Origin of the sequence: Tardiphaga sp. 768_D3_N2_1, assembly GCF_052076105.1 — a bacterium.
Taxonomy (GTDB): Bacteria; Pseudomonadota; Alphaproteobacteria; order Rhizobiales; family Xanthobacteraceae; genus Tardiphaga.
Genome location: NZ_CP197245.1, coordinates 1,021,439 through 1,079,109, shown reverse-complemented (window position 1 = coordinate 1,079,109; position 57,671 = coordinate 1,021,439). Strand labels below are relative to the sequence as shown.

45 protein-coding genes, 1 tRNA gene and 1 pseudogene (2 of these 47 running past the window's edge) are annotated in these 57,671 nt (G+C 61.5%); 29 read left to right on the top strand and 18 right to left on the bottom strand.

Annotation, left to right across the window (positions count from 1 at the left end):
- The 6 genes from AB8A27_RS04945 to AB8A27_RS04920 form a co-directional block, all read left to right on the top strand.
- Positions 1-2,255: the 3' portion of a bifunctional transaldolase/phosoglucose isomerase gene (locus AB8A27_RS04945; RefSeq protein ID WP_441240948.1), read on the top strand. It extends 598 nt beyond the left edge of the window; only the last 2,255 of its 2,853 coding nucleotides appear in the window; the start codon falls outside the window, past its left edge; its stop codon occupies positions 2,253-2,255.
- 66 nt (positions 2,256-2,321) lie between these two features.
- Positions 2,322-3,350, top strand: coding sequence for a phosphogluconate dehydrogenase (NAD(+)-dependent, decarboxylating) (gnd, locus tag AB8A27_RS04940; protein ID WP_441240947.1), 1,029 nt, complete (start codon positions 2,322-2,324; stop codon positions 3,348-3,350).
- 5 nt (positions 3,351-3,355) lie between these two features.
- Positions 3,356-4,867, top strand: a complete 1,512-nt coding sequence (gene zwf / locus AB8A27_RS04935; RefSeq protein ID WP_441240946.1) for a glucose-6-phosphate dehydrogenase — start codon at positions 3,356-3,358, stop codon at positions 4,865-4,867.
- A 4-nt stretch (positions 4,868-4,871) separates the two neighbouring features.
- On the top strand, positions 4,872-5,612 hold the full coding sequence (pgl, locus tag AB8A27_RS04930) for a 6-phosphogluconolactonase (protein ID WP_441240945.1): 741 nt from the start codon (positions 4,872-4,874) through the stop codon (positions 5,610-5,612).
- Positions 5,613-5,652: 40 nt separating this feature from the next.
- On the top strand, positions 5,653-6,132 hold the full coding sequence (locus tag AB8A27_RS04925) for a gluconokinase (RefSeq protein ID WP_441244826.1): 480 nt from the start codon (positions 5,653-5,655) through the stop codon (positions 6,130-6,132).
- 11 nt (positions 6,133-6,143) lie between these two features.
- Positions 6,144-6,956: an HAD family hydrolase gene (locus tag AB8A27_RS04920; protein ID WP_441240944.1), complete on the top strand. Its 813-nt coding sequence runs from the start codon at positions 6,144-6,146 to the stop codon at positions 6,954-6,956.
- Between the two features lie 137 nt (positions 6,957-7,093).
- Here the strand turns inward: AB8A27_RS04920 and AB8A27_RS04915 are convergent, their stop codons facing one another.
- Both AB8A27_RS04915 and malQ read right to left on the bottom strand, forming a co-directional pair.
- On the bottom strand, positions 7,094-8,893 hold the full coding sequence (locus tag AB8A27_RS04915) for a glycoside hydrolase family 15 protein (RefSeq protein WP_441240943.1): 1,800 nt from the start codon (positions 8,891-8,893) through the stop codon (positions 7,094-7,096).
- 24 nt (positions 8,894-8,917) lie between these two features.
- Entirely contained in the window at positions 8,918-10,870 is a 1,953-nt protein-coding gene (gene malQ / locus AB8A27_RS04910) for a 4-alpha-glucanotransferase (RefSeq protein WP_441240942.1), read from the bottom strand.
- 201 nt (positions 10,871-11,071) lie between these two features.
- Between malQ and AB8A27_RS04905 the strand changes: the two genes are divergently transcribed.
- The 6 genes from AB8A27_RS04905 to treY are packed head-to-tail and all read left to right on the top strand — an operon-like array spanning position 11,072 to position 25,121.
- Positions 11,072-13,024, top strand: a complete 1,953-nt coding sequence (locus AB8A27_RS04905; protein ID WP_441240941.1) for an alpha-1,4-glucan--maltose-1-phosphate maltosyltransferase — start codon at positions 11,072-11,074, stop codon at positions 13,022-13,024.
- Between the two features lie 22 nt (positions 13,025-13,046).
- Positions 13,047-16,346: a maltose alpha-D-glucosyltransferase gene (gene treS, locus AB8A27_RS04900; RefSeq protein ID WP_441240940.1), complete on the top strand. Its 3,300-nt coding sequence runs from the start codon at positions 13,047-13,049 to the stop codon at positions 16,344-16,346.
- Entirely contained in the window at positions 16,343-18,484 is a 2,142-nt protein-coding gene (glgB, locus tag AB8A27_RS04895; protein ID WP_441240939.1) for a 1,4-alpha-glucan branching protein GlgB, read from the top strand. Before treS ends, glgB begins: the two co-directional genes overlap by 4 nt.
- Positions 18,485-18,487: 3 nt before the next feature.
- Complete coding sequence (gene glgX, locus AB8A27_RS04890; RefSeq protein WP_441240938.1) at positions 18,488-20,566, top strand: glycogen debranching protein GlgX; 2,079 nt, start codon at positions 18,488-18,490, stop codon at positions 20,564-20,566.
- Positions 20,563-22,329, top strand: a complete 1,767-nt coding sequence (gene treZ, locus AB8A27_RS04885) for a malto-oligosyltrehalose trehalohydrolase (RefSeq protein WP_441240937.1) — start codon at positions 20,563-20,565, stop codon at positions 22,327-22,329. The genes glgX and treZ overlap by 4 nt, the downstream gene beginning before the upstream one ends.
- The gene (gene treY, locus AB8A27_RS04880; protein WP_441240936.1) at positions 22,329-25,121 is read left to right on the top strand and encodes a malto-oligosyltrehalose synthase; all 2,793 of its coding nucleotides are present in this window, start codon (positions 22,329-22,331) and stop codon (positions 25,119-25,121) included. Before treZ ends, treY begins: the two co-directional genes overlap by 1 nt.
- 230 nt (positions 25,122-25,351) lie before the next feature.
- Here the strand turns inward: treY and AB8A27_RS04875 are convergent, their stop codons facing one another.
- On the bottom strand, positions 25,352-25,663 hold the full coding sequence (locus tag AB8A27_RS04875; protein WP_441240935.1) for a polyhydroxyalkanoic acid system family protein: 312 nt from the start codon (positions 25,661-25,663) through the stop codon (positions 25,352-25,354).
- Positions 25,664-25,817: 154 nt separating this feature from the next.
- On the opposite strand from AB8A27_RS04875, the gene AB8A27_RS04870 reads away from it, so the two are divergent.
- On the top strand, positions 25,818-25,982 hold the full coding sequence (locus AB8A27_RS04870; RefSeq protein WP_081422059.1) for a DUF3309 family protein: 165 nt from the start codon (positions 25,818-25,820) through the stop codon (positions 25,980-25,982).
- Positions 25,983-26,108: 126 nt separating this feature from the next.
- Here AB8A27_RS04870 and ligD read toward each other — a convergent pair whose 3' ends face one another.
- Positions 26,109-28,829, bottom strand: a complete 2,721-nt coding sequence (gene ligD, locus AB8A27_RS04865; RefSeq protein ID WP_441240934.1) for a DNA ligase D — start codon at positions 28,827-28,829, stop codon at positions 26,109-26,111.
- Between the two features lie 135 nt (positions 28,830-28,964).
- Between ligD and ku the strand changes: the two genes are divergently transcribed.
- Together ku and AB8A27_RS04855 are read left to right on the top strand one after the other, a co-directional pair.
- Positions 28,965-29,852, top strand: coding sequence for a non-homologous end joining protein Ku (gene ku / locus AB8A27_RS04860; protein ID WP_441240933.1), 888 nt, complete (start codon positions 28,965-28,967; stop codon positions 29,850-29,852).
- Between the two features lie 19 nt (positions 29,853-29,871).
- Positions 29,872-30,108, top strand: coding sequence for a hypothetical protein (locus AB8A27_RS04855; protein ID WP_441240932.1), 237 nt, complete (start codon positions 29,872-29,874; stop codon positions 30,106-30,108).
- A gap of 42 nt (positions 30,109-30,150) precedes the next feature.
- Here AB8A27_RS04855 and AB8A27_RS04850 read toward each other — a convergent pair whose 3' ends face one another.
- Positions 30,151-30,426 (bottom strand): DUF6496 domain-containing protein, encoded by a 276-nt coding sequence (locus AB8A27_RS04850; RefSeq protein WP_441240931.1) that lies wholly within the window; start codon positions 30,424-30,426, stop codon positions 30,151-30,153.
- 184 nt (positions 30,427-30,610) lie between these two features.
- Here AB8A27_RS04850 and AB8A27_RS04845 point away from each other — a divergent pair, with 184 nt between their 5' ends.
- Positions 30,611-30,880, top strand: coding sequence for a hypothetical protein (locus AB8A27_RS04845; RefSeq protein ID WP_441240930.1), 270 nt, complete (start codon positions 30,611-30,613; stop codon positions 30,878-30,880).
- Between the two features lie 10 nt (positions 30,881-30,890).
- Positions 30,891-31,865 (top strand): 4-hydroxy-tetrahydrodipicolinate synthase, encoded by a 975-nt coding sequence (gene dapA, locus AB8A27_RS04840; protein ID WP_441240929.1) that lies wholly within the window; start codon positions 30,891-30,893, stop codon positions 31,863-31,865.
- On the opposite strand, the gene AB8A27_RS04835 is transcribed toward dapA, so the two are convergent.
- From AB8A27_RS04835 to AB8A27_RS04815, 5 genes are all read right to left on the bottom strand, one after another.
- A complete protein-coding gene (locus AB8A27_RS04835; RefSeq protein WP_441240928.1) occupies positions 31,862-32,050 on the bottom strand; it encodes a hypothetical protein in 189 nt (62 codons plus the stop codon). The genes dapA and AB8A27_RS04835 overlap by 4 nt on opposite strands.
- Entirely contained in the window at positions 32,047-32,343 is a 297-nt protein-coding gene (locus AB8A27_RS04830) for a hypothetical protein (RefSeq protein ID WP_441240927.1), read from the bottom strand. Before AB8A27_RS04830 ends, AB8A27_RS04835 begins: the two co-directional genes overlap by 4 nt.
- Before the next feature lie 158 nt (positions 32,344-32,501).
- Positions 32,502-32,765, bottom strand: a complete 264-nt coding sequence (locus AB8A27_RS04825) for a hypothetical protein (protein ID WP_441240926.1) — start codon at positions 32,763-32,765, stop codon at positions 32,502-32,504.
- Positions 32,766-32,852: 87 nt separating this feature from the next.
- Positions 32,853-34,511 (bottom strand): OFA family MFS transporter, encoded by a 1,659-nt coding sequence (locus AB8A27_RS04820; protein WP_441240925.1) that lies wholly within the window; start codon positions 34,509-34,511, stop codon positions 32,853-32,855.
- Positions 34,512-34,710: 199 nt separating this feature from the next.
- Entirely contained in the window at positions 34,711-34,959 is a 249-nt protein-coding gene (locus AB8A27_RS04815; RefSeq protein WP_441240924.1) for a sulfurtransferase TusA family protein, read from the bottom strand.
- A 70-nt stretch (positions 34,960-35,029) separates the two neighbouring features.
- Here AB8A27_RS04815 and mobA point away from each other — a divergent pair, with 70 nt between their 5' ends.
- A complete protein-coding gene (gene mobA, locus AB8A27_RS04810) occupies positions 35,030-35,659 on the top strand; it encodes a molybdenum cofactor guanylyltransferase MobA (RefSeq protein ID WP_441240923.1) in 630 nt (209 codons plus the stop codon).
- A 73-nt stretch (positions 35,660-35,732) separates the two neighbouring features.
- On the opposite strand, the gene AB8A27_RS04805 is transcribed toward mobA, so the two are convergent.
- Both AB8A27_RS04805 and AB8A27_RS04800 read right to left on the bottom strand, forming a co-directional pair.
- Complete coding sequence (locus AB8A27_RS04805; RefSeq protein WP_441240922.1) at positions 35,733-38,870, bottom strand: autotransporter outer membrane beta-barrel domain-containing protein; 3,138 nt, start codon at positions 38,868-38,870, stop codon at positions 35,733-35,735.
- A gap of 138 nt (positions 38,871-39,008) precedes the next feature.
- Positions 39,009-39,968, bottom strand: coding sequence for an AraC family transcriptional regulator (locus AB8A27_RS04800; RefSeq protein WP_441240921.1), 960 nt, complete (start codon positions 39,966-39,968; stop codon positions 39,009-39,011).
- 428 nt (positions 39,969-40,396) lie between these two features.
- Between AB8A27_RS04800 and AB8A27_RS04795 the strand changes: the two genes are divergently transcribed.
- Positions 40,397-41,620, top strand: a complete 1,224-nt coding sequence (locus AB8A27_RS04795) for an ABC transporter substrate-binding protein (protein WP_441240920.1) — start codon at positions 40,397-40,399, stop codon at positions 41,618-41,620.
- 100 nt (positions 41,621-41,720) lie between these two features.
- On the opposite strand, the gene AB8A27_RS04790 is transcribed toward AB8A27_RS04795, so the two are convergent.
- Positions 41,721-42,701 (bottom strand): TAXI family TRAP transporter solute-binding subunit, encoded by a 981-nt coding sequence (locus AB8A27_RS04790; RefSeq protein ID WP_441240919.1) that lies wholly within the window; start codon positions 42,699-42,701, stop codon positions 41,721-41,723.
- A 148-nt stretch (positions 42,702-42,849) separates the two neighbouring features.
- Here AB8A27_RS04790 and AB8A27_RS04785 point away from each other — a divergent pair, with 148 nt between their 5' ends.
- From AB8A27_RS04785 to AB8A27_RS04765, 5 genes and pseudogenes are all read left to right on the top strand, one after another.
- A complete protein-coding gene (locus AB8A27_RS04785; RefSeq protein WP_441240918.1) occupies positions 42,850-43,827 on the top strand; it encodes a Bug family tripartite tricarboxylate transporter substrate binding protein in 978 nt (325 codons plus the stop codon).
- Between the two features lie 159 nt (positions 43,828-43,986).
- Positions 43,987-44,062, top strand: a tRNA-Ile gene (locus tag AB8A27_RS04780).
- Positions 44,063-44,718: 656 nt separating this feature from the next.
- On the top strand, positions 44,719-46,047 hold the full coding sequence (locus AB8A27_RS04775; protein ID WP_441240917.1) for an amidohydrolase family protein: 1,329 nt from the start codon (positions 44,719-44,721) through the stop codon (positions 46,045-46,047).
- 4 nt (positions 46,048-46,051) lie between these two features.
- A pseudogene (locus tag AB8A27_RS04770) lies at positions 46,052-46,457 on the top strand (DUF4864 domain-containing protein).
- A 170-nt stretch (positions 46,458-46,627) separates the two neighbouring features.
- Positions 46,628-47,005, top strand: coding sequence for a hypothetical protein (locus AB8A27_RS04765; RefSeq protein WP_441240916.1), 378 nt, complete (start codon positions 46,628-46,630; stop codon positions 47,003-47,005).
- Here AB8A27_RS04765 and AB8A27_RS04760 read toward each other — a convergent pair.
- Positions 47,002-48,252 (bottom strand): MFS transporter, encoded by a 1,251-nt coding sequence (locus tag AB8A27_RS04760; RefSeq protein ID WP_441240915.1) that lies wholly within the window; start codon positions 48,250-48,252, stop codon positions 47,002-47,004. The genes AB8A27_RS04765 and AB8A27_RS04760 overlap by 4 nt on opposite strands.
- A gap of 213 nt (positions 48,253-48,465) precedes the next feature.
- On the opposite strand from AB8A27_RS04760, the gene flhA reads away from it, so the two are divergent.
- Complete coding sequence (flhA, locus tag AB8A27_RS04755) at positions 48,466-50,703, top strand: flagellar biosynthesis protein FlhA (protein ID WP_441244825.1); 2,238 nt, start codon at positions 48,466-48,468, stop codon at positions 50,701-50,703.
- A 329-nt stretch (positions 50,704-51,032) separates the two neighbouring features.
- Positions 51,033-51,233: a hypothetical protein gene (locus AB8A27_RS04750; protein ID WP_092150612.1), complete on the top strand. Its 201-nt coding sequence runs from the start codon at positions 51,033-51,035 to the stop codon at positions 51,231-51,233.
- 1,256 nt (positions 51,234-52,489) lie between these two features.
- Here AB8A27_RS04750 and AB8A27_RS04745 read toward each other — a convergent pair.
- From AB8A27_RS04745 to fliI, 4 genes are all read right to left on the bottom strand, one after another.
- Positions 52,490-53,386 carry an anti-sigma factor gene (locus tag AB8A27_RS04745; RefSeq protein WP_441244824.1) on the bottom strand — a complete coding sequence of 299 codons (897 nt, stop codon included), beginning with the start codon at positions 53,384-53,386 and terminating at the stop codon, positions 52,490-52,492.
- Positions 53,386-53,934, bottom strand: coding sequence for a sigma-70 family RNA polymerase sigma factor (locus tag AB8A27_RS04740; RefSeq protein WP_441240914.1), 549 nt, complete (start codon positions 53,932-53,934; stop codon positions 53,386-53,388). Before AB8A27_RS04740 ends, AB8A27_RS04745 begins: the two co-directional genes overlap by 1 nt.
- Before the next feature lie 199 nt (positions 53,935-54,133).
- Positions 54,134-54,553: a flagellar export protein FliJ gene (gene fliJ, locus AB8A27_RS04735; RefSeq protein WP_092149167.1), complete on the bottom strand. Its 420-nt coding sequence runs from the start codon at positions 54,551-54,553 to the stop codon at positions 54,134-54,136.
- A gap of 109 nt (positions 54,554-54,662) precedes the next feature.
- Positions 54,663-55,988 carry a flagellar protein export ATPase FliI gene (gene fliI / locus AB8A27_RS04730; RefSeq protein WP_092149170.1) on the bottom strand — a complete coding sequence of 442 codons (1,326 nt, stop codon included), beginning with the start codon at positions 55,986-55,988 and terminating at the stop codon, positions 54,663-54,665.
- A 372-nt stretch (positions 55,989-56,360) separates the two neighbouring features.
- Here fliI and ctrA point away from each other — a divergent pair, with 372 nt between their 5' ends.
- The 3 genes from ctrA to AB8A27_RS04715 all read left to right on the top strand — a co-directional run.
- The gene (gene ctrA, locus AB8A27_RS04725; RefSeq protein WP_092149173.1) at positions 56,361-57,062 is read left to right on the top strand and encodes a response regulator transcription factor CtrA; all 702 of its coding nucleotides are present in this window, start codon (positions 56,361-56,363) and stop codon (positions 57,060-57,062) included.
- Between the two features lie 141 nt (positions 57,063-57,203).
- Positions 57,204-57,614 carry a DUF350 domain-containing protein gene (locus AB8A27_RS04720; protein WP_441240913.1) on the top strand — a complete coding sequence of 137 codons (411 nt, stop codon included), beginning with the start codon at positions 57,204-57,206 and terminating at the stop codon, positions 57,612-57,614.
- Positions 57,611-57,671, top strand: partial view of a hypothetical protein gene (locus AB8A27_RS04715; protein ID WP_441240912.1) — the beginning only. Its footprint extends 338 nt past the window's final position; only the first 61 of its 399 coding nucleotides appear in the window; its start codon is at positions 57,611-57,613; its stop codon lies off the right edge, out of view. The genes AB8A27_RS04720 and AB8A27_RS04715 overlap by 4 nt, the downstream gene beginning before the upstream one ends.

Sequence of the window (57,671 nt, the reverse complement as noted above, 5' to 3'; positions counted from 1 at the left end):
CCTCGTTCTTCGTCAGCCGTATCGACGCGCAGGTCGACAAGCAGCTCGACGACAAGATCGCCAAGGCCAACGATCCCTCAGAGAAGGCACGGCTCAAGGACCTCAAGGGCAAGGTCGCCATCGCCAATGCGAAGCTCGCCTATCAGGAATATCTGAAACTGTTCGCCGGCCCGCGCTGGGAAAAACTCAAGGCCAAAGGCGCCAAGCCGCAGCGCCTGCTCTGGGCGTCGACCGGCGTGAAGAGCAAGGACTATCGCGACACGCTCTATGTGGAAGAGCTGATCGGCAAGAACACGGTCAACACGGTGCCGCCCGCCACGCTGGACGCCTTCCGCGACCATGGCGAAGTGCGTGACAGCCTCGAAGAGAATGTCGAGGACGCGAAGAAGGTGCTGGCCGATCTCGCCAGGACCGGCATTTCGCTGGATGCGATCACGACGCATCTCGTCGAGGACGGCGTCAAGCTGTTCGCCGACGCCGCCGACAAGCTCTATGGCGCTGTGGCGCACAAGCGCGCGACGTCGCTGGGCAACGGGATCGGATCGCAGAAGCTCGCGCTCGGCGACGGCATCACCAAGAAGGTCGCAACCTCAACCGAAGAGTGGCGCGGTTCGGCAAAAATCCGCCGGCTCTGGCACAAGGACAAATCGGTCTGGACCGGCGCCGACGAAGACAAGTGGCTGGGCTGGCTGAACAGCGCTTTTGCCGAGAAGGCCAAGCTGGCTGACTATGCCGACTTCGCCAAATGGGTGAAGGCGCAGGGATTCACCGATGCGGTGGTGCTCGGCATGGGCGGATCGAGCCTTGGTCCGGAAGTGCTGGCGCAGACTTTTGCGAAAGTCGCGGGCTTCCCGAAACTGCATGTGCTGGATTCCACCGATCCGGCGCAAGTGGCAGCGATGGGCAAAGCCGTGAAGATCGCCTCGACGCTCTTCATCATCTCGAGCAAATCCGGCGGCACCACCGAGCCGAATGTGATGAAGAATTACTTCTTCGACGAGGTGACCAAGGCGGTTGGCGCCGAGCTGGCCGGTTCGCATTTCGTCGCCGTGACCGATCCCGGCTCGTCGCTGGAGAAGGTCGCGAAGACGCAAAAGTTTGCGCGCATCTTCCACGGCGACCCGGCCATTGGCGGCCGCTATTCGGTGCTGTCGCCCTTCGGCCTCGTGCCGGCCGCGGCCGCAGGCGTCGACCTCACCAAACTGCTCGATCTCACGCTGTCGATGGTTCGCTCCTGCGGGCCCGACGTGCCGCCGGCTGAAAATCCCGGCGTGCAGCTCGGCCTCGCCATGGGCAATGCCGGTCTCGACGGCCGCGACAAGGTGACGATCCTCTCCTCCAGGAAAATCGCCGATTTCGGCGCATGGGCTGAGCAGCTCATCGCCGAATCCACCGGCAAGGACGGCAAGGGCCTGATCCCCATCGACGGCGAGACGCTGGGCGAGCCTTCGGTCTATGGCAATGATCGCTTCTTCATCGATCTGCGCACATCGGGCGAAGACGACAAGGCCCATGACGACAAGCTCGCGGCCCTGGAGAAAGCAGGTCATCCCGTTGCGCGCATCGTGATGCCGTCCATCGACCATCTCGGCCAGGAATTCTTCCGCTTCGAGATCGCGACGGCCGTTGCCGGCTCCATACTGGGCATCAATCCGTTCAACCAGCCGGATGTGGAAGCCGCCAAGATCAAGACACGCGAGCTGACGGAAGCCTTCGAGAAGACCGGTTCGCTGCCGCCGGAAACGCCGGTGGTGTCGTCCAAGGAGGCCGATCTCTATACCGACGACAGCAATGCCGAACTGCTGAAGAAAGCCGGTGCCGATGGCGATCTGACGTCGTGGCTGAAGGCCCATTTCCGCCGTGTCACGCCCGGCGATTATGTCGCTTTGCTCGCTTATGTCGAACGCGACGGCGCGCATATCGATACGCTGCAGCAGATGCGGATGGCGCTACGCGACAAGAAGAAGGTCGCGACCTGCGCCGAATTCGGCCCCCGCTTCCTGCATTCGACGGGCCAGGCCTATAAAGGCGGGCCGGACACCGGCGTGTTCCTGCAGATCACCGCGGATGACGCCAAGGATCTCGCTATCCCCGATTACCGCGCCTCGTTCGGTGTCATCAAGGCGGCACAGGCGCGTGGTGACTTCGGCGTGCTGACGGATCGCAATCGCCGCGCGCTGCGCGTCCATCTCAAGGGTGATCTCAAGGCCGGACTTGCTGTTCTCGACAAGGCGATGACTGCCGCATTGAACTAAACGAACGATCCGCATGGCCCGGACATTGCTTCGGGTCATGCGCAATCAATATAAGGACATCACACAATGCAGCTCGGCATGATCGGTCTCGGCCGAATGGGCGGAAATATTGTCCGCCGCCTGATGAAGAACGGCCACACCGCGGTGGTCTATGACAAGGACGCCAAGGCCGTCAGCGGCCTCGCCTCCGAAGGCGCCACCGGCGGATCGTCGCTGGAAGACTTCGTCAAGAAACTAGCCAAGCCGCGCCATGTCTGGGTGATGCTCCCCGCAGGCCGCATCACCGAAACCACCATCGATGCGCTGACCAGGCTGCTTGAGCCCGGCGACACGATCATCGATGGCGGCAATACGTTCTGGCAGGACGACGTTCGCCGCGGCCAAGCGCTGAAAGAAAAGGGCCTGTTCTATATCGATGTCGGCACATCCGGCGGCGTCTGGGGCTTCGAGCGCGGCTATTGCATGATGATCGGCGGCGACAAGGAAGTCGTCGACCGGCTCGATCCGATCTTCAAGACGCTGGCGCCGGGGATCGGCGACATCCCGCGCACGCCGGGCCGCGACAACTCAGATCCGCGCATCGAGAACGGCTATATCCATGCGGGTCCCGTCGGCGCCGGGCACTTCGTCAAGATGGTCCATAACGGCATCGAATACGGATTGATGCAGGCCTATGCCGAGGGCTTCGACATCATGAAGAACGCCAATATCGAGGCGCTGCCGGAGGCGCATCGCTTCGATTTGAATTTGCCTGATATCGCCGAAGTCTGGCGCCGCGGCAGTGTGATCCCGTCATGGCTGCTCGACCTCACCTCCTCGGCGCTCGCCAAGAACGAAACGCTCGATACCTATTCTGGCTTTGTCGAGGATTCCGGCGAAGGCCGCTGGACGGTGAATGCCGCCATCGACGAGGCGGTCCCCGCCGAAGTGCTGACGGCGGCGCTGTTTGCGCGGTTTCGTTCGCGCAAGGAACATACATTTGCAGAGAAGATTCTATCCGCGATGCGCGCCGGTTTCGGCGGCCACAAAGAGCCCGATCAGCATCCGGATCCGAAGCGGCAGGACGCGCCTGATATCATCAAACCAAAGGCGTAGCCCGCATGACCGAGATCTCAGCCAAATCCAAGAAGCCAGACCCTTGCGCATTCGTGATTTTCGGCGTCACCGGCGATCTTGCACACCGGCTGGTCATCGCGGCGCTGTATAACCTGCAGGCGGCCGATCTACTGCCGGAGAAATTCTGTGTTGTCGGCATCGCCCGCAAGGACATGACCAGCGCGGAACTCCGCGACGACCTGATGAAGGGCCTGAAGCAATATGCGACGCGTCCGGTCGACGACGCCATCGCGCAGAAACTGCTCAATTGCGTCACATGCATCGAGGCCGATCCGGGCGAGCCGGAATCCTTCGATCGCATGCGCGACCAGCTCGACAAACTCGAGGAAGCGCGCGGCACCGGAGGCAATCGCCTGTTCTATCTGGCAACCCCGCCGTCGGCCTTCGCGCCGATCGCGCGCCAGCTCGGCCGCACCGGCATGCTGAAGGAAAACGGCTGCTGGCGTCGCCTCGTGGTCGAGAAGCCGTTCGGCACCGACCTTGAATCAGCAAAGAAGCTGAACAAGGAACTGCTCGGCCTGATGAACGAGCAGCAGATCTACCGGATCGATCACTATCTCGGCAAGGAGACGGTGCAGAACATCCTGGTGCTGCGCTTTGCCAATGGCATGTTCGAGCCAATCTGGAATCGCAACCATATCGATCACGTGCAGATCACCGTGGACGAGAAACTCGGCGTCGGCCATCGCGGCTCGTTCTACGACGCCACCGGCGCGCTGCGCGACATGGTGCCAAACCACCTGTTCCAGCTGCTGTCGCTGGTCGCGATGGAGCCGCCCTCGCGGTTCGAAGCCAATGCGGTACGCTCCGAGAAAGCCGAAGTGCTCGCCGCCGTCACCACGCAGACCGAAGCCGAAGCACTGCAGAATTCGGTGCGCGCGCAATATGTCGCCGGCCATGTGGGCGATACCGACATTGGCGATTATCTGAAGACCAAGGACGTCAAGGACGGCAGCACCACCGAGACCTATGCGGCGATGAAGCTGTCGATCGACAACTGGCGCTGGGCCGGCGTTCCGTTTTATCTGCGCACCGGCAAGGCACTTGGCATCAAACGCACCGAAGTGGCGATCAAGTTCAAGCAAGCACCCTTCGCGATGTTCCGCGACATGTCGGTGGAAAGCCTCGCCGAGAACTTTCTCGTTATCGCGGTGGAGCCGAATGAAGGCATCTCGCTGAAGTTCAACACCAAGGTGCCCGGTCCGTCCGTGGAGATCGACGGCGTCGAGATGAAGTTCCGCTACAAGGACTACTTCCAGGCCGCGCCGGCCACGGGCTACGAGACGCTGATCTATGACTGCATGATCGGCGACAACATCCTGTTCCAGCGCGCCGACAGCGTGGAAGCCGGCTGGCGTGCCGTGCAACCCTTCCTTGATGCCTGGAAGAAGGCCGGCAAGGATGGGCTGAAGACTTACAACGCCGGCAGCGAAGGTCCCGAAGAAGCCAACGACCTGCTCAAGCGCGATGGTCGTAGCTGGCGCGTGCTGAGCTGACGCCATGGCAGCGCCCAATCGCCATATCGTCGTGGTCGAGGATGCGATGGCTCTCGCTGAATCCGCTGCCGAGCGTCTGATCGAGCGTATCGAGGCCAATCACGGTCGCGTCGCCATCTGCATGACCGGCGGATCGAGTCCGAAGCGGCTCTATGAATTACTCGCGACCGAGCCCTGGCGCAGCGAAATCCCCTGGGATCGCGTGCACTGGTTCATCGGCGATGACCGCTTCGTGCCGTCAGGCGATCCGCTGAACAATATGAGTATGGCGCGGACGGCATTTCTCGATGCCTGCGCGCCACTCGGCAACGTGCACCCGATCAAGACCGATGCGGCGAACCCTGATGACGCCGCAGCGCTCTATGCGCGCGAACTGCAGTCTTTCTACGGTGCCGACAAGCTCGATAAAGCCAAACCGCTGTTCGATCTGGTGCTGCTCGGCGTGGGGCCCGACGGCCATGTGGCCTCGTTATTTCCCGGATATCCTGCGATCGAGGTGACAGACCGCTGGGTGGTCGGCGTGCCCGAAGCCCATGTGAAGCCATTCGTGCCGCGTGTCAGCCTGACGCTGCCGGCGCTGGCGTCATGCCGCGAGATGCTGTTCCTGATGAGCGGCGAGGACAAGCGCGCGATCCTGACGCGCGTGCTGAAGGGCGAGGATCTGCCAGCCAACCGCGCGAGGTCGGACGACGAAACCGTTTGGCTGTGCGACAAGGCCGCCCTACCGGACGACGCGCGTGGCTGACAGCGTGCCCAATATTGTGGCGCCCAAGGCCCTGGTAGTGATGGGCGTCTCGAGCTCGGGCAAGAGCTCGATCGGAAAGGCCCTGGCGGATCGTCTCGGCTGGCGTTTCGCCGATGGCGATGATTTTCATCCGCCGGCGAATGTCGAGAAGCAGCGCGCGGGCCAGCCACTCACCGACGAGGATCGCTGGCCCTGGCTGCAGAGCATCGCCGACGAAATCGACCGGGTCACCGCCGATGGCGGCAAGCTCGTCGTCGCCTGTTCTGCGCTCAGGCGCGTCTATCGCGATCTGCTGCTGCACGGCCGGCATGATATTCGCATCGTCTATCTCAACGGCTCCAAGGAGCTGATTGCAGAGCGCATGGCGGCGCGAAGAAACCACTTCATGCCGCCGTCGCTGCTCGACAGCCAGTTCAGGACGCTGGAAGTGCCCGGCCCCGATGAGCGCCCGATCACGGTGTCCATCGACCACGATATTGATCGCATCGTTGACGCCATCATCAAGCAACTGCCGACCTGAAGGATCGCACCATGACCAAGATTTCTCTCGTGGTATCCGATGTCGACGGCACGTTGGTGACCCACGACAAGCGGCTGACCGACACGGCCAGGGCGGCCGTGAAGAAGCTGGAAGACGCCGGCATCGGCTTCACCATCACGTCGAGCCGCCCGCCGGTCGGCATGCGCTTCCTGGTGAAGCCACTGGGGATCACGCTGCCGATGGGCCCCTTCAATGGCAGCTCGATGGTGGACGACGACCTCAAGCCCATCGCACAGCATCTGATCCCGGAAGCAGCGACCAAGCGCGCCATCGAAGTGCTGGAGGACTACGGCGTCGATATCTGGATTTTCACCAATGACGAATGGGTGATCAAGCGCGACGACGGCAAATATGTGCCGCATGAGCGCGACACCATCCAGCATGAGGCCGTGATGGTCGACGACTTCTCGCCCTATCTCGCCAAGGTCTGCAAGATTGTCGGTGCCAGTTCCGACTTCCCGCTGCTGGAACGCTGCGAGGGCGTCATGCAGAAGGCGCTGGGCGATACGGCCGTCGCGGTGCGCTCGCAAAACTACTATCTCGACATCACGCCGCCCAATCAGAACAAGGGCACCTTCGTGCAGGCGATGGCGCGGCGGCTGGGCATCTCCCTTGAGGCCATCGCCACCATCGGCGACATGCGCAACGACCTGCCGATGTTCAAGGTGTCGGGCATGTCGATCGCCATGGGCAATGCGAGCGACGACGTGAAGGCACAGGCGACGGATGTGACGACGTCGAATGAGGAGGAAGGCTTTGCGGGCGCGGTGGAGATAATTTTGAAGCGGAATGCGAGTGCGTAGTTGCGGTCGTCCCCGCGAAGGCGGGGACCCATAACCACGGTCGGAATAGTTAAAGCGGCAGAGCCGCGAATCTAGCGTTTCTACTAGAGCGCCGGCGGGTATGGGTCCCCGCCTTCGCGGGGACGACGTTAGGCCCCTTACTTCGCCCTCTCCACCTTCTTCTCCTGCGGACGCTTAGCGCTCGCCAGATTATGCGCCACCGCGATCAGCGCGATATGGGTCAGTGCCTGCGGGAAGTTGCCGGTCTGGCGCTTGACGCCGCTGTCATATTCCTCCGCCAGCAGGCCGACATCATTGGCGATGGCGACGACGCGATTGAACAGTTCTTCCGCCTTGGCGATCTCGCCCATCTTGATATAGGCCTCGGCCAGCCAGAGGCTACAGGCAAGGAACGCGCCCTCGGCGGGCTGCACCTCGCCGGTGACCTGGCGCGGATCGTGGCGCAACACGAAGCCGTCGCGTATCAAATATTTCTCGACCGCAGCGATCGTGCCCTTCACGCGGGGATCGTCGGCCGGAAGAAAGCCCAGCGCCGGCAGGAGCAGGATGGCGCCGTCGAGTACGTCCGAGCCATAGGATTCCACAAAGGTATTTTCGCGGGGATCGAACCCTTTCTCGCAGACGTCGCGATGAATCTCCTTGCGCAGTGCCTTCCATTTGTCGACGGGGCCTTTGAGATTGAAGGTCTCAGCGCTTTTGATGGCGCGGTCGAACGCAACCCAGCAGCCGACCTTCGAGAGCACATAGTGCTTGCCGGGGCCGCGGAGCTCCCAGATGCCGTGATCGGGCTTGTTCCAGACCGAGGCGAGATGTTCGAGGATCACGCATTCGACCGCCCAGGTGTCGCCATCGAGTTCTAGTTTGGCGACGCGGGTCTGATGGAAGGCATCGATCAGTTCGCCATAGACGTCGAGCTGCAATTGCGCATGTGCGGCATTGCCGACGCGCACCGGCAGCGCGCCGCCATAGCCGGGCAACCAGTCGGCCTCCCATTCGAGCAGGCGGCGCTGGCCCATGATGCCGTACATGATCTGCATCTCGGCCGGTGCGCCGGCAACGGCGCGCAGCAGCCAGCGATGCCAGGCGCGCGCCTCATCCGTGTAGCCGCTGTTCATCAGCACCAGCAGCGTGAGGGTCGCATCGCGCAGCCAGCAGAAGCGATAGTCCCAGTTTCTGGAGCCACCGAGCTTTTCGGGCAGCGACGTCGTCGGCGCCGCGACAATGCCGCCGGACGGTGCATAGATCAGCGCCTTCAGCGTAATCAGCGAGCGCATCACGAGATCGCGGTGCTCGCCCTTGTAGGTGCAGCGGTTGCTCCATTCCTTCCAGAATTCCTCGGTGTCTTTCAGCGCCTCGCCGACATTGATCGGCGCAGGCACTTTCAGGTGCGACGGCCCGTAGGTCAGCACGAACGGGATGCTGTCGCCCTGTTTGACTTCGAATTTCGCGACGGTCGTGAGGTTCTCGCCATGGGTCTCGATGGGCGTGTGCAGCACCGTCATGTCGGGTCCGCAAATCGCCAGCACGGCGCCATCCTTGTCGCGCTTCACCCAGGGGATGGCTGCGCCGAATCCGAAGCGGATGATCAGCTCCATGCGGACCTTCACCGTGCCGCGATCGCCGCGGACGATCCGCACCACATCAGAAGCGGCGCCGCGCGGCGGCATGAAGTCGATCAGCGTGATGGCGCCGTCGTCCGTCTCCAGCGTGGTTTCCAGAATGAGCGAGTCACCGCGATAGCGCCGTTTGCACGCCTTGATCGGCGCGTCGGGCGCAATTTGCCAGCGGCCGTGATCCTTGGTGCCGAGCAGCGCCGTAAAGCAGGCGTCGGAATCGAAGGCCGGCCAGCACAGCCAGTCGATCGATCCGTTGCGGTTGACGAGAGCGGCGGTCTCACAATCGCCGATCAGCGCATAATCTTCGATGTTGCTGTACAATGTCTTTCCGCCATCTGACAAAAATTACGTCAATGCGGACGAACTCCTGTCCGCTGTTGCAATGCGCAGCGCGTCACGATCAATCGAAGTAGCCATCGTCTCCACTGTAGCGGGCAGCCGTTGCCGCCAGTTCGGATGTTCATTGATCGTGCCGGGAATATTCGGCTGATCGATCACACCCAACAGGTCTTCCAACGCGACCGCCAGCAATCGGGTCCACGTGCGCGCGAGAAAGTGAGCGACGGCATAGAAGTCTTCGGTATTGATGCCCTGCGCTCGCAGCGCCTCGCCGAGCATCTGCAGCGCGTAACGGCGGGCATCGTCGCTCTCGCCGGGATCGATGCCCAGCGAGCGCTTGAGTTGGAGATCGTGATAGCTACGCCAGCCGGCATAGGTCGGCAGATCGTGCGTATTGAACGTCACCAGCGCATTCGGTGCGTAATAATCCACGCCCCTGAACGCATAGCGCTCGTCGCGCTCGAACATCATCACCAGATACGACCAAATGCCCCAGGATGCGAGATGATCGCGGAAGCCATCCGGCACGGTACCTAGGTCCTCACCGATCACCACGCAGCGATTGGCGACGCTCTCCTGGGCCGTTACGGCCAGCAGGGCTTCCAGCGGCATCTTCGCATAGGCGCCGTTGTCGGCGTCATAGCCACGCGGCACGACGTAGAGACGGTTGAGACCAAGCACGTGATCGAGCCTGATAGCACCGGCATAGCGCATCGAGGCACGCAGCATGTCCTTGAACGGCGCGAAGCCCTGCACTTCCAGGCCCGCGGCATTGAAGCCCGCAAGTCCCCAGTTCTGTCCAGCGGGCTGCAGCGCATCGGGCGGCGCACCGACAGAGAGATGACGCGAGATCGCGATCTGCTCGTTCCAGGCATCAAAGCCGCCGGCCTGTACACCGACCGCGACGTCGAGATAGAGGCCAACGGGCATGCCGAGCTTCGTCGTCAGATCGAAACACGCCTTGAGCTGCAGGTCGGCATTCCACTGCACGTACTCGATATAGGCCACTTCCTTGCCATCCGGCCCGGCCCGGAAAGCCTCGCAGGTCGCGTCATCCGGCAGCAACCATTCCGACGGCCACTCCCACCACGCGGTCTGGTGCTGATGGCGCAGCACTTCGAAACAGGCAAAGCGTGTCAGCAGCGGCGCACGTTCAGCGCGGAAGGCGGCAAAGGCCTTTTGACGCTCGGAGCTCGGATCGGCATAGAATGTCTCAAAGGCGGCACGCATCGCTGTCGACTTCGCCGCGGCGATATCGACATAGTCGACAAACTTGCTGGCGCGCATCTCGGCCAGCGCGTCGCCGCTATCATCAGCCGCATATTCGGGCAGCGCCTCCACGTCGATATAAAGCGGATTGAGAAACAGCCGGCTGTTCGGCGAATAAGGGCTGCATTCGGCCGGCCGGTCATCGAACAGCGCATGCAGCGGATTGAGCCCGACACCGCCGGCGCCGAAACTGGCGGCCAGTTTGATCAGGCCCTGCAGATCGGTGAAGTCGCCGATCCCCCAGTTGCGCTCCGAGCGTACACCATAGAGCTGCACGGCGACGATCCACGAACGATCGAAGGTGCCCGGGAAAGCCTTGGATGGCGCCACGATGAAGGGCGCTTCGTCCGGGAAGTTCCTGGCGTCGACCAGCCTGAGCTTGTGCACGCCGACCGGCAAATCGCGCGGCCAGGTGATCTCGCGCCCCTCCGTCGTTCCCTCGGCGATAACCTTAACCCCGTCGATGATTGTCCAGCTCAGGGGAAACGTGGCAGCCTCATTGAGAACCGTACGGGCACCCTCGCCGGCCCGGGTCACAACCGGACTTTCCACGAACCGGTGCGGCGTGCGCATCGGCATGGCGTCCAGAATGATCTTCAGCGCGGCTTCGCTGGTGGTGTGCCACTGGCCCTGACCGTCGTGAAAACCTGTCTGGATTCCGAGTTCGGCAGCTTTGGTGAAAAGGTCCATTCGGCACGCTGTTTGCAGAGCAACAATCGAAAGTTGCTGGGAAATATCTGAACTTGCGGAAGAGGATAGCCGATTTCAACGCGTCGATCTAAGCTGGGTTCCATGGGGAACCAAACCCCTGTCACGGGGCTTTGTATATGATCGCACCGTCTCTTTTCCATCAATCGAACAGGGGCGACACCTCATGTTGATGGCATCACCGTGAATAAAACATCCCAAATCGTGGACACCGCCGGCGTCGGCGGGGCCTTTCATATCGAAAACATCTATCCGATCATCGATGCTGGCCGCTTCCCGGTCAAACGCATCGTGGGCGAACCTGTCGCCGTCTATGCGGACCTGTACCGCGACGGTCACGAGATCATCGCCGCGGCGGTTGTCTGGCGCCGCGAGCAGGACCGCGAGTGGAATCGGGTCCCGATGACGCTGGAAGCGAACGACCGCTGGGGTGGCTCATTCATCCCCGATCGTATCGGACGCTATGTATATGCGATCGAGGCCTGGACCGACGAATTCGCCACCTGGCGCCACGGCTTCGAGCTGAAGCTGAAGGCCGGACAGGATGTCACGCTGGATGCGCTGGAAGGCGCCGGCCTGATGACCAAAGCGCAGAATGCAGGGCCCGAGGCTTCGGCGCTGATCGTCAGGCAATGCGAGAGCTTTCTGCAGACCGGCGACAATGAGCCGCTGCTGTCACCCGAACTGCGCACCGCCATGGCCGAGGCCCAGTTGCGCCCGGACCTGACGCGCTCGCCGCTGCTGCCGCTGATGATCGACCGTGAGCGCGCCCGCAACGGCGCATGGTACGAGATGGTGCCACGCAGCCAGAGCACGGTGCCCGGCCAGCACGGCACCTTCCTCGACTGCATCGCCCGCCTGCCTGACGTGCAGGCCATGGGCTTCGACGTGCTGTATTTCACGCCGATCCATCCCATCGGCAAGACAAACCGCAAGGGCAAGAACAATTCGCTCACCTCCGTGCCCGGCGATGTCGGCAGCCCCTATGCCATTGGCGGCGCCGAGGGCGGCCATGACGCGATCCATCCTGAACTCGGCACCATGGAGGATTTCCATGCGCTGATCGCGGCGTGCAAGGAGCACGGTCTGGAAGTGGCGATCGACGTCGCCGTGCAGTGCTCGCCGGATCATCCATGGGTCAAGGACCATCCGGACTGGTTCAAGCGCCGGCCGGACGGCTCGATGAAATATGCCGAGAACCCGCCGAAGAAATACGAGGACATCCACAATCCCGACTTCTCCAGCGAGGATGCGGGATCGCTGTGGAACGCGCTCCGCGACATGCTGCTGTTCTGGTGCGATCAGGGCGTGAGGATCTTCCGCATCGACAATCCGCACACCAAGCCGCTGCGGTTCTGGGAATGGGTGATTCACGAGGTGCAGATCAAGCATCCGGACGCGCTGTTTCTCGCCGAAGCGTTTACGCGGCCGAAGCTGATGAAGGGCCTCGCCAAGCTCGGCTTCTCGCAGAGCTACACTTATTTCACCTGGCGCACCGCGAAGTGGGAGATCGAGCAATATCTCAACGAACTGTGCGGCTATCCCGAGCGCGACTTCTATCGCCCGAACTTCTTTGTCAACACGCCGGACATCCTGCCCTATCACCTGCAATCCGGCGAAGCCTGGATGTTCAAGGCGCGGGTTGCGCTGGCGGCCGCGCTGTCGTCAACCTATGGCATCTATAACGGCTTCGAATTGCTCGAACACGAGGCCATCCCGGGCAGGGAGGAATATCTGAACTCGGAGAAATACGAGATCAGGACCCGCAACTGGAATGCGCCGGGCAATATCAAGCCCTATATCACCGCGCTGAACCATGCCCGCCGCGCCAACCCGGCGCTACAGCAGACGTCAAACCTGCGCTTCATGCCGGTGGACAACGACAATATCATCGGCTTCGTCAAGCAGTCGATCGACGGCACCAATACAGTCGCCGGCGCCATCGCGCTGTCGCGCGATCCCTATGAATTCTGGCTGCCGATCGACACGCAAGTCACGGTCGATGGCGAGAAGCGCAACGTTGCCGCCGTCGAAAACATCATCACCGGCGAGCGTCATGGTGTCGAATGGGGCGGCATCCGCCTGCGTCTCGACCCGCAGCGCGATCCCGCCGTCTTCTTCCGCTGCCTCGCCTGATCCTTGCCTGAAAGCGTCACCAATGAACGTCATGACCGAAATCGACGCAAAAACGAAACAACGCAGCGAGGAGATCGACAAGCTCTGGTACAAGGACGCCATCATCTATCAGCTGCATGTGAAGACCTTCGCTGACAGCAACCATGACGGCATCGGCGACTTTATCGGCCTGACCGAGAAGCTGGATTACCTGCAGGACCTCGGCGTCACCACCATATGGCTGATGCCGTTCTATCCGTCGCCTGGCCGCGACGACGGATACGACATCGCCGACTATGGTTCGATCCATCCCGATTTCGGCACGATGAAGGATTTCAAGCGCTTCATCCATGAAGCCAAGCGCCGTGGCCTGCGCGTCATCACCGAACTCGTCATCAATCATACCTCGGACCAGCATGACTGGTTCAAACGCGCCCGCCGCAGCCCGGCAGGGTCATCCGCCCGCAACTGGTATGTCTGGAGCGATACCGACCAGAAATATCAGAGCACCCGGATCATCTTCACCGATACCGAAAAGTCGAACTGGACCTGGGATCCGGAAGCCAAGGCCTATTACTGGCATCGCTTCTTCTCGCATCAGCCGGACTTGAATTTCGACAATCCCCGCGTCGTCTCTGCCGTGGTGCAGGTGATGAAACGTTGGCTCGATGCCGGCGTCGATGGCTTCCGTCTGGACGCGATCCCCTATCTCGTCGAGCGCGACGGCACCAATAACGAGAACCTGCCGGAAACGCACAAGGTCATCAAACATCTGCGCGCCGAGCTCGACGCCTATGCGCCGGGCCGCCTGCTGCTGGCCGAAGCCAATCAATGGCCGGAGGACGTGCAGGAATATTTCGGCAACAGCGACGAATGCCACATGGCGTATCACTTCCCGCTGATGCCACGCATCTATATGGCGCTGGCGCAGGAAGACCGCTTCCCGATCACCGATATCATGCGGCAGACGCCGGACATTCCCGGCGACTGCCAGTGGGCGATGTTCCTGCGCAATCACGACGAGCTGACGCTGGAAATGGTCACCGACGTCGAGCGCGACTATCTGTGGTCGACCTATGCGAACGATCCACGCGCGCGCATCAATGTCGGCATTCGCCGCCGTCTTGCGCCCCTGATGGACAATGATCGCCGCAAGATCGAGCTGCTGAATTCACTGTTGCTGTCATTCCCCGGCACGCCGATCATCTATTACGGCGACGAGATCGGTATGGGCGACAATATCTATCTCGGCGACCGCAACGGCGTGCGCACACCGATGCAATGGGCACCGGACCGCAATGGCGGCTTCTCGCGCGCCGATCCCGCGCGGCTTTATGCACCGCCGATCATGGACCCGATCTACGGCTATGAGTCCGTGAACGTGGAGGCGCAGTCGCGCAGCCTGTCGTCGCTGCTATCGGCGACCAAACGGCTCATTGCTGTCAGAAAATCGACGCTGGCTTTCGGTCGCGGCACGATGACTTTCATCCGCCCCGATAACCGCTCCGTTCTCGCTTATGTGCGCCAACTCGGCGACGAAGCAATTCTCTGCGTCGCCAACCTGTCGCGCGCCGCGCAGGCCACCGAACTCGATCTGTCCCCGTGGAAGGAACGCGTGCCGCTGGAAATGCTCGGTCGCACCAAATTTCCGCCGATCGGCGAACTGCCTTACATGATCACGCTGGCGCCTTACGGCTTCTACTGGTTCCGGCTGCAGGTGCGCGATGTCTCCGAACATTCGCAGCCGCCGGTAGTGCCGGAATTCGAAACGCTGGTGGTGCCGCTCGGCTCGACCTGGATGACCCTCGCCCGTACGCGTGGTGTGTTCGAGCGCGACGTGCTGCCCTCCTTCCTGGCGCGCAGCCGTTGGTATCCGGAGCGACAGCAAAAGGCGATCCAGCCCGTGCTCACCGGCGCGATCCCGTTCTGCGAGATCGGCGACAACCGGCCATGGCTGGTGTTCTTCGAAACCACGCAGCGTAATGTCGCGACGCGCTATCTGCTGCCCATGCAGATCGAATGGACCCGTTTCGATCGGGAACGCTACAATCCGAAAGCCTTTGCCGCTGTCCGTCAGGGCGCCCGCGAAGGCACGCTGCTCGATGTCGCCACCGACCACATCTTCATCTCGTTGCTGCTGCACAATCTGCGGATTTCGCTGACGGTTGAGGAAGAGGGCAAACGCCTGGAATTCCGGCCGACCGCGAAGCTTGCCGAAAAACCTCGTGCCCCGCTCGATAATATCCGGGCGGTGGAAACCGAGCAGTCCAACAGCACCGCTCTGGTCGATAACGACTATGTCGTGAAGATCTACCGCAAGCTGCAGGGCGGCATCAATCCGGAGATCGAGGTCAGCCGTTTCCTGACCGATATCGCCGGCTTCACCAACACGCCCGCTTTGCTCGGCAGCGTCGAACTGGTCGAGGGCGATCAGCGCTCCGCCGTCGCCATCGTGCATGCCTTCGTGCAGAATCAGGGCGATGCCTGGACGGTCACATCAGCTTATCTGGACCGTTTCGCCGATGAGCAGCGCCTGCTGGCGGTGAATGACCACGCGCCCCACAGTGAAGAGCAGGTGCCGTATCTGCTCTATATGTCGCAGACCGGCCGCCGCGTCGCCGAGATGCAGATGGCGCTGGCCAGCCGCGACGACATTCCGGATTTCAAACCGGAGCCGACGTCGCCCGACGACATCAAATTGTGGATCAGCGAAATCGTCTTACGTGCCGAGCCGGTATTCAGTGCGCTCGCCCAACGTCGCAATGCTGCAAAGGATTCGGATCGCGCGCTGATCGATCAGGTCCTGGAACTGCGCCACGGCTTGCGAGGGTGGCTGACCGAGCTGCTGCCCGAGAATATCGACGGACTGAAGATCCGCCATCACGGAGATTTCCATCTCGGCCAGATGCTGATCGTCAAGGATGACATCTTCATCATCGACTTCGAGGGTGAACCGCGCAGGTCGATCGATGAGCGCCGCCGCAAGGCGCCCGCCGCACGTGATATCGCCGGGCTCATTCGCTCGATCGATTATTCGGCAACGGCAGCGCTGGAACGCGCGCTCAAGGTCACTTCGGACGACACCGGCAAGCTCGCTGCCGCACTGGACGCCTGGCGGGAACGTGCCACCACGGCATTCGTTGACGCCTATCGCGAGACCATGACCGACGCGCGGCTGTGGCCGGCAGACGCGGGAGCCAGCAAGGAAATGCTGAACTTCTTCCTGCTGGAAAAGGCGCTCTACGAAATCGAATACGAACTCGCGCATCGGCCAGATTGGCTGCGGGTGCCACTGACTGGCATCCTGCGCATTCTGAATCAGTATTCCGAGGAGGCCGTATGACCAAATTGCCCGCGGAGGCTTACGCAATCGTCGAAGGCCGCCATTCCGATCCATTTCACTATCTCGGCCCCCACAAGGAAGCCGACAAGACGGTTGTACGTGCTTTCCTGCCGGAAGCCGAAAATGTCGATGCCATCGATGATCACGGTGCGACGACCGCGCTGGAGCGTGTACATGACGCGGGCCTGTTTGTCGGCGCACTGGCCAATGGTTCGACCAGGTATCAGTTGCGCGCGCGCTATGGCGACAAGTCGGTCAATCTCGACGACCCCTATCGCTTTCCGCCGGTCCTGAGCGAGTTCGATCTCTACCTGCTCGGTGAAGGCACGCATCAGCGACTTTATGACAAGCTCGGCGCGCACCCCATGGTGCTGGAAGGCATTAGCGGCGTTGGCTTTGTGGTGTTCGCACCGAATGCGAAGCGCGTCAGTGTCGTCGGCGATTTCAATTTCTGGGATGCAAGGCGTCATCCCATGCGCGTGCGCGGCCCCGGCTACTGGGAATTGTTCGTTCCCGGCGCGACGCCCGGCGATCACTACAAGTTCGACATCATCGGCCCGCACGGCCAGTTGACGCAGAAATCCGACCCGATGGCCTTTGCCGCGGAACTGCGGCCCTCCACGGCGTCCATCGTGCTCGACGAAACCAGGATCCCGCATCCGCGCCCTGCCCCGGATCACATCAATGCGCTGAACAAGCCGATGTCGATCTATGAGGTGCATCTTGGCTCATGGCGCCGCAAGGGCAACAATGAGTGGCTGACCTATCGCGACCTTGCGGAGACGCTGCCGCGCTATGCCCGCGATCTCGGATTCACCCATGTGGAATTCCTGCCCGTCAACGAGCATCCGTTTGACGGCTCGTGGGGCTATCAGCCGACCGGCATGTATGCGCCGACCAGCCGCTTCGGTACGCCGGCAGAATTCGCATTGCTGATCGACGCCTGTCATGCCGAGGGCCTCGGCGTGCTGCTCGACTGGGTGCCCGGGCACTTCCCGGACGATCCGCACGGCCTCGGCAATTTCGACGGCACGGCCCTTTATGAACATGCCAACCCGCTGCAGGGCCGGCACATGGACTGGGGCACGCTGATCTACAATTACGGACGGACGGAAGTGGTGAACTTCCTGGTATCCAACGCGCTGTTCTGGCTCGAGCGTTACAATGTGGATGGACTGCGCGTCGATGCTGTCGCCTCGATGCTGTATCTCGATTACAGCCGCGAAGCCGGCGCCTGGATTCCGAATAAATATGGTGGCCGCGAGAATATCGAAGCGATCAGCTTCCTGCGCCGCTTCAACACCGAAGTCTTCGCCAAGTTTCCGAATGCTACCACGGCGGCGGAGGAGTCCACCGCATGGCCGCAAGTATCGCGTCCTGTCGAATTCGGCGGGCTGGGCTTCGGCTACAAGTGGAACATGGGCTGGATGCATGACACGCTGAATTACATCAGCAAGGATCCGATCTATCGCCGCTTCCAGCACAACGACATTCTGTTCGGGCTGCAATACGCCTTCTCGGAAAACTTCGTGCTGCCGCTGTCCCATGACGAAGTCGTGCACGGCAAACGGTCGATCCTCGGCCGCATGCCCGGCGACGACTGGCAGCGCTTCGCGAACCTACGCGCCTATTATTCCTTCATGTTCGGCCACCCCGGCAAGAAGCTGATGTTCATGGGCTGTGAATTCGCCCAGGAGCGCGAGTGGAATCACGATCATTCGCTGGACTGGCACCTGCTGGAGCAGAACAAGCATGCCGGCATCCATTCGCTGATCCGCGATCTCAACGAGTTGTATCGCAACCAGCCAGCACTGCATGAACTCGATTGCGATCCCGCAGGCTTCGAGTGGATGATCACCGACGATGCCGGCAACAACGTGTTTGCCTGGCTGCGCAAGGGCGCCAACCCGCGCACGCAGTGTCTCGTCGTGGTGAATTTCTCCCCGAACGTCTATCGTGATTACCGCGTCCGCGTGCCGTTCACCGGGGCCTGGCGCGAGGTGCTGAATTCCGACGCCGCGCATTACGGCGGCAGCAATGTCGGCAATTCAGGCGAAGTCATTGCCAAGGGGCTTGTCCCCGAACTCAGTCTGACCATTCCACCGCTGGCCGCACTCTTTCTCGTACCGGAATTCTAGAGCATGAGATTATCCGCCGGCACACCCTTCCGCCTCGGCGCAAGCTGGGACGGACGGGGGACCAACTTTGCCTTGTTCTCTGCCAACGCCACCAAGGTCGAACTGTGTCTGTTCGACAGCCAGGGGCGCCGCGAGCTCGAGCGGGTCGAACTACCGGAATATAACGAGCACGTCTTTCACGGCTATCTCAACGATGTCTCGCCGGGTCAGCTCTATGGTTATCGCGTGCACGGGCCCTATGAGCCCGAGCATGGCCACCGTTTCAATGCACATAAGCTGTTGCTCGATCCCTATGCCAAAAAACTGGCCGGGCGCCTCGTCTGGAGCGATGCACATTTCGGCTATCGCACTGGCTCGTCGCGCGAGGACCTGTCCTTCGACCGCCGCGACAATGCGCGCGGCATGCCGAAGGCCGTGGTGGTTGACGAGACCTTCAACTGGGGCCGCAAGGAAGCGCGCCCGAGCGTGCCGTGGGAAGACACCATCATCTATGAGGCCCATGTGAAGGGCCTGACGCAGACGCGCAAGGACGTGCCGCCAGGGCTGCGCGGCACCTATCGCGGCCTGTCATCGCCGGCGATGATCGACCATCTCAAACGGCTCGGTGTCACCACCATCGAGCTGCTGCCGGTGCACAGCTTTGTCGATGACCGCCGGCTGGTGGAAATGAAGCTGGTGAATTACTGGGGTTACAACAGCCTCTCCTTCTTCGCTCCGGAAGCGCGTTACGGCGCCGACAATCCGCTCGATGCGTTCCGCACCACCGTGGCGCGGCTGCATGACGCCGGCATCGAGGTTATGCTCGATGTTGTCTACAACCACACCGCCGAAGGCAATCACCTCGGCCCGACGCTGTCCTATCGCGGCATCGATAATGCCTCCTATTACTGGCTGATGCCGGATAATCCACGTTTTTATGACGACTTCACGGGCTGTGGCAGCTCAGTGAACCTTACGCATCCGCGCGTGTTGCAGATGGTGATGGATTCACTGCGCTACTGGGTGGAGGTCTGCCACGTGGATGGTTTTCGTTTCGATCTTGCAACCGCGCTGGCGCGCGGGCCGAACGGCTTCGATCGCAATAGCGGATTCCTGACCGCCATCCGGCAGGACCCTGTTCTCGCCAACGTCAAAATGGTCGCCGAGCCCTGGGATCTCGGCATGGGCGGCTATCAGGTCGGTGCGTTCCCGTCGCAATGGTCGGAATGGAACGACAAATATCGCAGCGCCATGCGCCGCTACTGGAGCGGCGAAGGCTCGCTGATCGGCGAAGTCTCCAGCCGCATGACCGGCTCCTCCGACGTGTTCAACCATGACGGCCGCAAGCAGCGCGCCGGCATCAATCATGTCACCGTGCATGACGGTTTTCCGCTGGCGGACCTGTTTGCCTATAACGAGAAGCACAACGAGGCCAATGGCGAAGACAATCGCGACGGCTCCTCGGATAACCTCAGCAACAATTTCGGCGTCGAGGGCCCGACCGAGGATCCCGAGCTGCTGGCGCTCCGCCGGCAGCTCCGCAAGAACCAGCTCGCCTGTCTGTTCCTCGCGCAAGGCGTGCCGCTGTTGCTGGCCGGCGACGAGGTCGGCAATACGCAGGGCGGCAACAACAACGCCTATTGCCAGGATAACGAGATCGGCTGGATCACCTGGGACAATCTCGGCGACAAGGCCGATGACCTCACCGACTTCATCGGCCACATGGTGCAGCTACGCCAGCGCTTCCCTCAGATCACCACGCAGCGCTGGCTCGACGGCCGCCGCGCCGACGGCACCTATGGCGTGCTCTGGCTGACCCCATCGGCCGACGAGATGACCGAGACGGACTGGGCGTTTCCAGACGGGCGCTTTCTCTCTTATGTACTCAGCGCTTCCGGCGAAAACACCAACCCGATCTTCATCGTGCTCAATGCGGCGCCTGAGGGCATCCCGTTCAAGCTGCCGAAGTTGCTGGAATACAAGAACTGGCGGCAGGTGCTGAACACTGCCGACGAAAAGCTCTCCATCGCCATCCTGCCCCCCGGCAGCGACATCGACGCGCCGCCGCGCTCGGTGCTGGCCTTTGCAGGGACGCCTGCATGAGCGCCCATTCGTTCGGACCACGACTGACCGGGAAAGGGGCGGTCTTCCGTCTCTGGGCGCCGGCTGCGCAACGCGTCGATGTGGTGCTGAGCGATCAATCCCATCCCTTGAAGCCCGGCGATGACGGCTGGTTTAGCGTGGAGGTCGCAGGTGTCGAGGCTGGCGACACCTATCGCTTCAGGATCGATGACAAGATCGACGTGCCAGATCCCGGCTCTCGCTTTCAGCCTAACGATATCGCCGGCCCCTCCGAAGTGATCGATCACAAAACCTATGCGTGGCGCGCGACGGACTGGCGCGGACGGCCGTGGGAAGAGACTGTGCTGCTCGAAACCCATGTCGGCACCTACACGCCGGAAGGCACCTATCGCGCCATGATCGACAAGCTCGATCATCTGGTCGCGACCGGGATCACCGCGCTTGAGCTGATGCCGCTCGCCGATTTCGCCGGCAAGCGCAACTGGGGTTATGATGGCGTGTTGTGGTATGCGCCGGATGCGATGTTTGGCCGCCCGGAGGACCTGAAGGCCCTGATCGACGAAGCGCATCTGCGCGGGCTGATGGTGTTTCTCGACGTGGTCTACAATCACTTCGGGCCGGAAGGAAATTATCTAGGCCTCTATGCGCCGAATTTCTTTGGCGGCGCCGACACGCCATGGGGCTCGGCGATCGACTATCGTCTGCCTGAAGTCCGCGCCTATGCCATCGAGAACGCCCTCGCCTGGCTGCGCGATTATCGTTTCGACGGGCTGCGGCTCGATGCAGTGCATGCGATCGTCGAACAGGGCGAAATTCCGATGCTGCATGAGCTGAGCCGCGAGGTCGGAAAGCTCGCCGCCGATACCGGCCGGCACATCCATCTCGTTCTTGAAAACGACGACAACCGCGCCACGCTGCTCGATCCCGCGACCAACCCGCCGCGCGGTAAGTATCGCGCGCAGTGGAACGACGACTACCATCACGCCTGGCATGTTCTGCTGACCGGCGAAGACAAAGGCTATTACAGCGACTACGCGCAAAACCCACTCGATCATATCGTGCAGGCGCTGGGCTCCGGCTTCGCCTATCAGGGGCAGCCCTCAGCGCATCGCGCGGGCGCCGAACGCGGCGAACCATCAGGCGAACTCGCACCGGCGGGTTTCGTGAACTTCCTGCAGAACCACGACCAGATCGGCAACCGCGCGCTGGGCGATCGGCTGGAGACCTTGGCCAGGCCCGAGGCCATCGAAGCTGCACTGGCGATCACGCTGCTGGCGCCGATGGTGCCGATGCTGTTTCAGGGCGAGGAATGGGGCTCAAAAGTGCCCTTCCCGTTTTTCTGCGATTTCGAGGGCGATCTCGCCAATGCCGTGCGTAGTGGCCGCAAGAAGGAATTCGCCAGCGCCTATGAGCAATACGGCGACGAGATTCCCGATCCGCTGGACGAAAGCTCGTTCCGCTCGGCCTTCGCCGATTGGGACAATCGCGACGGCGTAGCGGGGCAGAAGCGGCTGACGCTGGTGCGCGAGTTGCTCGCACTGCGCAAACAGCATATTGTACCGCGCCTCGCTTGCGCACGGTTCGGCAAGGCCGAGGCGAGTGATGGCGGTTTGCTCACGGCATTCTGGAAAATGGGTGACGGCAGCAGGCTGTATCTCGCGGCAAATCTGTCTGACAAAGAAATAGCGGCTGCGCAGCCCGCATCCGGCACGACAATTTGGGGCAACACCAGCACCGGCGTGGGGACGCCGTGGTCCGTCGAGTGGCGGATCGGAGACAAATAATGGCCCCTGCGATTCCCGTCGCGACCTACCGTATTCAACTCACCAAGGATTTCGATTTCGACGCCGCCGCGGGCATCGTGCCCTATCTGAAGGCGCTCGGTATCACGCATCTCTATGCTTCGCCCTTCATGAAATCGCGTGCTGGCTCGACGCACGGCTATGACATCGTCGATCACACCAAGCTCAATCCGGAGCTGGGCGGCGAAGAAGGTTTCGAGCGCCTGAGCGCCACACTGAAGGCCAGTGATATCGGCCTGATCCTCGACTTTGTGCCCAATCATGTGGGCATACATTTCGCCGATAATCCGTGGTGGCTCGACGTGCTGGAATGGGGACAGACGTCGCCCCACGCTGTCTCCTTCGACATCGACTGGGACACCCTGCCCTATCGTGCGCGCGGCGGCGTGCTACTGCCGATCATCGGCAGCTCGTATGGCCAAGCACTGGACAATGGCGAGATCGAGCTGAAATACGACGCCGGGGAAGGAAGCTTCTCGGCCTGGTATTTCGAACATCGCCTGCCGATCGCGCCGGAGCGCTATAGCGAGATGCTGCGCTTGATCGTCAAGGAGGCCGATGCCGGCAACACGCCAGCCGGCCGGGCGATCCTGACGCTGGCTGCCAGGCACAAAGGCCTGCGCCATCCCAACCGGCGGGAAGCGCCGGCTTTCAAGCAGCAACTGGCGTCGATCGAGGGCGCCGCAGAGGTGATCGCCAAAGGGATCGAGGCCTATCGCGCCGGGCCAGATCGTCCTGCGCAGATCCAGGCGCTGCATATGCTGCTGGAGCGCCAGCACTACAAGCTTGGCCAGTGGCGTCTTGCTTCGAGCGAGATCAATTATCGCCGCTTCTTCGATGTCAATACGCTGGCTGGTCTGCGTGTCGAGGACGCCGATACGTTCGAGGCGGTCCATTCGCTGGTCAAACGACTGATTGCCGAAGACAAGCTGCAGGGGTTGCGGCTTGACCACATCGATGGGCTTCGCGATCCCTCGCAATATTTCCAGCGGCTGCGCCGGCTGATCCGCGAGGCGCATGGCAACAACAACAAACCGTTCTATGTCGTGGTTGAGAAAATTCTCGGCGAACGCGAGAAGCTGGTGCCCTTCGCCGGCGTGCATGGCACCACCGGCTATGAATGGCTCAATGCAATCACGCAGGTGCTAGTCGAAGAAAAAGGCCTGGAACCGCTGGGCGAAACCTGGCGGCAGGTGAGCAATGTCTCGCCGAAATTCGAACCGCAACTGGTGGAAGCCAAGCGCCGCGTGCTCGATACGCTGTTGCTCAGCGAATTCACCGTGCTGACGCGTCTGCTGGCACGGATCGCCAACGGCCATTATTCAACACGCGACTTCTCCGCCGACACGCTGCGTCAGGCTTTCGAACTCTATGTGCTGCATTTCCCGGTCTATCGCACCTATCTCTCCACCGCCGGCCCATCGGCCCTCGACCGGCAACTGATTGCCACGACCATCGAGAAGGCTCGCGCCGACTGGTTCGGCGCCGACGAAGGCTTGTTTGACTTCCTGCGCGATGCTTTGACGCTGGACCTGCTGGAGCCCGGCCGCCCCGGGCATAGCAAGCCGCGGGTGCGACGCTTTGCATTGAAGGTGCAGCAGTTCACCGGACCGACCATGGCGAAGTCGCTCGAAGACACCGCCTTCTATCGCTATCATCGCCTGCTGGCCTTCAACGAAGTCGGCGGCGAGCCGGCCGCCGAGGCGATACCTGTCCCTGCGTTCCACCAGATAATGATCGCGCGCGCGCGCGAGCGGCCGTATGGCATGACTTCGACTGCCACCCACGACACCAAGCGCGGCGAGGATGCCCGCGCGCGTTTGCTGGCACTGGCTGAAATGCCCGGTGAATGGGCCAGTGCGGTCAGCCGCTGGAAGGTGCTGAACGCGCCGCATCTGGTTGTTGACGGCGAGATACGCGCACCCTCCGCAGCGTTTGAGTATATGTTGTATCAGGCGCTTATCGGCGCATGGCCGCCCGGCGGGCAGGACAATTCCTTCCTTGAGCGGATGCAGGCCTATGCGCTGAAGGCAGCACGCGAAGGCAAGCAGGAAACGAGCTGGCTCAATCCCAACGACGCCTATGAAAAGGGTCTGCACACGTTTCTGGAGCGCATCCTCGATCCCGCCCAATCGCCGGAATTTCTTGCGGCGCTTGAGACCTTTGCCAAGCGCACATCGCTGATCGGCGCATTGAATTCACTCAGCCAGATCACGCTGAAAGCAACCATTCCCGGCATGCCGGATTTCTATCAGGGCACTGAGTTCTGGGATTTCTCGCTGGTCGATCCGGACAACCGCCGTCCCGTCGATTTCGCCGAACGCGCAAAAGTGCTGAAGGGAATGCGGCAACCAGACTGGACGGCGCTGGCGCAACACTGGGACGACGGCCACATCAAGCTCGCCTGGACGCGCGAGCTGTTGAAACGCCGTACCGAGATGGCAATCATCTTCACCCATGGCGATTACGAACCACTTGAAGTGACCGGACCCGATGCCGCGCACATTATTGCCTTTGCACGGCGGCATCAGCGCGACGCGGCAATCGTTGTGATCCCGCGCACCTTTTTCGAATCGACGCAAGGCGGGCGGCATTGGCCGGAAGCGACGGCGTTCGACGCGACCGTGATCGCGCCCGGCTATCTCGTTGAAGGTTCTGCGACGAAGAACGGCGTGAGCCAGCTCGCCGTTGCCAAACTCTTCAGGCAGCTTCCGATGGCGATCGTGAAGGCACATGCTGCGCCGAAACGCATTCGTTCGACGCGTTTGCGATAGCACACACGACAAGGCCGCCCGGGATCAACGGCCGGACGGCCTGGCGGATGTCGTGCCGACTCGAAGAAGGTCGGTTCCCTTCCTCCGCGCACTCAAAGCTTTTCATCAAATTGTTTGCGAGTGGTTTACAACACAGCCGGCGTGCACCGCACTATCGCGCGATATTTTCATGCTGCACAGCAATAGACATTAAAGAGGCGTGAGATTTTCGGCGCGCCGTAATCGCCGCTTCAACTCTTTTTCGTGAGCAGCAGATTACCACGCGATTTGATCGCTGCCTGCGCCACTTCCGCGAAGCGCTGCAGCAGCCAGGGCAGCACAACCTCGACGGTGACATGATCCTCGGCCACATCGACATGACCAGACGCTGCCTGCCCCATGGCATGGACGCGGAAGATCATTCGGTCGCCTTCCCAGCGTTCCTCGTCAACTTTCAACATAGGTACGTTAGTTGCTGCGCGCGTCAGTCCGCTCTTGAGGCGACGCAATGCCTCGTCGTGGCCGAGGCTGTGAGGAATAGAAACGACGAGTGGTGCGGACATCACAGAATCCTTTGTTAGTTCGCATGGATGTAAGCGCGAATTCGTCCAGCGGTAGTCGCAATGAAGGTTTCACCCCGGAACCTTGCAGGTCTCCGCGCGTTTTTACCGCATGAAGGTAGCCGGCTCGTCCGTCTGCCAGGCTGAGGAGACATTCATGTCCATTGGTACAATTATTCTGATCATCCTGATTATCGCCTTGCTTGGTGGTTTCAGCGGTATCGGCGGCGGTCCGTTCTACGGCACCGGCTATTACGGCGGCGGCGGTCTCGGCCTCATCGTGGTGATCCTGCTGATCCTCCTGCTGCTTGGTAAGCTGTAAGAGCGAATATTCATTTCGAGGCGCGCGATCCGGAAGGGTTGCGCGCCTTTTCATGCGCGTATGCTTCGACTTTCATCACCCGCGAAAGCGAGTAATGAAAGTTGAACTGCTGTTTCGTCGAGTACGTTATTTCATCTTCCCAATCGCCGCCTTGATCGACGATGCAGCATCCTCGTAACCCGCCCACGCCTTGCTCTTCGCCAGCAGCGCCGGGACGCTGCGTACGGTGAAATTCTTCGGATCCAGATCCTTGCGCAGCTGTGGCCATGTCAGCGGCATCGACGCCGTGGCCCCCTTTCGCGCCCGCGGCGACAGCACCGAGACCGCGGTCGACATCCGGTCGTTGCGCAGATAATCGAGGAAAATCTTTCCAGCACGCAGCTTCTTCGACATGTTGAGCAGGTAGCGCTCGGGATCGTCACTGGCCATCTGCTGGCACACGGCCTGCGCAAAAGTTTTTGCCGACTTCCAGTCGACCTTGTCCTTCGCGCCGTGCAGCAGCGGCACCACCACATGCAGGCCCTTGCCGCCGGTCGTCTTGCAGAAACTCTCCATACCGAGGCGCGAGAGCCGTTCGCGCATCTCGCGTGCCGCATCCATCACCGCGGTGAAGTCCACATCGGGTGCCGGATCGAGATCGAACACCAGACGCCCCGGTGTATCCGGCGCATCCGGCGCGCAATTCCAGGGATGCAGTTCGAGCCCGCCGATCTGCGCGACGGCCGCAAGACCCTCGACGCGATCGATCTGCAGGTAAGGCTTGCGGTCGCCGGAGACTTTCACGAGTTCGAGCAGGTTCGATGTCCCTGGCATTGCGTGGCGTTGGAAGAACTGCTGCCCGTCGATCCCATCGGGCGCGCGCACGATCGAACACGGACGGCCCTTGAGATAGTCCATCATCCAATCGCCGACGGCTTCGAAATATGCCGCGAGATCGCGTTTGGTGACCGGCTTGCCATCGCCTGCATCGGGCCACAGCTCCTTGTCGGGCTTGGAGATCGCCACGCCCATCACGACCGTGGAGCCTGCTGCGGCCTTTGCCGGCACGGCTTTCTTCGCGGAGGTTTTCGCTGTCTTCTTCACGCCGCGCTTGGGCTTCGGTTCGGCGAGCGCGGTCTTCTTCGGAGTCTCAGCCGCGACCTCATCGGCCGGCTTGTCCTGCCGCAGTCCCTTGAACGATGCCTGACGCACCATGCCGGCCCCGGTGAAACCCGCGAATTCGATCTCGGCCACGAGTTCGGGCTTGAGCCAGTGCACGTCCCGGCCACCCGGTGGCGTTTCCTTGCCGCCGAACGGGCTGGTCTTTGCCGCCGCTTTCTTCAGCGCCGGCATGATGCGCGTAACCTTGTCCTGGCCGAAACCGGTGCCCACCACGCCGACATAAGCGAGATGATCGCCTCTGTTGACGCCGACCATCAGCGAACGGAACTTGCCCGCGTTGCTCTTCCATCCGCCGATCACGACCTCATGGCCGGCCCGGCACTTGGCCTTGGTCCAGTTCTGCGACCGGCCGGACACGTATGGCGCCGACAGTTTCTTGGAGACGATGCCTTCCAGCGCCAGTTTGCAGGCCGATTGCAGGATGGCGTCACCACCGGTCTCGAAATGATCGACATAGCGGATCAGGCTTTCCTTGCGACGGCCACGTGCCTTGTCGAGCAGTGCCTTCAATCGCTCCTTTCGCTCGCCGAGCGGCAGCTTGCGCAGGTCTTCGCCGTCAGCAAATAGCAGATCGAACACGAAGAAGATCAGCGTATCGGTCTCGCCGTCCGACAGCGCCGCCTGCAGCGCCGCGAAGTCCGGCGCGCCATGGGCATCGAGGCCGACAATCTCGCCATCGATGATGGCGTCCGGCAGGCCGGTGGCTTCTTTGGCGATGGCCCGAAATTTCTCCGTCCAGTCGAGCCCCTTGCGTGTCTTCAGCGTCGCCTCACCGTCCTCGACGCGGAGCTGTACGCGATAGCCGTCGAACTTGATCTCATGCACCCAGCCATCCGCGGAGGGCGGCCGGTCCACAATCGTGCAAAGTTGAGGCGCGACGAAGCCAGGCATCTTCGCGGCCTTGACCGATTTCGCGGAGGTCTTGGCCGCCTTCTTCGATACAGCCTTCTTCGTCGCACGCCTGGCAATGTCCGCTTTGGTCCTGGTGCCTTTTCTGGCGCGCGCATCGGCAGCACTGCCCTCGCTGGAATCCCAGATAGCATCGGGTTTGATCTTCGCTGTTCTGGCGATCATGAACGGCTTCGGCGCCCTGCCCTTGCCGGATGCGATCGCACTCATACTACGGCCGGACGCCACTGACTTGTCGTCATCCAGGATGGTATTGGCCTTGCCCTCCTTCACGAAGTCGTCGCGATGCTTGATCAGCAGCCAGTTGGTCCGCTTGCCGCCATTGCGGTCATGTTTCATGCGCACCAGCACGAAACCGCCATGCAGCTTCTCGCCATCCAGCGTGAATTTCAGGTCACCCTTCTTGAGGCCCTTGTCCGGATCGTCGCTCTCCCAATAGCCGCGGTCCCAGAGCTGCACGGTGCCGCCACCATATTGCCCCCGGGGAATCGTGCCTTCGAAATCGCCATAGTCGAGCGGGTGATCTTCTACCTCGACAGCGAGGCGCTTGTCGGCGGGGTCCATGGACGGCCCGCGGGTGACGGCCCAGGACTTGAACACCCCGTCCATCTCCAGCCGCAGATCGTAATGCAGCCGCGTGGCATCGTGTTTCTGGATCACGAAGCGGCGGCGTTTTGCCGGCGCGACCACAATCTGGCCGGAAGGCTCCTTGGTGAGCGCGAAATCGCGTTTCCGGCGATAAATCGATAACTGCTTGTCGGCCAAGGCGAACCTCATTCAACGCATCATCGGCCGCAGGGTCCGGCCCGGAACCAAAACCGGGAACTGTCGTTGAAGTTCCTGGAAATCCACGCCGGCGCAATGCTTTGCAGCCCACGTGCTTCATTTTTGTACATGAGTTGGAGAACGAGTATGGCCCCGCCCCGCGCCTATTGGAAAGGCTCCCTCAAGCTATCGCTCGTCACCTGTCCGGTGGTGCTGTATCCGGCAGCGACCACGGTCGAGAAAACCAAATTCCACATGATCAACCGCGAGACCGGCAACCGGCTGAAACAGCAGATGGTGGATGTCGAGACCGGCGACGTCGTGGAGAAGGAGCAAAAGGGCCGCGGCTACGAGATCGGCAAAGGTGAATATATCGAGATCGAGAAGGAAGAGCTCGAAGCCGTTCAGATCGAGAGCAATCACACCATCGATATCGATAATTTCGTGCCGCGCGACGAGATCGACCGGCGCTACCTGAACAATCCCTACTATATCGCGCCCGACGGCAATGCCGGCGTGGACGCCTTCGCCGTGATCCGCGACGCCATGAAGGACAAGGACAGCGTGGCGCTGGCGCGGATCGTGCTGACCAATCGCGAGCACATCATCGCCATCGAGCCGCTCGGCAAGGGCCTGCTCGGCACCACGCTGCGTTTTCCTTATGAGATCCGTGATGAGGAAGACTACTTCGACGACATCAAGTCGCCCAAGATATCGAAGGACATGATCGATCTCGCGGTACATATCCTCGACAGCAAGGCGTCGCATTTCGATCCCAGCAAGTTCAAGGACGAATATGAGACCGCGCTGAAGACGCTGGTGCAGCGCAAGGCCGCCGGCAAGCCGGTGAAGGTCGTCGAGAAGGAGGAGAAGCCGGACAACGTCATCAACCTGATGGATGCGCTGAAGGCGAGCCTCAAGGGTGGCAAGGGCAAGACGACCAAACGCACTTCCGCGTCACGACCGCATGTGGCACGCAAGCGCCCGGCCAAGAAGGCCGCGCGGTCATCGGCGCGACATCGCAAGGCAAGCTGAGCGCATGAAGATTTCAGGAATGATCATAGGCATCGCATTGATGTCGACCGTGGCAGCGCAGGCGCAGCAGCTGCAGACACGCGAATGCAATGCCTCGAATATTGCCTTCGTCGCCGAAGCCATCGCCAAGATGGTTGATGGCAAGCAGAAGAAGACCGCCTCCGACGAGATCGGCCTGGCCAGCGAAGCGATGGCTCAAGGCAAGAACGATGAGTGCAAGGACCATCTGATGAAGGCGACGCTGCAGACCAAGTGAGGACTGGGCGCTACGCCACTCCTCGCAATGACGGCTGAGGGGTCAGGATTTACTCTTCGCCTTTTTGGCTTTCCTGGCCTTCTTAGCTGTCTTCCTGGCCGCTGTTTTCTTCTTCGTCTTTTTGGCTTTCTTGGTCGTCTTCTTCGGCGCTTTTGGCACCTTCTTGCCTTCGGCCCGGGCTTCGGAGAGACCGATGGCGATCGCCTGTTTGCGGCTGGTTACCTTCTTCTTCGAACGACCACTTCTCAGCGTGCCGGCTTTTGCCTTCTTCACCGCCCGCGCAACCGTCGCCGACGCCTTCTTGGAATATTTCGCCATTCCATGCTCCCTTTGTGATCGAAATGTTCAATCGTCACCGTGGATGATGGTTCCGCACGGATGATTGTAGAGAACGCACTTATGAAATCCCTATAACGCCGTGCCGCATCTCATCTCGTTTTCAAACGTGCGGCCGATCATCTTGCAGCCATTCGCTCAAGCGAATGACTTTTGGAGACTGCAAGTGACCATCATTGAACCTCCCTCGTGTGGCTCGTCCCTCGTTTTCATTGGCAAGAACAGCCGCGGCCAGTGGGTCGCGCAGCAACAGAACGGCTTGTTCGGCGGCCTCTTCGTCAACCGTGCCAATGCCGTACGCTATGCGTTGTCCGAGAATGGCCATCACCCCGAAGCGATCATCGAGACCGCGAGCCCCATCGAGCTCGATATGAGCGCCTCTTCCTTCACTGGGACAGACATCGCCGACATGCAGCCGCAACGGCGTGTCGCCTGAGCCTCTCACCATGTCCACATCCGCCCTTCGGGCTCACGCCCTCCCGCAAGTTCATACGTCGTTCCCGACCAGCGCCTGGCTGCACGGCATCATCGCCGATCTGCCGACACCGTTCGACCGGCATGGCGCGCTCGATCTCCTCACCTTCGCACGGCTGTGCGAGCGTCAGGTTTGCGCCGGCGCCAGTGCCATTGTCGTTGGCGAGAGCGCCGGCGAAGCCGACACGCTGACGCCGGAGGAACGTGCCGTGCTGATCCGGACCGCCGTCAGCATCGCGCGCGGACGCATCCGCATCATTGCCGGCGCGGGTTCGAACTGCACCAGCCGCGCCATTGCGGCGATCCGGCTGGCGCAGACGGCCGGCGCCGATGCCGTCATGTCGGTCGTGCCATACTACAACCGTCCCACCGCCGACGGCATCACCGCGCATTTCCGCACGATCCTGGAGACGACATCGCTGCCGGTTATCGTGCACGACGCCCCGTCGCGTTGCGCACGGGCGCTGACTGATGGCACGCTCCTCGATCTCGCCGCCTCGCCGCGTTTGATCGGACTCCGCGATGATACAGGCGATGCCGGACGGCTGGCGCGATTGCGGCCGCTGCTGCCGGCCGGCTTCCGAATATTGACAGGACAGGACATCGCGGCTCTGTCCTATCTGCTGCTCGGTGGCGACGGCGTGGTCTCGGCGATGGCCAATGTCGCGCCGCAGCTCTGCCGCGGCATGTATTACGCCGCCCGACAGGGCTGCCCGCGCTATGCGACGACCATCTCCGATATGCTGGCGCCGCTCGCCGGGGCTTTGCCGCCGGAGCAGGCATCAGCAGCGGTGAAATTTGCCTTGAGCTTGCGGGGATTGGGGAATGCCGCCGTGCGCCTGCCGCTGACGGAGCTCACAGAGACCGAGCAGCAGCAGATCTACACCGCGATGGAAGCGATATGGGCGCAGCCTGACGATGCTCTGCCCCTGCGCCGCGCCCGCTAGGATTGCGGGCGCGGCCGTTCGTTCTTCTCGCGCCATTTCGGGCCGGGTCCGCGCATGTAATGCGCGGCCGGCCGATAAACGGCAGGTCCAATGACAAAACGCCATAGCCGGGCAAGGATGCCCGGCATGACCGCCGCATAGGAGGCTATGCGCGCAAACAGCGCTGCAGAGCGGTCCCCGCTCATGGCACACTCCGGTGATCCGGACTCGTGGGCGTATCGGCGACACGGACGCGAACGCGCGCAAGCTCACGCCGCGCGCGGCGCATCTTGTCGGCCACCAGGGCCATATGGATCGCGGCAAAGAAACCCTTGATGTGATTGCGCGTCAATCGCGCGGCGACGCAGAACCGCTTCCACTGGATATCACTGGAGTGATAGACGATCGGCGGCTGATTGCGGCTGATGAGATAGCTGCGATAGGCGCTGTCGGCCGAGAAATCGTGCAGCTGCGTATCGCGATTGTAGAACATCGTCATGGTCGTTGTCCGTCTTCTCAACACCCTGGCGCAGGAGCGCGTCGGGATGCCGGGAAGATGCGGACAACGACATATGAAATCGAGACGAGCGGCCGCACTCGTTCATAAGCGCGGCATAAAGATCAGGAGGCTGGAAGTTCCGGAAAGACCGGCGTCCCTCAGCTCTTGGCCATGCAGTCTTCGATGTAGAACCAGCGGTCGTCGCCGGCGAGACCCTTGACCTTGACGTCCTTGCGGCAGGCCTTGAGCTTGCTCTTGTTGGCGCTCCACTTCGCCTTCATGTCCTTCAGACTCTGCTTGTTCAGCTTCATCTTGGCGGGCGCAGCAGGGGTTGCCGGCGCCGCAGGCGCCTGTGCCGAAGCAACGCCTATTGAAGTCACAACGAACAGTGCGGCCACGAGGCCCGTAGTGATGCGTGTCATCGTTATCCCCGAATGTGCTTGTTTTAATGATTGTTCGTCAGATGTGAAACGGGACCGGAAGCTTTCACCGCCGGTCCCGTTTTAGTCCTACTGGAAGATGCGGACTGCGCTCTGCAGCGTCAGCCAGACGCCCCAGCACAGTGGGAGGCCAACAAAGGCCCAGAAGGCGATGGCGCTGGCGTCGAAACCGCCCTTGCCGATGCCATAGGAGCCACCGCCGGTCGATGCGGCTGCGGCACCCTTGGCCTGCAGCGCTGCGACTTCTTCCGGCTTCATGAACCAGTGCGGCGCCAGCGGCTTCACCAGCAGATTGCAGATCAGGCCCAGAACGAGCATGCCGGCGAGGATATACATCGTGAAGTCATAGACCTGCGCCCGCGGTACGCCGGCGGCGATCTGGAATTCACGGATGTAGTTCACGACCACCGGACCGACGATGCCCGCGGTCGCCCAGGCCGTCAGCAGACGACCATGGATGGCGCCGACGAACTGGGTGCCGAAGATATCGGCGAGATAGGCCGGGATCGTGGCGAAGCCGCCGCCATACATCGAGAGGATGACGCCGAAGGCCAGCACGAAGAGAACCTTGCTGCCCATCGCCGCCAGCGTCGGCACCAATGCATAGAGAACGATGCCGAGGATGAAGAATGTGTAATAGGTGTTCTTGCGGCCGAGCTTGTCCGACAGCGACGCCCAGAAGAATCGGCCGGCGATGTTGAACAGCGACAGCAGACCCGCGAAGCCAGCGGCGATACCGGCGATGGCGGTTTTTTGCGTCGCCGAGAGCTGGCTGAAGGAGACATCGGGCAAGCCGATCAGCTTGCCGGCGAAGATTTCCTGCAGCATTGGCGAGGCCATGCCGATAACGCCGATGCCGGCAGACACGTTCAGACAGAGCACGCCCCAGATCAGCCAGAACTGCTTGGTCTTGTGCGCATTGTCGAGATGCACGTGACCGGTGGTGATCATGGCATTCGCTGTCGCCGGAGGGGTCCAGCCATCAGGTTTCCAGTTCGGCGGCGTAATGCGATAGGAGAACGCGCCGATCATCATGAACACGAAGTAGATGACGCCCATGGCGAGGAAGGTCTGCCAGACGCCGACATCGGTCGGGGTCTTGAAATAGTTCATCAAGAGATTTGCGAGCGGCGAACCGATCATCGCGCCACCGCCGAAGCCCATGATGGCCATGCCCGTCGCCATGCCGCGACGATCCGGGAACCACTTCACCAGCGTCGATACCGGCGAGATGTAGCCAAGACCGAGACCCACGCCGCCGATCACACCGGAGCCGATCCACAGCAGCCAGAGCTGATGCGTATAGACGCCGATCGAACCGAGCACGAGACCGCCGCACCAGCACATCGCCGAGACGAAGCCGGCCTTGCGCGGACCGACCCGCTCGAGCCAGCCGCCCCAGATCGCAGCGGAGACGCCGAGCAGCACGAAGAACAGCGTGTACATCCAGCCGAGGCTGGCGACCTTCCAGTTACAGGTGGTGGTGAAGAGTTCGGTGGCGAGGCTCATGCCATCGCACACTTCCTTCGACGCAGGTGTCGTGATCGCTTGCGACAGCGGCAGCCAGAACACGCTGAAGCCGTAGGCCATGCCGATACAGAGATGGATGCACAGTGCGGCCGGTGGAACCAGCCATCGATTGAAGCCGGCGGTCGCAATGATCCGTTCGCGTTCCAGCAATCCTGGCTTGGTGCCAGACAGTGTTCCGGCGTTGCCCACACTTGTCATGAAAGTTCTCCCCTGCAGCCGACCCTTCTGAGCCGGTCTGCGATTTGAAAAGTCGCTTCGTTAATTCCCCTGCGGCGCGCGGACAAAGATTCACGCGCACCCACACTTTAGAACAGGGCCAGAAGCGACTACCGGAGTCGATAGTCCAAAGGTATCAGGAGCGAAAATTTCTCAATGATTTCCACTGCATCGCAGCAATTCAATCGCGATTTGCAATCGCAGCATTCCGTTTTTCGATGAAGAAAACGATCACATCACCGCTGCGTTCAGGGGCTTCGATCTGATCGCCGCTTTGCTGAATCAACGCCGGGATGTCGATCACGGCGAGGGGGTCCGTGCAGTGGACTTCGAGCCGATCACCGACCGACAATGCCTTCATTGCCTTGCGCGTCATCAGCGCCGGCAACGGGCATTTCAATCCGGTCAGGTCGAGCTTGGTCACGGGCATCGCGCGGTTCCATTTGGTGCAACTGCGTTATATCGGGCCGGCGCCAAATGTCATATGCAGCGGTATGGCGATGGCGAACACATATCCGACCACTCCGGGCGTGCTTCTCGCGGGCGGTCTGGCGCGCCGGATGGGCGGCGGCGACAAGCCGATGCGCGAGATCGGCGGCAAAACGATCCTGGCCCGCGTGATCGCGCGCATCGCACCGCAATGCGATGGGCTGGTGCTTAACGCCAATGGCGATCCCGCGCGGTTCGCGTCCTTCGGTCTGCCGGTGATCGCCGACGACGTCGCCGATTTTCCCGGCCCCCTCGCCGGCATCCTTGCGGGTCTGGAATGGACGGCCGCCAACCGGCCGACTGTCTCCAGGATGCTCAGCGTCGCCGGCGACTGCCCCTTCCTGCCCCGCGATCTCGTCACCCGCCTGCATCAGGCCCGCATCGCGGAGAATGCGCAGCTTGCCGTCGCCTCGTCCGCAGGACAGTCGCACCCCGTTGTCGGCTTGTGGGATGTCTCCCTGCGCCACGCGTTACGGCACGCGCTCGTCAACGAGGACATCCGCAAGGTCGGCCGCTGGACATCCCGCTACAGACTCGTGACCGTGGAATGGCCGACTGATCCCGTCGATCCATTCTTCAATGCCAATACGATGGACGATATCGCGGAAGCTGAGCGGCTTGCGAAACTGGATGGCGGTTAACGGCACATCGCCGTTGGCACGCTGCCTTCAGGAGACGCGCCTTCCGCACCGCGTCTCCTGAGATGGGGCGTTCCTAGAATCTCACAGCGAAATTGCCGCGCAAGGTCTGATCGGTGACACCCGAACCGAACTGACCGCCATAGGTGACACCAAGTGTGGCGTTCGGCGTAACATTGACGTCAAAGCCAAGATCCGCGACAGCGGCATTTGCAGCGATCGGCACACCGGCGACGGTGAAAGGTGATCCGCCGGCAAAGGCCACGATCGAGGTTGGCGTCACGTCACCAAAGGCATGACGCCAGCCGAGCATACCGCGCACGGTCGCGGTCATGCCACTACCGAGATCAACACCTGTCGATGCCCGAAGCCCCAATGTGGTGAAGGTGACGCCGGTGTTGTCGCTGCGGCTGGTAAGCGCTGCGACTCCGCCTCTTTCTGTAAATCCATCGGTTGCCAGATTGACATAAGCGAGATTGGCGAAGGGTTCGAAAGCGAGTGGGCCGAACGGCGTTCGCGCTGCCCCGATGCGATAGCCAAAGTCGCCGAAGGCTTGCGTCGTACCCGCGCTATAGTCACCCCTGAGCATCTCGGCAACGCCCGGAAATCCGACCGAGCGATTGATCGACAGATCATGCCGTGTGTAGGCGAGGCCTGAGCGGAAGGCGAAATCGCCCCACTGCGTGCCGCCATACAGACCGCCATGGTAGTTGTCGCTGGAGCCGGACGAGGCGCGATCGGCCACGCGGAACGTCGAACGGCTATAGCCGCCGATTGCACCGACGCGCCATCCATCGACGAACGGCGCATCGACGCCGACCATGAAGCCGCCGATATCGCGCTTGACCGTCGCAGCATTGCCGTCGCCATTCCACTGCCCCCACGAGCCGAAACCGCGGCCCCAGACCGCGACGCCGTCGGTTGTCGCTGGCGCCAGCACCGGCCGGCCATTGACATAGGTCGTGACTGGCGCGGCAGCCGCGCCGACGCCGTCGAATGCCGCGCGCAGCCGATCGATAGCAGCTTCGCGCAGAAAACGGCTGTCCTCAATCATCACGCCTTTGGCCGATGCATGAGCCTCGCCGGAAATCTGGTCGAATGCACGCCGCGCCTGCGGGAGATCGAGTTGCGCCAGCGAACCGACCAGCGCGCTGTTGAGCGGCAGACTATCTGCACCGCTGCCGGCGGCGATCTGGTTGCGGGTCAGGCCAGCCGCAGCGAAAGCGAGGTTGCTGCGGGTGATACCAAGATAGACGCTGGTGGAATCGTAGGTCAGGCCATAGGCCAGAAACGGCTGAACGCTCGGCCCGCTGGCGCCCGCGAAGGCGCCGGTGATTCCGCCATTTGCCGTCAGGATCGTGTATGTGGTGCCGATCGGAGCGGCGCCCGATGCGATCACTGTGCCGCCGTTCAGCGTTGCGCTCCCCGTCGCTGCAATCCTGTCCGACTGCCCGGCCGCATTGGTCTCGACCTGATAGATCGATCCGGGTGCGAAACTGACATTGCCGTTGACATTCAACGTGCCGATGGAATTGCCGGGTCCGACGATGCCACCGCTATTGGCAACGATGCCGCCAACCGTGCCGGTGCCGCCCAATATGCCACCGCCCGACACAGTCACGATCGAACCGGCGAGCGAGCCGTTCACGGCGAGTCGACCGCCGGTGATGTTGGTCGCGCCGGTCAGGCCGCTTGAATCGGCGGTAAGGATGGTCGTGCCGGCGATCTGGTTGATCGAGCCGGTCCCGAACATCTCCGGAGCAAATGTATAGCTGGTGCTCGTGTGATTGAAATTGATCGTTCCGACACCATTATTTCCAAGAAATACTGCCGCAGAATCGAGCGTGCCGGGCGCCACCGCAGCCGCGCCGGTGCTGCCACCGATATTGATCGTACCCACCGAGCCTGCTTGAGAGCCGACCAGCGTGCTGCCGCTAACTGATACGAGAGCGCCATTGGCGATCGTCAGCGCGCCGTTGCCCGCCTCACCGACAACGAGCGCATTGTTCTCAACCATCAGACGCGAGCCTGGACCTGTGATCGTTGCTGTGCCGACCGAGCCTGCGTTCTGCCCGATATAGCTCGTAAACGACGTGCTTCTGACCGTAGCGCCATTCGACACCATCAGCGTGCCGGCACCACTATTGCCGACAACCACGGAGCTGCCGGTCAGGATCGACCCGGCACCATCGACGTTCACCGTGCCGATTCCGCTAGCTTGATCTCCAAGCACGATTGGCGACGGAGTGGTGGCAACCGCCGCACCGTTCAGGATGTTCAGTGTGCCCGTCCCCAGGCGCCCAATGGTGATGGCCTGGGTGTTCCAGACCGAGCCGGCACCGGTGACCGTCACCGTGCCAACCCCGTCCGTCTGGTAGCCCAGGACGGCGTTGCTAGCGACCGATACCTTTCCGCCATTCGCAATCGTCAGGGTACCGGTGCCGTCCTGACCGACCCAAAAGTCGCCTGTGCCTGTGCTGACCCAGCTTGAGTCGGCGCCGGTGATTGTCGCGTTGCCGATGGAGCCCGAGCTTTTGCCGATGATGCTGCTAAATTGGGTGGTCAACACCGTGCCGCCGTTCGATACCATCAGCGTGCCGTTGCCAGCGTCACCGACAACAATATCGCCACCGGACAAGGTCGAACCGCTTCCATCGACCGTCACCAGCCCCGAAGAACCAGCAGAGCTCCCCAGGAAGACCCCATAACCAGCTCCGTTCAGGACTTTGCCGCCGTTGAGAACCGAAAGCGTGCCCGTACCATGTGAACCGACCACCACGTTTGTCGCGTTCCATATCGCCCCTGGGCCGGTGACAGTCGCCGTGCCGGTCGAGCCGGCCAGATCGCCGAGTAGCGCCTGGCCGCTGTTCAGGACGCCGCCGTTTGAAATGGTCAGCATGCCGGAATTGCCGTTAGTATGGCCGATCGACATAGAGTTCGCGGCAGCGCTCCCTCCGCTGATCAGCGTTGGGTTTGACGATGTCGTGTCGATGTAAGTGAAATTGGTCCCCGCTGTAGGGATGCCGTTGTCCCAGTTTGTGGGATCAAACCAGTCAGGAGAGTTCGCGCCGGTCCAGTTCGTCGCAGCCGCAGCCGGCCCGGGCAAGGCAATGCCCACAAGGGCCACACAGCCAATCGCGAGCGCCAGATGGCTGGCATTCGTCAGATATCGCCGGGGTCTTCCGATGGCGCTGATGGTCGAACGTGCAGACATAGATTCCCCTTGCGATACGGTAGCCGTGCACCAGATGTCGCATCGCTGCGCAGCGGCGTCTTTGGCTGGAGTGCAGAGGAATTGTCCTGCAGTGAAATGGATTGCTTTCCGCAGAGGTGTGTCTGCTGCGCAACGCGCCTATCGCGCACTGCTCGGCGTACCGCCGAAGCGGCGGCGGAAACAGCGGTTGAAATAGGCGATATCGTTGAAGCCGCAGATCATGGCGATCTCGCTGATGCGCATGCCGTCGCTCCGTCGATCCTGCAGCATCCGATAGCTTTTCTGCAGGCGCAGCTCGAGCACACGTTCGGAAAAGCTGACACCGGTTTCCTGCAGGAGATCATGAACATAGCGCGGCGACAGTTGGAGCTCGCGCGCGACCCCTTGTGCTGAGATTCCGGGATTCGCGTAGTTGTCGGCGATGCTCGCCAGAACCGCCTGCAACCTCGCCGCACGCAGGCCGCGAAGCCTTGCGAGTTCGGCCGTCTCTCCCTTCGCACCCGTCGCAAGGCCGATCAGATCGACCAGCGTCGTCTCTGCATGCGTGAGGAGAGCCGGATTCGTGAGGACGGGTCCGGACTCGAGAAGCTGGCAGTAGCGCTTGAGAAGACCGAGCGCTTCGTTATCCTCGTCGATCTTCAGCGCCAGCCTGTTGTCGATATGCGGAAACGCCTGAGTCAGAACTGCGCGCGGGACGACCACGTTCATCCAGACATTCTCGTCGGCGCCAAACATTGTCAGCGGCTCGGAGGCAGTGACCAGGGCCGCCTCTCCCCGGCCGACGGAATAGTCGCGACCGACCTGCCCACCAGCCAGTTCAGTCCCGGCCTTGTTGATCAGCAGGAGATAACTATCATTGCCGTCGTCGGCGATATTACGCGCCTTTCTCGTCGCCTGCTTGATCGTTCCGGACATCTGACCAAGAACCAGCGGTCCGATACTCGTGGCCTCGATTACAGCTTCGAAAGGCAGTTTATCGGACACCGCGTATTCGACCGACCAGATTTCCGCAACGTGAATATCCTGCCAAAGGTCGAACTTGGCCTTCTCGCCGAGATGAAGCGGCAAGTCGCTGGACGAAAACGCAGTCTTTTGCACCGGGGACCTTTCGGTATTCAGAACCTTGGGATGATCACGTCGGCACCCTTGCCGGGCACCTTCCATTTCCGGAGCAGCAGTTGAGGGAAGTCCGGATTTGCGGGGCTAATTGTCAATCTGGCGCCTCTGGCAAGGCGCTTGCTTGTGTCGTGTTGAGATCGCATTTCGTTCGATCCCGGCGCGGAAAACTTGCAGTCCGAACTCGTCGAACGGCAAGCGCGTGATGTAGCATGGTCGCGGAGCAGGCGGGAACTAGCATACAACTACAATATGTCAACGCATCGTGACGATTGTACTTGCCTGATCGATCGAGCGGCAAATTTCACGCTATCGCGCTTGTTGAGGCCTCACACCTGCTGCATGATCCGGCCCAAGGCTGGGCCGCACCTTGTGCGTCAAACAGCCATGAAATTGGGGAGGCAGCATCGATGCGCACGAAGAGACGAACCGTCACACAACTTTCCCTGGCCGGCGCATTTGCGCTTGCGCTGTTCGCCACATCCGCACAGGCCCAAATTTCCGACGACGTCGTCAAGATCGGCGTGCTCACCGACATGAACGGCCCGGCCTCGACGCCATCCGGCCAGGGCTCGGTGACCGCCGCGCAGATGGCCGTTGATGATTTCGGCGGCACCGTGCTGGGCAAGCCGATCAGCATCATCATCGGCGATCACCAGCTCAAGCCCGACGTCGGCGCATCGCTGGCCCGGCGCTGGTACGACGTCGATCAGGTCGATATCATTGTCGACGTGCCGGTCTCCGCCGTCGGCCTCGCGGTGCAGAACGTCGCCAACGATCGCAAGCGGCTGTTCATCACCCACTCCACCGGCGCCGCCGATTTCCATGGCAAGTTCTGTTCGCCCTACACGATGCAGTGGGTGTTCGACACCCGCGCACTTGCCGTGGGCACCGCGCAGGAAGTGGTGAAGCGCGGCGGCGACAGCTGGTTCTTCATCACCGACGATTTCGCCTTCGGCCATGCGCTGGAGCGCGATGCGGCGGCTGTCGTCACCAAGACCGGCGGCAAAGTGATCGGCTCCGTGCGCCCGCCCTTTGGTGCATCGGACCTCTCATCGTTCGTGCTGCAGGCGCAGGCCTCGAAGGCCAAGATCATCGGCATCGCCGGGGGACCGCCGAACAACATCAACGAGATCAAGACCGCGGGCGAATTCGGCGTCTTCAAGGGCGGCCAGCAGATGGCGGCGCTGCTGGCACTGATCACCGACATCGACTCGCTGGGCTTGCAGACAGCGCAGGGTCTGCTGCTGACCACCGCCTTCTATTGGGACATGGACGACAAGACCCGCGCCTGGTCGAAGCGCTTCTTCGAGAAGACCAAGCGGATGCCCACCATGTGGCAAGCCGGCGTCTATTCCTCCACCATAGTCTATCTCAACGCCATCAAGGAGGCCGGCACCGACGATCCGCTGAAGGTCGCCGCCAAGATGCGCGAGAAGCCGATCGAGGATTTCTTCGCGCGCAACGGCAGACTGCGCGAGGACGGCTTGATGGTGCATGACCTGATGCTGGTGCAGGTCAAGTCGCCGGAGGAGTCCAAATATCCGTGGGACTACTACAAGATCCTCGCAAAGATTACCGGCGAGGAAGCATTTGGACCGCCGGACCCGGCGTGTGCATTGGGTAAGAAGTAATTGATCGTCATTGCGAGGAGCCTCTTGGCGACGAAGCAATCCAGCCTTCGCTTGCGGCTCTGGATTGCTTCGTCGCTTCGCTCCTCGCAATGACGGAGATTTACTTCACCACCCCGATCTCTTTGAAATACTTCAGCACGCCCGGATGGATCAGCGCCACATCGGGCGCTGACGCCACCGTGTTGTTCGCTGTCGTCTCCTTCGCCTGCGCAAGCCGCGCACCAAGCGCGGCCTCGGCGCCATGCAGCGTCTTCGCGAGACGATAGGCAACGTCATCCGGCAGTGTTTCGCGCGCCAGGATGTAGCTCCAGGAGCCCACCGACGCGATCGGCACCGGCTGGTTCGGATAGCTGTTCGCTTCGACCAGCATCGGCTTGAGGAAGGCATGTTTCGCACGGATCTGCGCGATCTCAGCCGCATCGGGCGCAATGAAGCGCGCGCCGCCGGGGCTTTCGCTCATGGCCTTGAAGCCGGGCCAGCCCAGTCCCGCGCCCCACAGCGCGGCAACGCGGCCATCCTGCACCATGGCCGGACCATCGCCGGCGCGGTCGAGATAGACCGATTGAAAATCCTTGTCCTGATCGAGACCGAGCCCGTCCAGCACATAGCGCGACAGGATCACAAGGCCGGAGCCTTTTGCGCCGAAGGCGATCGGCTTGCCGACGAGATCACGGATCGTCTTGTAAGGACTGTCGGCGCGCACCACGAACATGCCGGGATTGGAATAGAGCGCCGTGATGATCTTGAGCTTCGTCGGCGCACGCTTGATGCCCTTGAACGCTTCATAAGCGGGCTCGCCGGCCACCAGCGCGAGATCGAGCTGACCGGCCTCGAGCAGCGGGATGTTCTCGGTCGAGCCCTTGGTGTTGCGCGTGGCCAGCGTCAGCGACGGATCGGCCTTGTTCATCACTTCGGCAAAGGCGTCGCCATAGAGCGGGAAGCCGCCGCCGGGCGTCGCCGTGCCGAGACTCAGGCTGAGACCAGGATCTGGCGTGGTGGTCGACATTGGCCTGGCCCCTTCTTGCGCAACGGCCGTTGTGACAGTCAGGAGCGCTGCGCAAAGAAGCGGCATCATTTTCATGGGGCACCCTGACGTCGATCGGCCTGTATCGTTCAACCATGCTTGTAGGCAAAATCCGAATTCTATGAAAGCATGGAGGTAACGGGCGGCAAGCCTGATCGAACGACGTCGCGCATCAATGCCGCGACTTTCATCTCTGGGAGGGATTATGATCGCTTTTCTGCGTGCTGCAGTGCTGTGTCTCGTCGGCTTCGCCAGTCTCGCCACGACAACCCTCCCCGCCTCGGCTGCAGGCTATCCAGATCGCCCCGTGCGCTGGCTGATCGGCTTCGCCGCGGGCGGCCCTGTCGATATCGTGGCGCGCATCATGAGCCAGTGGCTGTCGGATCATTTCGGCCAGCAATTCATCGTTGAGAACCGCGCAGGCTCCGGCGGCAACCTCGCCGCCGCGGCGGCTGTCACTTCGGCACCGGACGGCTATACGCTGCTGTTCGTCGCGCCGAATAACGCGATTTCGGCCTCGCTGTACAAAAAGCTGCCTTACGATTTCATCCGCGACACCGTGCCGGTCGCCAGCATCATGCAACTCACCAATATGCTGGTGGTGTCGAACGGGATGCCGGTGAAGTCGGTGCAGGAGTTCATCGACTATTGCAAAGCTAATCCCGGCAAGATCTCCTATGCATCATCGGGCAACGGCACCTCGGTGCATATGTCGGCCGAATTGTTCAAGGCGATGACCAAGTGCGACATGATCCACGTGCCCTATCGCGGCTCGGCCATCGCCTTCCCTGATATCATTTCCAACAAGGTGCAGTTGATCTTCGACAATCTGCCCACAGCGCTCGAACAGTCACGCGGCGGCACCGTGCGTGCGCTCGGCGTCACCTCGCCGCAGCGCTGGCCCAGCGTGCCGGGCGTCCCGGCCATTGCCGAGACCGTCCCCGGCTTCGAGTCCGTCGGCTTCTATGGCATCTCCGCGCCGAAGGGCACGCCGCCTGAGGTGATCGAGACGCTCAACAAGGCCGTCGGCGAAGCGCTGAAGGATCCCAAGCTGATCGCCCGCCTCGCCGAAGTCGGCGGTGTTCCGAAGCCGATGACTCCGGCCGAATTCGGCAAGCTCATCGCCGCCGAAACCGAAAAATGGCGCAAGGTGGTGGAATTCGCCGGCGTGTCGGTCGACTGAGCTGGGCGCCCGCTTGTCCAGACGCTCACGGCGACCGTGGCGGGCAGCAGCTGAGAGCTGCCGACCGCCCCGGGAACGCGGCATTGCCCACCGGCGACGACCGATATAAGGAATGCCTGCACCGCCGTCCCCGGTTCCCACGCCCGCTGGACGCCGGCGGGGCCTGTAGCTCAATGGTTAGAGCCGACCGCTCATAACGGTCTGGTTGCAGGTTCGAGTCCTGCCGGGCCCACCAATGATTTCAATCTCCCGTACGTAACCACCAGTCCTATCTTTGGCGTGCAGAAGGGCAGAGGTCACGGGGGCGACCAGATCTGTCCCTGGCTTTGAAGTCGCACCTTGGAGTCGCCCAGCGCATCCAGAACGATGATCGCGCGCTTGATCACGGCCTTCAGGGCGACGTGCTGTTACTTCGGAGCATGTCGGCACCCATTGCGTATTACCGGCCCTGTGGCACGATGAAGCGAATTTCAGCAGTCGGTTTGTGTGCAAATGATATTTGAACCAATTCGATTGATGCCTGAGGCGCCCGGGCAAACCCCGGCGAAGGACCGCACCATCTTTTCTCTCCTGGCGGCGATCAGATGGGTCCAGCGCTATGTTGACAGCGAAACCAAGGCAACGCCGCGATGGGCGAAGCTGATCGCTGTTCTGCGTGGCGCAACTGTCGGGGAAATTGAGCCGCCCGAAGTTCGAACCGCGCTTCACGTCGCTTTGATGGCTGAGGGATGGGCGATGCCAGACGAACTCGAGCAACCAGATATATTCACATCTGGCCGGGCGGATTCCCCGTAACAGGAGCCGGGATCGCAGTTCCACCGGTGGCAGTGCCACCTTCAAGTGGATGCCTGTATCTGCCATAGTGCAAGCTTCACTGCTCGGAGAACGCTCATGTTGTTCCCTGCCGGTAGTCGACGGCTCGCAGCAATTCTCGCACTGACATTTTGCACCAGCGCGAGCGCCGGCGATGTGCTCTTCGAAAATGTTCGGATCTTCGACGGAAGAAGCGCCACTCTTTCCGCTCCGTCGCATGTGCTGGTCAAGGGCAACGTCATCGAGCGTATTTCTACGGCACCGATAGCAGCCGCAGACGCTCAGCGTGTCCCAGGAAACGGGCATACGCTGATGCCCGGCCTGATCGACAATCATTGGCATGCGATGTTGATACGGGTGACGCCGGCACAGGCTTTCGGTGACGTCGGCTACAACAATCTGCTGGCTGGCCACGAAGCGACTGACACTCTGATGCGCGGCTTCACCACGGTTCGTGATGTTGGCGGGCCGGTATTCGGCCTCAAGCACGCCATTGACGAGGGCATCGTCAAGGGCCCGCGTATCTATCCGTCCGGCGCCATGATCACTGTCACGAGCGGCCACGGAGACTTCCGTCAGCTGACCGATCTGCCGCGCACGATTGGTGGCATGCTCACCCGCATGGAGCAGGTCGGTGGCGCCATCGTTGCGGACAGCCCTGACGAGGTGCGCGTGCGCACGCGCGAACAACTCATGCAGGGCGCCTCCCAAATCAAGTTGACGGCGGGCGGCGGAGTGTCGTCCCCCTTCAGTCCGGTCGACGTGACCACTTTCACCGAGGCCGAATTGCGCGCCGCCGTTGAAGCGGCCGAGAATTGGGGCACATATGTCGTCGCACACGCCTTCACTCCGGCTGCGATTCAGAGAGCCGTCGCCGCTGGCGTGAAGTGCATTGAACACGGCATGCTGATGGACGAGGCAACCGCCAGGCTGCTTGCCGAGAAGAACATCTGGTTGAGCTTGCAGCCCCTCCCCGAGGGCCTGAGACTTGGCTTTCCGGAAGGTTCAGTCCAACGGGCCAAGGCGGATGAGGTCTGGCCCGGCATAGCCAGGTCCTACGAATTTGCCAGGAAGTACAAGATCAAGACCGCATGGGGCACCGACGTGCTGTTCTCGCGCGCGCTGGCGCAGCAGCAGGGCGCAATTCTGGCCTCGCTCACGCGCTGGTACACCCCCGCCGAAGCGCTTGTCATGGCGACATCGACGAACGCCGAACTGCTGGCACTGTCCGGCAAGCGCAATCCCTATCCCGGCAAGCTCGGCGTCGTGGAACAGGGCGCGCTCGCGGATCTATTGCTGGTCGACGGCAATCCGCTGGACAACATCAACCTGATTGCCGATCCCGCCAATAATTTCAAAATCATCATGAAGGACGGCGTCATCTACAAGAACACTTTGAGCAAGTGAGCCTATGCGCAGCCTTCTGTTCTTGATCGCTATCGTGATCGGCCTCGCATCGCCTGTCCGTGCTGCGGACCATGTCGCAGCCGCGCAGAGGATCATCAGCGCCCAGACAGATGCGCTGGCGCGCGACGACGCCGTGACAGCCTATGGGTTCGCGGCCCCTGGCATCCAGAGCATCTTTCCCGATCCCGACAGCTTCATGGACATGGTGCGCAACGCCTATGCGCCCATCTATCGTCATCGCAGCTTCGAATTCACCGAGAGCAATACGTCCGATGGCACCATCGAGCAGAAAGTCCATATCGTCGATGTCGATGGCGTGCCGTGGGATGCGCTTTATACGTTGGAGCCGCAACCTGACGGCAGCCTGAAGATTCGGCTGCATGCTGCTGAAAGTCGGTCAGGCAGTGTGACACATCACAGCGGCATTCACATTCGGACCGCTCATCATCTATAACAGGTCCTGCACTTCTCTCGTCCTGCGGTTACTTCCCGGGTGAATTTGTTGCGATACCTGTCCCTCAGAGCACTACCTGCTATTGTCCTGAGCACCATGTTGGCATACGGGATGTCGACAGTCGCGATGGCCGACACACGTCGCCTGTCCCTGATGCCTGATCCGCGCGGCGAATTCATTCGGCTCTGCGCGCCCTTCATGGTGTCGCGCTATGCGCATCCCGAAGCGATCTGCGACTGCGTCCGCACCGCGCTGATCAGCGAGATCGGCGATCGCGACATTCTCGACGCCATTCTGTACGGGGTCACCGAGCGCGGCGTGCCGACGTTGAACCAGAACTGGCTTCCGCCGGAAAAACGTCCCCTGATCGGTCACACGATGACGGCGATTGCCGAGCCAACGCTGGATTGTATGTTCGGCAACGGCCCCGCAAAGCGTTCGCTGGAAGCTGTGCCGATCGATGGACTTCCGGCAATGCCGCCAGTGCAGGATCTGACGCCTTAAGCGACCGATGCGCCCGGCGCGAAAGCGGCACGCCGACGCGCGCGCAACATCAGCGCCATGATGATGGTGACGTTGAGCACATTCCAGGCGAGGCCATTCATGAATGCTGCCGCGTAGGAGCCCGTGGCGTCGAAGATGACGCCGGACATCCAGCCGCCCAGCGACATGCCGCCCACCGTACCCAGGATAACGATGCCGACACGCGTCGCGGCTTGCGAGGCCGGCATCGCCTCGCGGATGACGATGGCATAGGCCGGCACGATGCCGCCCTGGAACAGGCCGAACATCGCGGAGATGATGTAGAGCGAGGCAAGGCTGTCGAAGAACAGGTAGAACAGCAGCGCGACGCCCTGCGCGATCGATCCCACCAGCAGCGTGCGGATGCCGCCGATGCGGTCAGCGAGGAATCCCGAACCGACGCGGCTGATGATGCCAAAGGCCAGCATCAGCGACAGCATCTCGGCGCCGCGCGTCACGCCGTAGCCGAGATCCCCGCAATAAGCGACGATGTGGACCTGCGGCATCGCCATGGCGACACAGCAACCGATGCCGGCGATGAAGAGAAGCGTCGTCAGCGTGTTGTTGCCGAGCTGGAGATCGACCTTCGGCGGCGGCGCATTGACGTGACTACGTCGTGTCACCGTACCCATCTGCGCACGCAGAACTACGAGCATCAGCAGCATCAGAACGGTTGTAACGACCCCGACACTGATATGCGTCGCGCGCCAGCCAAAAGTCAGAATGCCCCAGCTGACAATCGGCGGCCACAGCGTGCCGCCGATATAGCTCCCGGTTGCAGCGACGGTCACCGCGATGCCACGCCGGCGCTCGAACCAGTGCGACGCTTCTGCCATCAGCGGCCCGAAGGTCGCCGACGATCCCGCTCCGATCACCACATGCAGAAGATTGAACTGCCAGAGCGCCGTGGACTGTGACGCAATGAGATAGCCGATGCCCATCAGGACGGTGGCGAGCGAAATCGTGGCCACGATGCCAAACCGGTCCGTGAGCTTGCCGGCGACCACGCCGCCGAGGCCGAAGCCGACCATGGTCAGGGTAAAGGCCAGCGAGGCCGCGCCGCGGCTGGCCGCGAAATCGGCCTGCACGGCCGGCAGCGCCACCACCACCGACCACATGCCGACGGACCCGAGCGAGCCGATGACCAATGCAAGCGACAGCCTGATCCAAGCCTGGCGGGAGTCAGGCAGGAACGGCGTCGAATCTGAAGTGGGGGTCGCGATGGTCACGGCGGCAACATCCTCGGCGTGTCCCCACAGGTCAAGCGACATGCCGAAGGATTAGGCATGCAGAAGCAGCGCAACAGCGCCGTTTCGGTCAAAACTGGCGTGAGACTTGTGGCGGAGCCATGCAGTAACGCCTCGTTAACCCTTTGCTAACCATACACACGGCAAAAATTGCCGAGTGGAGTCGCGTCTCGTCAGCCGATCGGGGGAATGCCCGTGGATGCCAGTGCGGTGCCTCACTTGCGGATCGGCGGCCCTCCGGCCGCTGCGCACACGTTTGGTGGTCGCGAACGACATTCGCGCGGGGAAGCGGCATCGATGACGGATTTGATCGCGGGTCAGGGTCTCGGGGGACCCAAGAGCGGCGGTTTCGACTTCGCCAGCATCAAGACCAATGTCTTGCGCGGCGATATCGGCCTCGCATTTGGCGTTCTGATCATTCTTGTCATCCTGATCATGCCGCTGCCGGCGATCGCGATGGACCTCTTTCTTGCCATCTCGATCACCATGTCGGTGCTGATCCTGATGACGGCGCTGTTCACCCAGACGCCGCTGGAATTCTCGTCGTTCCCGACCGTGCTGCTGATCTCGACCATGCTGCGGCTGTCGCTAAACCTCGCCTCGACCCGCCTGATCCTGTCGCACGGCCATGAGGGCACCGCCGCGGCCGGCCACGTCATCGAGGCGTTCGGCAACTTCGTGATGGGTGGCAACTTCGTCATCGGCATCGTCGTGTTCGCGATCCTGGTGATCGTGAACTTCATCGTCATCACCAAGGGTTCGGGTCGTATCGCCGAAGTCGCCGCACGCTTCCAGCTGGACTCGATGCCCGGCAAGCAGATGGCGATCGACGCCGATCTGTCGGCCGGCCTGATCGATGAAGCCACGGCCAAGGCGCGCCGCAAGGACCTTGAAGACGAAAGCGGCTTCTTCGGCGCCATGGACGGTGCTTCCAAGTTCGTCCGCGGCGATGCCATTGCCGGCCTGCTCATCACCGCCATCAACGTCATCGGCGGCATCATCATCGGCGTCGCGCAGCAGGGCCTGTCGTTCTCGGAAGCCGGCCGCACCTATACGCTGCTGACCGTCGGCGACGGTCTGGTCACACAGGTTCCGGCTCTGATCGTCTCGACCGCCGCTGGCCTGCTCGTCTCGAAGGCGGGCATCACTGGCGCCGCCGACAAGACGCTGATCAGGCAATTCTCTGGCTATCCGCAGGCGCTGGGCATGTCGGCCGGCGTCATGCTGACGCTGGCGCTGCTGCCGGGCATTCCGATGCTGCCGTTCCTCGCACTCGGCGGCGGCGCAGCCTATCTCGCCGTCACCGCCAACAAGCGCAACAAGGTCGCCCGTGCCGAAGTCGCGCATCAGGCTGCAGCGCCTGCCGCCGCCGCAGCAGCACAAGCCGCCGCCGCGGACGAGCCGATCTCCGCGTCGCTGAAGATCGACGATCTCAAGATCGAGCTCGGCTACGCGCTGCTGCCACTGGTCAATGGCCCGGACGGCACCGATCGCCTCACCGAGCAGATCAAGGCGCTGCGCAAGTCGCTCGCTGTCGAGATGGGCTTCGTGATGCCGTCGGTTCGAATCCTGGACAACGTGCAGCTCGAAGCCAACACCTACGTCATCAAGATAAAGGAAGTGGACGCCGGCACCGGCCGCATCTGGCCGAACCAGTTCATGGTCATGGATCCCGGCGGCAATCAGGTCAATGTCCCGGGCATTCACACCACCGAGCCAACCTTCGGCCTGCCCGCGACCTGGGTCGATGCCGGCCTGAAGGAAGAAGCCTCGCTCAAGGGTTACACCGTGGTCGATGCCGCCACGGTCTTGTCGACGCATCTGACAGAGCTGCTGAAGGGCAATATGTCGGATCTCCTGTCCTACGGCGAAGTGCAGAAGCTGCTGAAGGACCTGCCGAAGGAGCAAGGCGAACTGGTCAAGGATATCGTTCCGTCGCTCATCACCGTCTCGGGCATCCAGCGCGTGCTGCAATTGCTGCTCACCGAACGGATTTCGGTGCGCGATCTCTCGACCATCCTCGAAGGCATTGCCGACGCCCTCGCCTTCTCGCGCAACCCGTCGACCATCGTTGAGCATGTGCGTGCGCGCCTCGCGCGACAGATCTGCGCGCAGAACACGTCCTATAACGGCTACCTGCCGCTCATCGCCCTGTCAGCGCAGTGGGAGCAGGCCTTCGCGGAATCGATCATCGGCACCGGCGAAGAACGCAGCCTGGCGATGCAGCCGTCGAAGCTGTCGGAGTTCATGACCACCGTGCGCGATCGTTTCGAACAGGCCGCGCGCGAAGGCGAAGCGCCGGTGCTGGTCACATCGGCCTCGATCAGGCCATTCGTGCGCTCGCTGGTGGAACGGTTCCGCTCGCAGACCACGGTGCTCTCACAGGCCGAGATCCATCCGCGCGCGCGCCTGAAGACCGTGGGAAGCGTCTGATTCGGTGGCAAGAGGCTGGAAACCTTGCCCGAAACCGATGTAAATTCGTCACAGACAAGGGATTTGCCAGAATGTCGCATCCCGGGGCCATTTTCGGGCGAGAGCGCGAATCACATCCAACGACCTGATAAGAAATAACAATTTATAAATTCCAGGGCCAGGCCGGATGCCTTAATCGCGCCGGATCACGTCTTATCACTGCCTTGTGATCGCCTATTTGGAACGGAACGCCCCAACACCACGTTTCCTGAGCGTGATCAGTTGAACCTGCCGACGCGGACACGACACAAACGGTCGTAGGCAGAGTAAGACGGCAGGGAGCGTTTCCAATGAACCACTCGATTTACAGCGCGGATCGCATGACCCACCTGAAGGTGGTGATTGTTGCTCTGGTCGCCGGTATCTTCGTGGCAGGCTTCGGAATCTCGGCCCGCATGAATGCTGATGAAGGTTCGACCCAGACCGCGCGCGTCATCAAAGCGGGCCAGCCTGTTGCTGTAACCAATTCGAACGTCAGCATGGTCCGCTAAGGAATTCAGGAATTCGCGTGGCGATGTCCCCCAAGGTCGTCAGGTGAATAATAGAAGATCCACTTCCCCCCGAGTGGACTTCTGAATGGAAAACGCCCGCTCCCCACGGGCGTTTTTCTTTTGTGGGGTGCTTTGTTTGTGACGTCATCTGCACCGCAATCACGGCGTAACGCCGTTGGATGGCATGAACGTCTGCACAAAACCCACCCTACGATCTCGCGCTACGCTCTCAGTTGTCATGGCCGGACTTGTTCCGGCCATCCACGTCTCCCTTCGTGTGTGGCCAAGGCGTGGATACCCGGCATTCGCCGGGCATGACGGCGGAGTGTGGGGTGACGGCTGCGCGTCGTTGCCTATTCGAATTTCAAACAGCCACTGCTCTCCAGACATGCGTCATCACCCCTGTTGTTTGCGGCGCGGGGGCGCCGTCGTCGCTTGCATTCCCGCCCCCTTGTGAGAGGGCGTGCGGAACGCCAGGTGCCCGTTGCACCCTTGGGCCTGATGCGAATGCGGTCTTCCGCAATCTATAGAGTGCATCAGGACTTTCGGAAGCGTCAGGCAAGTGCCCAGCGTTCCGCCTGCGGTGTTTTTTCGACTTGCTTGCACATCTGCCTTGGCGAACGGCCCCATCACCAAAATTAGTGTCCCAGGGCGGAGGGACAGGGTAGCCTCAAGCACTTGAGCCGGACGCGTTTTGACTTGGTCGTCCGTCACACTGTCCAGGGATCTTTCCGTCTCAAGGCCGGCCGTGTCCTTGCCAGTGGCAGTGCTGGCGCAGATCCGTCCTGCCCGAAGACAGACGTCACCCATGAACCGCGTAACGCCGCATCTCCGGCGTCCACCGCATCCCACCCCGCGAACGTGACGATCGCGATCGCCCCTCTCGGTGGGGCAGGACGAAGGGGAATATAATCAGCGTAGGTATGTTGTCAACGGTTGATAGGAAAAAATGTTTGGCGTTATCTTGCCGCCCCACACTGTCATTCCGGGGCGGCTGCGCGCCTTCGCGCAGACGAACCTGGAATCCCGACCTGTTTTGCGCTGAACACGTCGAGATTCCGGGTCCGCGTCCGGCAAGTGCCGGCCGCGGACCCGGAATGACGAGTTTGGAACGGGATTCCCCGCCACTCCATGTGGAGTGGCTGAGGTTCGCACTACAGCGGCTGCACCGCTTTCGTGCGCCCCGGAATGACAGTCGGGAGGTCAGCGCCCCGGAATGACGAGTGTGGGGCAGAATTGGCGAGTGAGCTAAACGATCATCGCGCCGGCGGCACGGTCTCGATCAGCTTGCCGGTGAACACGATCGGGCCCGTGGCGAGGCCGGTCGGAGAACCGCCTTCCGGCTCGACGGTCACGGCAAAAGTCGCCTGATTGACGACGTCAGGATCGTAGGCTGCGAGTGCAGCGCGCGATGTGAAGTCGTTGCTGCCGATCACGCCGAGCGAACGCGGACGCTGCAGCTTGTCGGACACGATCCAGAGTTCGTAGCTTTTGCCGGCCTGCGGTTCGGCACCAACCTTGCGCACTGTGAAGTTCTTGGTCGCCGCATCGACAGTGAGGATGAATGCGGGTGACGCAGCATCGGTCTGCAGCAAGGCGACGTATTGCGCCTGAGCTGCTGCGGGCGGCGCGATCGGCGCTGGCGCCTGAACAACCTGCTGCACGGCCTTCGGGCGCAAACTGGGCGGCAGCAATTCGGGGCGATAGGCCTGCACGGCAATCAGCGCAACAAGCATGGCGGCAATCGCGGTCATGCCGGTAGCAACGCCGCGCCAGCGCTTTGCCTGCTGAGAGAAATCAATCACGTTCGAACGATCGAGCGGCGCACTATCAAGATTCGAGTGATCAACGGCAGGTGGTGCAGCGACGGCAGTCGCGGCAGCAACCGGCTGCGGCGCTTCGGGATGCACGATGGCTTCCTGCGTACCGGCCAGACCGGTCGCAGCGCGGATTTTCTCCCAGATTTCAGGACGCGGTTCGACAAGTCCGACCATCTGATTCAAAACGCCGAGCTTGCGCTCCCACGCCTCGACCACAGCGGCAAAATCCTTGTCGACGGACATCATGGCCTCGACCTGCACGCGCTCTTCGGCATCGAGCGTGCCGAGCGCATATTCCGCGGCAAGTGCGATATGGTCTTCGCTATAGGCCATCATGTCAGTCCCAGACACTCCCGGATGTCCATCATGCTGCGGCGCAGCCACGTCTTCACTGTATTCACCGGCGCTTCGAACTTCGCCGCGAGTTGTTCGCGACTCCAGCCATTGTAGTAAGCAAGCAGCACCAGTTTCTGGCGGTCCGGCTCCAGCCGGCCCACGCACTCCAACAAGCGCTTCAATTCTTCGGTCATTTCCCGACGTGCGAGCGGATCAGGCGTATCGGCCGCGACTTCCATGGCGGCCGGCTCTTCCTCGATAGAGACTTCGCTTCTCTTGCGAACCACATCGATAGCCCGGTTACGAGCGATCGACACCATCCACGTAATCGGCGAGGCCAGACCGGGATTGAACTGCCCGGCACTGTTCCAGATCTTGACATAGGCTTCCTGGATGACTTCCTCCGCGAGATCCTGTCTGCGCAAGATACGGAGCACGACGCCAAAGAGTTTCGCGCGCGTCGCTGCATATAGGCGCTCAAAGGCGACTTCATCCCCTTTGGCAACTGCGGCAAGAAGCCAGACCAGTTCAGCCGGCGTCAGCATTACGTCTCCTCAACCCCAAAATACCTTTCGCCGTACGGAGGTGCCGCGCGGCGGTATTCCCTGTCGTAACACAGATTACATTAGACGGGCCATGTCGCAGTTCATGCTGTGGACAGACCACAAACAGCAAACCCGGACCTTGCGGCCCGGGCTTGATGAACTTCAATCCTGGAGGCTTGTTGCTTGCCGCTATTGCGGATCAGGCCACTGCGCCGATGCGGGCACGCATCAGACCAATGCTATCGAGGTCGGCCTGTTCGCGCGCATTCTCTTCGTCGCGCGCGCGGGCCTGGTCGCGCTCGTCGAGCAGTTCGACCTTCTTGAGTTCTTCGAAAGCTTCAGTCAGCAGGGCCTTTGCGTCTTCGAGCTGCACGCGCAGCTCATCGGCAGAGCGCGTCAGGTTTTCGCGACGCTGGATCGCAGCCTTCGCGTAGGTCGGATAGGCAAAGTGGGTGGGGTCCTGGATGCCGGCGCGATCCTGCTCGGTCTGGATCTCGCGCTCGAGATCGACTGACATGCGCTGGAAATCGGCGATCATGCCTTCGATCTGATTGACCCGTCGGCGCTTCTCATCGACCTGGAACTTCTTCAGGCGGATCAGGGTGTCACGTGACTTCATCGACTCATACTCCCCAGAAGTCCCAATCTCAACGCGGGACACAACCGGCCGCCCGCAAGGGGTTGGCCAGCCGAAACTCGTCTCTGAGGGTCATGATGGCCTGACAAAGTTAGCGTTCCGTTTCCAAACTACCAACGATCTGTTGCAGTTGCTGATAACCTTGGGCCAGTCCACAGACCTCGTCCTTGCGCTGCCGCAGGAATGCCTCGAGCGGCTCATGGAGCCGGATCGCCTCGTCCACCTCCGGACTGGAACCGGCGCGATAGGCGCCGAGCCGGATAAGTTCTTCCATATCCGAATAGGTCGCCATGATCTGCCGGGCCCGCGTGATCGTCGGTAGATAGGCTGGATCGCAGGACCGCGGCATGGTTCGCGACACCGACTTCAGGATATTGATAGCAGGATAACGGCCGCGCTCGGCGATGCCGCGCTGCATCACGATATGGCCGTCGAGAATGCCGCGCACGGCGTCGGCAACGGGTTCGTTGTGATCGTCGCCGTCGACCAGCACCGTGAAGATGCCGGTGATGGAGCCTTCATCGGTGCCCGGCCCTGCCCGCTCCAGCAGCTTCGGCAGTTCGGTGAACACCGTCGGCGTATAGCCCTTCGCGGTTGGCGGCTCGCCGACGGACAGACCGATCTCGCGCTGCGCCATGGCGAAACGCGTGACCGAGTCCATCATGCACATGACATCCTTGCCCTCGTCGCGGAAGAATTCCGAGATCGACAGCGTCAGATAGGCCGCTTGCCGCCGCATCAGCGCCGGCTCGTCCGAGGTCGCGACCACGACCACAGCGCGGGCCAGACCTTCTTCGCCAAGATCCTCCTGCAAAAACTCCTGCACTTCGCGACCGCGCTCGCCGATCAGGCCAATGACCGACACGTCGGCATCGACATTACGTGCCAGCATCGACAGCAAGACCGACTTGCCGACGCCGGAGCCCGCAAAGATGCCCATACGCTGGCCGCGGCAGCAGGTCAGGAAGGTGTTCATCGAGCGCACGCCGAGATCAAGCGGCGCGCCGACGCGCTTGCGGGAATGGGCCGGCGGCGGAGACGCGCGATATGGCATCGGCGCCGGGCCCTGCGGCAATGGTCCCTTGCCATCGATCGGTTCGCCCATGGCGTTCACGACGCGGCCGAGCCAGGCCATTGAAGGCCGCACCTGACTGGCGGCATTGGCGATCACCGCGCGGCAGCCGCGGCGTACGCCTTCCAGTCCGGCGAAGGGCATCACCACGGCGTTGTCGCCACTGAAACCGATCACCTCGGCGGGGATGGAGCGGCTGGTGCCGGTCTCGATCGTAATCCGGGCACCGACCGACATCGCGTGGATCGGCCCGGCCACCTCAACCATTAACCCGCGAACACCGACCACCCGGCCGTAAATATTGACGCCATCGAGGTCAGTAATCTGTTCCGCAAGGGCTTTCATCGCAAAACCCTTAAGTTTCGCTTCATTGCCGGCTCGGCCTTAACCCCGTGTTTACCCGCATCGTTAATCATTACGTCACTGTCTTGGATGACTGAGAGCATTCGCGCCATCAGAATGAAGGGGCGAGTCGATGGAGTCGGTTAAGTCCGGCTCTTAATGTGGAGCTTGAACGGGTACGGATACAAAAAGAGTCTTTGCTGCAACATCTTATGGCGATTCGACAAAAATTGCACGATTAGAGCTTGCGCTGAAGAATCAGGTTTTGTTAACCATATCCCGTCAGGATCCGAATCAGTTGTTCGTAGGCGTTTTTTGGTGCCGCAAGTATGGCGGCCGACCTGACGCCCGGAGCGGCGACTAAAGGGGACTGGCATGCGCGTTTTGCTAATTGAAGATGATAGCGCCGTTGCGCAGTCGATTGAGCTGATGCTCAAATCCGAGAGCTTCAACGTCTATACGACGGATCTCGGAGAAGAAGGCGTCGATCTCGGCAAGCTCTACGACTACGACATCATCCTGCTCGATCTCAATCTGCCGGACATGTCCGGCTACGATGTGCTCAAGCAGCTGCGGGTGTCCAAGATCAAGACACCAATTCTCATTCTCTCGGGCCTCGCCGGCATCGAAGACAAGGTCAAGGGTCTCGGCGTCGGCGCCGACGACTACATGACCAAGCCCTTCCACAAGGACGAGCTGGTTGCCCGCATTCATGCGATCGTGCGCCGCTCCAAGGGCCATGCCCAGTCGGTCATCCAGACCGGCGACCTGGTGGTCAATCTCGATACCAAGACGGTGGAAGTCGGCGGTCAGCGCGTCCATCTGACGGGCAAGGAATATCAGATGCTGGAGCTGCTCTCGCTCCGCAAGGGCACCACCCTCACCAAGGAAATGTTCCTCAACCACCTCTATGGTGGCATGGACGAGCCCGAACTGAAGATCATTGACGTTTTCATCTGCAAGCTGCGCAAGAAGCTCGCCAACGCTTCCGAAGGCCGCAACTTCATCGAAACCGTCTGGGGCCGTGGCTATGTGCTCCGTGAGCCGAACGAAGACGAAATCCGCATCCCGGCTTAAGCGTCACTCCCCGAAAGTTCTCACAAAACCCCGCCGAAAGGCGGGGTTTTTGTTTGCGTGGATGAACTCTCCCATTGCTCGCCGAGACGAATACACTGAGCGGTATCGAGCAATGTCGCTTGAAGCGCATTCGGGGGCGGAATGGTTCTGCAATCTCTGGTCGGGCTGCCGGCCTTCCTGGTCTATTTCTGCACCGGCATCGTCGCCGTAATGCTCTATCTGTTCGTCTATCTGCGCGTCACCGCACATGACGAGTTCGCACTGATCCGCAAGGATTGCGCGCCGGCATCATTGGCGCTCGGGCTCAGCCTGCTCGGCTTCGTGCTGCCGGTGGCCAGCGCCATCGTCCACTCCGCCAATGTGATCGATTGCCTGATCTGGGCGATCATCGCGCTGATCGTACAGATCGCCGTCTATTTCATTCTCCGCATTCCGGTGCCGCAATTGTCGGATCGCATCGCGGACGGCCAGATGGCGCCAGCCCTATGGCTTGGTCTCGCCTCCCTTGCCGCCGGCGTACTCAATGCTGCCTCCATGGTGTATTCGCCATGACCAGCGAGCCCGCAAAGAACTTCGGCAAGCGCCAACCCGTGCAGCCGATGCATGAGG

Coding starts and splice junctions, on each gene's coding strand:
- glgB (WP_441240939.1), top strand. CDS start 16,343: ATGACCAAATTGCCCGCGGAGGCTTACGCAATCGTCGAAGGCCGCCAT.
- AB8A27_RS04815 (WP_441240924.1), bottom strand. CDS start 34,959: ATGCCCGTGACCAAGCTCGACCTGACCGGATTGAAATGCCCGTTGCCG.
- AB8A27_RS04825 (WP_441240926.1), bottom strand. CDS start 32,765: ATGACACGCATCACTACGGGCCTCGTGGCCGCACTGTTCGTTGTGACT.
- AB8A27_RS04785 (WP_441240918.1), top strand. CDS start 42,850: ATGATCGCTTTTCTGCGTGCTGCAGTGCTGTGTCTCGTCGGCTTCGCC.
- fliI (WP_092149170.1), bottom strand. CDS start 55,988: ATGAAAGCCCTTGCGGAACAGATTACTGACCTCGATGGCGTCAATATT.
- AB8A27_RS04835 (WP_441240928.1), bottom strand. CDS start 32,050: ATGAGCGGGGACCGCTCTGCAGCGCTGTTTGCGCGCATAGCCTCCTAT.
- AB8A27_RS04720 (WP_441240913.1), top strand. CDS start 57,204: ATGGTTCTGCAATCTCTGGTCGGGCTGCCGGCCTTCCTGGTCTATTTC.
- AB8A27_RS04820 (WP_441240925.1), bottom strand. CDS start 34,511: ATGACAAGTGTGGGCAACGCCGGAACACTGTCTGGCACCAAGCCAGGA.
- ctrA (WP_092149173.1), top strand. CDS start 56,361: ATGCGCGTTTTGCTAATTGAAGATGATAGCGCCGTTGCGCAGTCGATT.
- AB8A27_RS04925 (WP_441244826.1), top strand. CDS start 5,653: ATGGGCGTCTCGAGCTCGGGCAAGAGCTCGATCGGAAAGGCCCTGGCG.
- dapA (WP_441240929.1), top strand. CDS start 30,891: ATGTCCACATCCGCCCTTCGGGCTCACGCCCTCCCGCAAGTTCATACG.
- fliJ (WP_092149167.1), bottom strand. CDS start 54,553: ATGAAGTCACGTGACACCCTGATCCGCCTGAAGAAGTTCCAGGTCGAT.
- treZ (WP_441240937.1), top strand. CDS start 20,563: ATGAGCGCCCATTCGTTCGGACCACGACTGACCGGGAAAGGGGCGGTC.
- AB8A27_RS04750 (WP_092150612.1), top strand. CDS start 51,033: ATGAACCACTCGATTTACAGCGCGGATCGCATGACCCACCTGAAGGTG.
- treY (WP_441240936.1), top strand. CDS start 22,329: ATGGCCCCTGCGATTCCCGTCGCGACCTACCGTATTCAACTCACCAAG.
- pgl (WP_441240945.1), top strand. CDS start 4,872: ATGGCAGCGCCCAATCGCCATATCGTCGTGGTCGAGGATGCGATGGCT.
- ligD (WP_441240934.1), bottom strand. CDS start 28,829: ATGAGGTTCGCCTTGGCCGACAAGCAGTTATCGATTTATCGCCGGAAA.
- AB8A27_RS04850 (WP_441240931.1), bottom strand. CDS start 30,426: ATGGCGAAATATTCCAAGAAGGCGTCGGCGACGGTTGCGCGGGCGGTG.
- glgX (WP_441240938.1), top strand. CDS start 18,488: ATGAGATTATCCGCCGGCACACCCTTCCGCCTCGGCGCAAGCTGGGAC.
- AB8A27_RS04875 (WP_441240935.1), bottom strand. CDS start 25,663: ATGTCCGCACCACTCGTCGTTTCTATTCCTCACAGCCTCGGCCACGAC.
- AB8A27_RS04775 (WP_441240917.1), top strand. CDS start 44,719: ATGTTGTTCCCTGCCGGTAGTCGACGGCTCGCAGCAATTCTCGCACTG.
- AB8A27_RS04805 (WP_441240922.1), bottom strand. CDS start 38,870: ATGTCTGCACGTTCGACCATCAGCGCCATCGGAAGACCCCGGCGATAT.
- treS (WP_441240940.1), top strand. CDS start 13,047: ATGAACGTCATGACCGAAATCGACGCAAAAACGAAACAACGCAGCGAG.
- ku (WP_441240933.1), top strand. CDS start 28,965: ATGGCCCCGCCCCGCGCCTATTGGAAAGGCTCCCTCAAGCTATCGCTC.
- AB8A27_RS04920 (WP_441240944.1), top strand. CDS start 6,144: ATGACCAAGATTTCTCTCGTGGTATCCGATGTCGACGGCACGTTGGTG.
- AB8A27_RS04795 (WP_441240920.1), top strand. CDS start 40,397: ATGCGCACGAAGAGACGAACCGTCACACAACTTTCCCTGGCCGGCGCA.
- mobA (WP_441240923.1), top strand. CDS start 35,030: ATGGCGAACACATATCCGACCACTCCGGGCGTGCTTCTCGCGGGCGGT.
- AB8A27_RS04855 (WP_441240932.1), top strand. CDS start 29,872: ATGATCATAGGCATCGCATTGATGTCGACCGTGGCAGCGCAGGCGCAG.
- malQ (WP_441240942.1), bottom strand. CDS start 10,870: ATGGACCTTTTCACCAAAGCTGCCGAACTCGGAATCCAGACAGGTTTT.
- AB8A27_RS04790 (WP_441240919.1), bottom strand. CDS start 42,701: ATGAAAATGATGCCGCTTCTTTGCGCAGCGCTCCTGACTGTCACAACG.
- gnd (WP_441240947.1), top strand. CDS start 2,322: ATGCAGCTCGGCATGATCGGTCTCGGCCGAATGGGCGGAAATATTGTC.
- AB8A27_RS04745 (WP_441244824.1), bottom strand. CDS start 53,386: ATGGCCTATAGCGAAGACCATATCGCACTTGCCGCGGAATATGCGCTC.
- AB8A27_RS04870 (WP_081422059.1), top strand. CDS start 25,818: ATGTCCATTGGTACAATTATTCTGATCATCCTGATTATCGCCTTGCTT.
- zwf (WP_441240946.1), top strand. CDS start 3,356: ATGACCGAGATCTCAGCCAAATCCAAGAAGCCAGACCCTTGCGCATTC.
- AB8A27_RS04740 (WP_441240914.1), bottom strand. CDS start 53,934: ATGCTGACGCCGGCTGAACTGGTCTGGCTTCTTGCCGCAGTTGCCAAA.
- AB8A27_RS04765 (WP_441240916.1), top strand. CDS start 46,628: ATGGCCGACACACGTCGCCTGTCCCTGATGCCTGATCCGCGCGGCGAA.
- AB8A27_RS04830 (WP_441240927.1), bottom strand. CDS start 32,343: ATGACGATGTTCTACAATCGCGATACGCAGCTGCACGATTTCTCGGCC.